The sequence below is a fragment of the Pseudomonas sp. ACM7 genome, assembly GCF_004136015.1.
GTDB classification, from domain to species: Bacteria; Pseudomonadota; Gammaproteobacteria; order Pseudomonadales; family Pseudomonadaceae; genus Aquipseudomonas; species Aquipseudomonas frigoris.
Genome location: NZ_CP024866.1, coordinates 1602721 through 1657030 on the forward strand (window position 1 = coordinate 1602721; position 54310 = coordinate 1657030).

A 54310-nucleotide genomic window follows, 5' to 3' on the forward strand; every position below is an offset into this window, starting at 1 on the left:
CAACGCCGTGCCCCACTGCCCGGAGTCGCGGGCATCGCGGTCACCGCCACGTGGGACGATCACGCCTTCCCTGCCGACCTCGAAGCCTTGGCCAAACGCTGCAGCGATCGGTTGCAACGGTGCGATCGCCGGGCTGGCAACGGTGTAGTTCTTGTTGCAACCATCCGCCACCACGTCGTTGCCGAAGAAGGTGCCGCAGTTGTCGACGACAGTCTGGTCCCACTCCAGTTGATAGAAACCTTCCACCGAGAGCTGATCGGTCAGACCCTGGGAGGCGAACAGCATGTTCACCGGAATCAGGCCTTCCTTGATTTCGGCGCCAGGACGGCGGAACGCTGAAACATCGATCGGGTTGATGCTGTTGATCGAGTTGCCAATGAACGTACTTTCACCCCAGCTGACCACTTGTTTGCCGGCGCGCACAGTGCCCGGCAGATCGGCGATGGAATAGTTGTGATAGACGAAGGCATCGAGCAGCTGCGCCCCGGAGGACTTGGCGCCTTCTTTACGACCGCTGTCACTGATCTGCTTGAACTCACGGTCCTCGTCCTTGAGTTCGAAGTCGTACCAGTACTTGCCACGCACGAACACACCGGTGTCGCCGTACTTCAATTCAAGGTCATGAATACCTTTGAAGATCTTGGAGAAGGTTTCGCCCTTCTTGAAGTTCAGCCGCCCGTCATCCCCGGTCGAAGACTGGCCGGTCCCGCCATTGACGATGCCCACCAGGGATTTGTCGGCATCGCGCATGCCCCAGCTCGCGCCGACGGACAGCGAAGAGTCAAAGGTCCCCTCGATTTCCCCGATGTTGAATGAAACAGCCTGCGCCTGGGCGCAGCAACCCAAGGCAACCGCAGCGGCGAGCGCTTGCGGCGTGAAGATGGCGCGCATTGTTGTTTTTGTCATGCGTCTTCCCCGGTGAGTGACAGAAGGCCCCACCCTACTGCCGCACGTTGGGAGCGATAAGCGCACCAAGGAGGTATTCGCGGTGTACCTCCAAAGGATGAATGCCCGCATGGGACGGGGATTTGCGCGGGTTATGGATGGGCTGGATGGAGGGTTATCAACGCAGCGCATGGCGTGTAGGCGGGGTCTGTCAGCACTGTTACTCATGCTGCAACAGTTCATGTCATGAATTGCTATTTTTCCTTTTGGCTCAAGGCCTTATTCTTGCCGGGCTTTCACGGCAAACGGCCGGAAAGCACGAAGTAATGGCGAGTGACCCGTCCGCGTCATTGGCGATAGATTTCAGATGAATTGAAGATGTTCGACTCATCGCCCCGTGTTCACTGACGTTGATTTATTGCTCCTTGATCAATCGTCTTACTTTGGCCGCTGCGTTTGCAGCGGCCTTTTTTATGGGCGGTGGTTTTGTTGTGCCAGCCCGTTTTACTAGATGTTTAAAACAAGTCCTACAAGACATTTCCTGTAACTGCATAAGAAACATCTTCTTACGCAGAGGACAATCTCGCCTGTATTCCCGCCTTATCGAAACTCCTCTCAAGTTTATGTGCAAAAGCCCACACGCCTCTCAGACCCATTATTTTTCGTTTAGCTGTAACTTGAAATGGCACGACAAAACTGTTGGCAGTGCATACACACCAACAAAACTTACATCTTAAATAGCGCGCAAATTCAAAAGGATATGAATATGCAAAAACCACCAAAACCACCACAGGAAAATAACTCGAGGCCAGGTTTTCTCGAAATAACTACACCTGTACATACAGTAGGCGTCGCACCCGATCATTTTATACCCCCGCCTAGAAGTGAAACTCGTTTGCAAGCAGGTCCATTTGGGCCCGGTGTTTCGACTTACAATCAAAATCGAGGCACCGTAATAAATACGACGAAGGCACTGGAGCAGGAATATCAGACCAGGTCCAGCGAACTACCGCAAACCATCGAGGCAGAACTGGTAGCGACCCGACATGAAGGTCCAACGGACCCGGTTCCGCCATTGCAATCAATCGTTCGGGAATTAGGCGCACTGAATAAACTTACAGCACGTAAAACCGCAGAGTTCCACAGTAAAACAGCCACTGCCAATATGTTTTATGGCGGTGATCCATTTAACCGGCATATCAATGAATTCATGATCCAAGCCACTAAGATGGAGAAGTGGCCGGGACCGAATGGCATTGCCATGCAGGCCTTGAATCAATCGCTCAGAGCCGCGATCGATGCCAGATTGCTGTCTCAAACCTTGCAGTCGCTCCACCAGCGAACAGTCAATCTTCAACACACCCTCAGTGCCATGCAGGCCGCTGAACAGACGCGATTAGCGGCGGAACAAGAAGCACAACGAGTAGCTGCCGAGCGCGCCCGGATTGCAGCTGAACAGCAAAGGCAGAGGGACATTGCCGATGCGGCACGCCGAGAGCGGGATGCTTTTATTGCTCGTAAGCAGGCACGGCTTGCAGCCCTAAGTGAGGCTAGGCGTCTTGCCAAGGAACAAGCACAAACTGCCGCTGAAGCTGCGCGCCAAGTGGCTGCAGAACAGGCACGCCTGGAAGCGCAAGCAGAACCCTTGCGCCGGGCAGCTGAGGCTGAGGCTGAGAAATCACGCATAGAACGAGCGCACCGAACTCAAAAAGAGCAGCGAGAACGTCAGCGTGAAAACGCACTACGCACAGAGCGGGACGTGTCTCGCCAACAAGCTGAGAAAAACCGCCGAGAAAGGTTATTCCAGGCAGTGCTGGAAGCGCAGGAAAAAAGGCGACAGCAGGCATTGCTGGATGCTCAGGCCGAACCGGAACGACTTGCAGAACAAGCGCGACTGAAATCCCGGTGGCAAGCTCAGACTGAGGCACGCTGGGAAAATCCCGAATTCGCCCACTACGGTTCAATGGCGGCATTCGGCCCAACGTTTACCGGCACACTAGGAACTGTCGGCGTTAGTCCCGCGACCTCCTTGGCGCTCAGGACCGCGTTACGTGCAGCGGTATCCGCGGTTATCGCTGCACTCGCGTCAGTAGCAGCGCCGGTACTGGTCGGGTTCGCCGCCCTATCGGTTCCCTCCAGGCTGGGTAACGGTGATCTTTTCTCTGTAAGTGTTCCGCTGTCAGAACTCGCTCCTGATTCAACTGCCGACCTGTTCGAACTGGCAGCCGTCGGAGGGGAAATCGACCTGCCAGTGAGACTCGGTTCGAGGACGATAGGCAACAGGGTAGAGATCGTCGTTGTTACCACTGACGGAGTGACAGTACCCGCCAGAGTGCCGGTAAGGCTTGCTCACTTTGACGCGCGCAAGAATGTCTACGTATCCAGCAGCACCGTCTCCAACGGTCCCGTCATCACCTGGACGCCGCTGGTAGAACCGCTGGATCCATCAACGGAATCCCCGCTGATCGACACTGACCTGCCGATCTATGAAGGCGCTACCGTCACCCCCGACACGGGGCGAATCGATCCGTTTCCAGAGCTGGATCGCTACGGGTTTGGTGGCTTCATCACCGTCTTTCCGATCGACTCCGGGATCCCTCCGACATTCACGATGTTCAGGGATCGGCGGCAGGATCCAGGTGTTGCCAGTGGCGCCGGACAACTAGTTTCCGGAAACTGGTTGGGTGCAGCCTCGACGGGAGATGGAGCGCCAATTCCGATGCAGATTGCAGATAAATTTCGAGGACGGGAGTTTTCGAGTTTTAAAGCGTTTCGCAGAGTATTTTGGAAGGCCGTGGCAAATGACCTATTTCTGATTGATCAGTTTACCCAACTCAACAAAATTGACGTGAGAGATGGTCTATCACCAAGTGCCCTCCCCTCGGAGCAAGTCGGTGGACGGAAGAAGTTTGAGATCCATCACGTCAAGCCTATCAGTGAAGGCGGTGCAGTTTACGACATAGATAATCTTCGTATACTGACACCAAAGCAGCACATTGAAATTCATTCCAGAAAAGGAGAAATATGAAATGGAACTAAAAAATAAATTCGAAGAATACACAGAATCCGAATATCTGAATGTTATCAATCGCTTGTTCCAAGGAAAATTTTCATCAGAGAAAGAACACGATGCATTTGTTGACAACATCGTAAGCACTTCAGAACATCCAAACGGCACAGGCGTTTTGTATTATCCAGAAGAAGGTGTTGAAGACAGCCCTGAAGGAGTATTAGAAGCCATTAAAACCTGGCGAGCAGCCAACGGCAAACCAGGCTTCAAATCTGAATAACAAACCAATTGGGGCAAGAGCACGCTCTTGCCCCAACTGAGGCAATTTTAACGGCGCTATATCAAGCCAACCAGTGAAAACGGGTCGGTCTACGACATAGACAAACTTCGTGCTCTGAAACCAAAAGCCGCATATCCAAAATCACTCAGAAAAAATAGCAATTCAACATGATTTTAAAAAGCAAGTTTGAAGATCACACAGAGCACGAGCACCTAATCCTTGTAGGCTTATTATTTGAAGGAAACTACTCATCAGAGGATGAGCACGACAACATCTTTTAAAACATAATCAGCACTTCTGAACACCCCAATGCATCAGACGTATTGTGCCACCCAGAAGAGGGTGTGGAAGACAGCCCAAACGGCGTAATAAATATCTTCAAGCAATGGCGGGCCGCCAACGGAAAACCTGGCTTTAAGCCCGAATAATTTAACCACTTGGGGCAAGAGTTTGCTTTTGCCCCTCTGAGACATAAAAACTTGCTGTACATAACCGGTTACGCTAAGCAGCTGGGTCTATGACATAGACAACTTCGGGTGATGACGCCGAAAACGCATATCAGCACTCACTCCAATACAAAAGGAGAATGAAATGAATCTTCGTAGCACACTGGAAGAATACACAGAAGACAAATACTTAGACCTCGTCGAGTGTTTATTCGAGGGCAATTACTCATCCGAAGCCGAGCATGATGCAATTGTCGAAAACATTGTACTCACGTCAGAACACCCTGACGGCACAGGCGTTTTATATGACCCAAGAGAGGGTGTTGAAGACAGCCCGATCGGTGTAATAAACGCAATAAAACAATGGCGTTCGGCCAACGGAAAGCCTAACTTCAAAACTGAAACAAAGTAATCCAAACAAAGAAGCAAGCATTCGACTTCAGTTCCGACTATCAAGAACCAGCAAGGTCAAAAAAACAGTGACCTCGCTGGTTTCCATTAAATCGAATACTTCTGCAAATTCCCCATCATTTCCTTCAGCGCTTCAAGGTTGTCCTGCGGGTGCGCCGCGCCTTCGAAATCACAAATCTGCTGCCAATGCGCCGCCACATCTTCGGGTGAGAAACCGACCCGCGGATCAAACCCCGCGCCGAGGCTTCGTTCCCAGCGCACCTTGCCCATCCAGCCGCCACCGACTTCAAACAGCCCGGAGGTTTCCTGGCAGTTCTCGCTGGCGAGGTACACCACCAGCGGGCTGACCAGTTCCGGTTTGAGTTGTTCAAAGACTTGCGGCGGGATCAGGCCTTCGGTCATGCGGGTGCCGCCGGTGGGGGCGATGGCGTTGACCAGGATGTTGTTCTTGCGGCCTTCGATGGCCAGGGTGCGGGTCAGGCCGTAGAGGCCGAGTTTGGCCATTCCGTAGTTGGACTGGCCGAAGTTGCCGTAAATGCCCGAGGTCGAAGCGGTGAAGATGACGCGGCCGTAGTTTTGCTCGCGCAGGTGCGGCCAGGCGGCACGGGTAACTTTGTAGGCGCCTTCGACGTGGACGCGGTAAACCAGGTCCCAGTCGCCGTCTTCCATTTTGTGGAAGGTTTTGTCCCGCAGGATCCCGGCGTTGTTGACCACTACATCGACACGGCCGAAGGTGTCCAAGGCGTTCTGAACGATTTTGTCGCCGTCGGTGACGGAGTCATGGTTGGCCTCGGCGATACCACCGGCCTCGCGAATTTCGGCCACCACCCGGTCGGCCGCCGAAGCGTTTGCGCCTTCGCCCTGAGCCGAGCCGCCGAGATCGTTGACCAGCACTTTGGCGCCCTGTTTGGCGAACAGCAGCGCGTGGGCCCGGCCCAGGCCGCCGCCAGCACCCGTGATGATCACGACTTTATCTTCGAAGCGCACAGACTCATTCATTGGGGGACTCCAGCAGGCCAGGGGACAATGAGTCCGAGTGTCAGGCACGGCGACGCGGGTCACAATGAACTGGGGTGAGGCTGAATGGTGCGCGATAAGGCAGAGGGATAATCAGGAGCAGGCGGCCTTGCGCGGCGGTGAAACCAGCTGATCGCGAAACGCCAGATAGTGCTTGAGTACCTGCCCCGGCGCCTCGGTTTGCGGGTAGTGGCCGATGCCGGGCAACAAGACTGTGTCCGGGTTCGGGATCAGTTCCCGATAGCGCTCGACCATGTGCGCACCGGAAAACGGATCGACCTCACCATCGATCACCCGCAACTGCACTTCACCACGCTGCATCGCGCTGACCCAACGCTCGCGCTGGGCACGCCGCTCAGGGATGTAGGCGATCAATTTGTGCATGATCCGTGGCCCGTGATTGCTCTCGATCAGGCTCCAGAAATCATCCATTTCGCTCTCGGTGGGACGGCTCTGCGGACCGAAGATCTGCCGGAAACTCTTCACCAGACCGTCACGGGAAAAGGCTCGCCCGATCATCCAGCCCAAGGGGCTGAGCAGGAGTTTTTGCATCAGTATCGGACGATGGGTTTCGGGAAAGAGGCCGCCATTGAGGAACACACAGCTGGCAATATGGATGCGCGCTTCGTAATGCCGGGCCAACAGTTCCTGAGCCACGCTGTCGCCATAATCGTGGGCCAACAGGTGCACCGGCTGCTCAACCTTCACATGCTCCAGCAAGGCCTGTTGCAGATCAGCCTGCTCCAGCAGGCTGTATTCGTGGTCCACCGGTTTTGCGGAGTCGCCAAAGCCGAGCATGTCGCAGGCAATCACCCGATAGCGCTGGGTCAGCGGCTGCCAGAGGAAATGCCAGTCCCAACTGGCGGTCGGGAAGCCATGAATGAGCAACAGTGGCTCACCCTGCCCCGCCGTCCAGTAACGGATGGTCTGGCCACGGAATACAAACGTCTGGCCGCGTTTGCGCCAGACACACAGGGGGATCTCGGCGAGGGCCATTAGAGTTTATAACCCGCGTCTTGTTTATCGAGTTTGCGCAGCAGCGCTGGCCATGCGAGTGCGCCACCCATCCCTTGAGCACTTTTGGTGACGCCGGCGATCATTGCCTTGGCGCCTGCCAGAATCTGCGGTTCGATGGCGATCAACTCGGCGCCACCGTTCTGCGCCAGCACCTGGATATCGCAGGCGCGCTGGAAGGTAAACATCATCAGGAACGTATCGGCGATGGTAGCGCCGCAGGTCAGCAGACCGTGGTTGTGCAGCATCAGGAAATTGTTTTCGCCGAGGTCGGCTTGCAGTCGCGCCTTCTCTTCATGGTTAAGCGCAACACCTTCGTAGGCGTGATAAGCCAGGCTGGACAGGACAAACAATGATTGTTGGCTGATCGGCAAAATGCCTTGTCTCTGCGCCGACACCGCGACACCCGCCGCCGTATGGGTGTGCAGCACGCAGACGACATCGTGACGAACCTCGTGCACCGCGCTGTGGATGGTGTAACCGGCCGGGTTGATCTCGTAAGGGCTGTCCATCAGCTTGTTGCCGGCCTGATCGACCTTGACCAGGCTCGACGCGGTAATCTCGTGGAACATCAGCCCGAACGGGTTGATCAGAAAGTCTTCGGTACCGGGGACCTTGGCCGAGATGTGGGTAAAAATCAGGTCATCCCAGCCATGCAAGGCAACCAGACGATAGCAGGCGGCCAGATCGACGCGGGTCTGCCACTCGGCGGCGCTGACCTGGTCTTTGACACTGTGTGGTGATTGGACGGGGGCTACGTTCACGGCAAGGAACCTCTAATTTTTATTCTTGGGGTTTCTATTGTTACCGGCGTTACAGCAGTCTAGTCACGCCCCGGGAATCGTGTAGTTGCATTGGCAGCCAGCTTGATGGCCTAGCGAGTCAGTACGCCGATGATCCTGGATCCATGTCAAAGTACTGCCGCCAACAAGGGTGCGGCGAACAGATTCAGCAGCCCCGTCAGAACCATGACTAACCCCGCCACCGAGCCCTCTTCACCCCCCACTTCATGTGCTCGACTAACCCCGGCACCGTGCGCGCCGACGCCAAACAATGCCCCTCGAGCCAAGGCACTGCGCAGGGGCAACCACTTGAGCAGAATGCCGCCGAGCATCGCCCCGAACACCCCGGTGAACATCACAAACACCGCCGTCAGGTCCGGTACGCCGCCCAGCTCCTGGGCCAGCGGCATGGCAAAAGGCGTGGTGATCGAACGCGGCACCAGCGACATCGTCACCGAACTGTCCAGTGCCAGCGCCTTGGCCAACCCGAACGAACTGCCGATGGACGCCGCGCTGCCCGCCATCATCCCAAGCAACAACGCCGACCAATGCCGCATCAGCATCTGCCGTTGCTGCCAGATCGGTACCGCAAAAGCGACGGTGACCGGTCCCAATACCAGCATCAGCCAATGGGTGTTGCTCGAATATTCGGCATACGCGGTGTGCAGCGGCACGGCGAGTGCCAACAAAAGGGCCGGGACCAGAATCAGTGGCGACAGTACATAGCGACCAGTGCGACGGTAGATCCAGCGGCTGAATAAATAAGCCAGCAGCGTGAAGGCCAGCCAGAACATCGGCATCAGCTCAAGCTTCACGAGATCTCCTCAACCGCACCACCAGTTCCACGGTAAAGGCGGTCACCAGCATCACCATCAGCGTGCTGACGCCGATCACCAGCAAAATCCGCCAACCGTCGCTGCGCAGCAGACCGCCGTAATCGAGCAGGCTCATGAGCGCCGGAATGAAGAACAACAGCATCTCGGCCATCAACAGGCCGGCGCCCATTTGCAGCGCTGCCGGTTTGACCACACCCAAAGCGAACGCCAGCAGCAACAGCACCATGCCGATGACACCACCGGGAATCGGCCAGGAAAACCAAACGGCCATCTGGCAGCCGAGCAGATAGATGGCCAGCAGCACGGCCAATTCGGTCGCCAGTCGAGCCAAGCTTTTTAAGGTTGATGCGTTCATGTCTTCGGTCCTCACAGGTGCTCATTTTACGGAGCGGGCTGCTATACCCGAAGCGAATTGTTAGACTCGAAAACATTCCAAAATGGAATCAGGCAGATGGAATTCAAACAGCTACGCAGCTTCGTCGAAGTCATGCATCAGGGTGGCTTTACTCAAGCCGCCAAGACCCTGCACATCAGTCAATCGGCGGTGAGCAAACAGGTCGCTCAGCTGGAACAGAGCCTCGGCACTGCGCTGCTCGAACGCCAGGGTTCGCAGCTGCGCCTGACCGCCGCTGGCAGCGTGGTCCTGCAACGGGCCGAAGGCATGTTGCGGCTGCGCAACGAACTGCTCAGTGAGCTGGATGACTTGAGCCAACTGGCCCGCGGGGAATTGCGTCTGGGTTTGCCGCTACTGGGCAGCGACGCGCTGTTCGCCGGACTGTTCGCTGAATACCGGCGACGCTACCCGAACATCAGCATTCAATTGCTGGAGGGTGGCAGCCTGAACATCGAACAGGCCGTTTTGAGTGGAGAGTTGGAACTGGGTGGCAGCCTGTTGACGAAGGACCCGCAGTTCGCCTTCCAGCCATTCTGCGATGAGCCGCTGGACGCCCTGCTGCCGGCCGATCATCCGCTGGCGTCGAAGACGGTGATTGGCCTGGAGGAATTGGCCGACACGCCCTTCCTGCTGTATCAGCGCAGCTTCGTGCTCAACGACCGTTTGCTGCAAGCCTGCCAGCAGCTGGGGTTTACGCCGAAGGAAGGCGGTCGTAGCGGCCAGGCTGACTTTCTTGCAGCGCTGGTGGCGGCCGGTCAAGGCGTGGTGTTGTTGCCGCGCGTGGTGGCTCGCGGGCTGGTGCGGCCAGGCGTGGTGCGCCTGACCTTGAACGCGCCGAGTTATTTGCGTTGGGATATCGCCTTCATCTGGCGTCAGGGCGCGTACTTGTCAAAAGCTGCGCAAGCCTGGCTCGCCTTGCTGCGCGAGCGGCCGGTCAGCCCCGCAGAGCGCTGACCAGCTCCGCCAGCCAAGGCTCGGCGTCGGTTTCCGGCGTCACGCTTTCGCTGGCGTCCAGGCGCAGCATGGGCAGGACTTCGCGTAGGCCCAGTTCGCCGAACAATTCACGCATTTGCTCGCCGCCACCGCAGAACGTATCGCCGTAGCTCGCATCGCCCAGGCCAATCACGGCGCCCGGCAATCCACGCCAGGCAGCAGGCAACTGGTCGCGAATGGCGAAATACAACGGTTGCAGGTTGTCCGGCAACTCGCCCATGCCGGTGGTCGAGGTCACCGCTAGGAAGGCTTCGGGGCCAAAGGCCTGAACATCGGCGAGGCTCGCACGCGGGTTGTGCCAGGTTTCGAAACCCGCGGTTTTCAAAATGTTTGCGGCGTGGCGGGCGACTTCTTCAGCCGTGCCGTACACCGAGCCGGAAAGGATGGCGACTTTCATCAATCTGATCCTGAAGCTGAGTAAAAAGACGGGGGATATTAACAGCCGTGGCAAAAAAGCTGCGCTTGACTCTCAATTAACGCTGATGGCCAGTAGACAGTGATCAGTGTTCTTTTAGAATGCATCCCACAATCAAATTGGAAAGGACTCTCCGATGATTAACGCCCAACTGCTGCAAATGGTGATCAACGCTTCCAACGACGGCATCGTGATTGCCGAAAAGGAAGGCGAGCAGGACAACATCCTGATTTACGTCAACCCGGCATTCGAACGCCTGACGGGTTACACCAGCGAAGAAATCCTTTACCAGGATTGCCGTTTTCTTCAGTCCGGTGACGGAGATCAGGAAGCTCTCCCGTTGATTCGCGAGGCATTGAGCAGTGGCGGTTCCTGCCGGGAAATCCTCAGAAATTACCGCAAGGACGGCACGCCGTTCTGGAACGAGCTGTCCCTTTCGACGGTGAAGAACCCTGATGACGGACAGACTTATTTCGTCGGTGTGCAGAAAGACGTCACCCTTCAGGTCAAGGCGCAGCAGCGAGTCGCGCAATTGGAGGCGCAGTTGGCCGAGGTCCAGGCCGAACTTGCCGCACTAAAAGCGACGAACGGCGAAAACAAAACGAAGAATTGATTGTCATTAACTACAATCACCAGTGACTTTGTAACTATTTCTGTCGAGCAGATCATGCAACGCGACGCACTCCTGACCCAGGATGAGCTGGATTTTATCCAGACAATGCAACACAACCCGCAACTCAATGTGCGGGATGCGACGTCGAGCCTGCTCGTCAACGGTGGTTCGCAGATCCGTGACCTGCTCACGCGCCTTGCCGCTCATGAACAAGTCACCATCCAGGCCAACTTCGAAAATCAGCAAATGACCTTCCCGCTGCACCTGGTGGAAGACGAGTTTCATGCGCTGCATTTACGCCTCGGCGTCCCCAGCATCTATGAAGACGGACCGATGGTCCGGCCATGGCGCCTGGTACTCGAAGAACCGGTAGCGCTGGAGAATGCCAATGGCCAGCCCGGTACGATGTGGGTGCACGAAGTGTCGTTCAAAGGGGTCTTGCTGGAAGTTCGCAACAAGACCAAGCCGCCAAAGCATTTCGCCTTGTGGTTCAGCCCGTCTGGCTACGAGCGCATCGCGTTGCGCGGCACCTTCGAGAAAGAAACCGAGAGCGGCTTCTTTGCCTATCAGTTGAATCAGGGTGACAAGGACGAAACCGAGCGTCTGCGCCAGTACATCCTTCAACAGCATCGGCTGACGCATCCGGCCATGCATCTCTGATTCAAGTGTCCAGGTTGCCTGTCAGGAACTGTTTCAAACGCTGACGCATGACCAATCCTTCGTTACCCAGACATCCAATCGACGATCCAGCCAGGCTTTCCTGCACCAGATCGGACGCATCCCCCGCCAGCATCAACTGACAATCCAGGCTCAAGGCCAGGCGCTTCAATCGCCGTGGCAACTCGGGCGCAGGCGCGTGATTGGAAAACAGCACCAGCGCCTGGGCCTTGATTCGCTCGCAGACCAGGGTCAATTCGTCGAATGGCTGACCGATAGCCAACACTTGAATAGCCGAATCGACACTGCTCAGAAACAGCGCCGCTACCAGCACTTCGAGTTCACGACACTGATCGTTCAAGGCGCAGACAATCACCCGTCGCGGCTGCATGACACGCACCAGCAGCAGGCGTTGCAACACTCGAGAACGCAGAAAACCATCCAGGAAAAACCACTCGCTGGCCTGACCGAACGCTTCATGGCGCTGCTGCAATTGCTTCCAGAGTGGAAGCAGAATGTCCTGAAACACGACAGTCAGGGGATAACTGGAAAAGATCTGTCCATAGACCTGCTCCAGTTGAACCTCGTCAAAGGCATTCACCGCCACCTGAACCTGTTGCTTCCATTGCATGTAGTCAGCGTGTACGAGTTCATTCGGGATGATGTGCGACAGGGCCTGAAGCGGGGCAGTCCTGGCCAGTATCTTGCCGACTTTACTGACAGCAACGCCGCGTTCGATCCAGCCGATGATGCTGCGGACCCGATCGATATCGGTCATCGAATACAGTCGGTGTCCACTTTCGGTGCGCGTGGGCTGTATCAGTCCATAACGTCGTTCCCATGCGCGTAGCGTGACCGGGTTGACCCCGGTCAGGCGCGCCACTTCGCGAATCGGAAACAGCTCTTCCTGTTCGAGAGGAGTTTCGGGCTGCATTACACGGACAACGTCAGTTGGCACAGGCATTTTATAATTCTACGTCCATGTATAAATTGGATCCCATTCTACCTCCGCTGCCCCCATACCATTCAAGACGTTGATGGCGACGAATGTCACTGACGTTCCAGGCAGAATCAGGAATAATCCTTGCTTGTTCCAAGACGCAGCCCACCACCCCGGCGCTGCGCCTGGCGAAACTCCTATCCGGAGCGACGCGATTGTCATACGGAGATACAAAATGTCTACTTCACCCGTCACGCTGATGGTTGCGCGCCGCGTCGCCGATGGGCGTTATCAAGACCTGATCGCCTGGTTGCGCGAAGGCGAACAACTGGCCACCGATTTTCCCGGCTACCTCGGTTCTGGCGTGCTCGCTCCGCCGCCCGACGATGACGAATTCCAGATTATTTTCCGCTTTGCCGACGAGCAGACGCTGCACGCCTGGGAGCATTCTGTATCGCGCACCGCATGGCTGGCACGCGGCAGCGACTTGTTTGCCCATCCAACGGAACATCGTGTCAGCGGCATCGAAGGCTGGTTCGGCGCGGCCGGCCAGCGACCACCACGCTGGAAACAGGCCGTGGCGATCTGGTTGGCATTCTTTCCGGTTTCCCTGCTGTTCAACTTTATCCTCGGGCCGTTGCTGAGCGACATGGGTCTGCTGAGCCGGGTGTTCATCAGCACCTTGTGCCTGACCCCGCTGATGGTCTACTTCTTCATTCCGCTGTCGACCCGCCTGCTGGCCAACTGGCTGAACACCGCTGCGACCCGACGTTTGCCCGCCGAGCCCTCCACCCAAAACCACTGATCCCCATGTGGGAGCGAGCTTGCTCCGGGCGGCGATCCGACGATGAGGCCATAACATTCAACATCTTTGTTGGCTGTGATACCGCCATCGCGAGCAAGCTCGCTCCCACAGAGGAAGCCCCACGGTAGGTGAATGCCGCCGCGCGCTGGTATAGTTTTGCTCTTACCGCGACGCGAGCCGTTCATGACCTCTTTCGTAGCCCCAATTCTCATCACCGGTGCCGGCCAACGTGTCGGCCTGCACTGCGCGCAGCGTTTGCTCGAGGATGGCCAGCCGGTGATCTTCAGCTACCGCAGTGAACGCCCCGGCGTGCAAGTTCTGCGCGACCTGGGGGCGACCGCGGTGTGTGCCGACTTCTCCACTGAAGCCGGAATCTTCGCGTTCATCAGCGAACTGAAAAACCACACCGACAGCCTGCGGGCGATTGTCCATAACGCCTCCGAATGGCTGGCCGAAACCCCGGACACCGACGCCACCGCCTTCACCCGCATGTTCAACGTCCACATGCTGGCGCCCTACCTGATCAATCTGCATTGTGCCGACTTGCTGCAACGCTCAAGCCCGGCGGACATCGTGCACATCAGCGATGACGTAACCCGCAAGGGCAGCAGCAAGCACATTGGCTACTGCGCCAGCAAAGCCGGGCTCGACAGCCTCACCCTGTCCTTCGCCGCGAAATACGCGCCGACAATCAAGGTCAACGGTATCGCCCCAGCCCTGCTAATGTTCAACCCCGACGACGACGCGGCGTACCGCGCCAAGGCACTGGCCAAGTCTGCGCTGGGTATCGAACCCGGCTGCGAAGTGATCTACCAGAGCCTGCGTTATTTGCTCGACAACCCTTATGTCACCGGCACGACCCTGACCGTCAACGGCGGACGGCACATCAAATAAGCGGCCCCCGCGAGGATGTTCCATGACGTTATCCCTGTCCCAGAGCTACCGCGAGATCCTCATCGGCCTCGGTGAAAACCCCGACCGCGAGGGCCTGCAAGACACCCCGGTTCGCGCGGCAAAAGCCATGCAGTACCTCTGCCATGGTTATGAGCAAAGTGTCGAAGAGATCGTCAACGGCGCGCTGTTCGCTTCCGATGCCGATGAAATGATCATCGTCGACAACATCGAGCTGTACTCGCTCTGCGAACATCACATGCTGCCCTTCATCGGCAAGGCGCATGTGGCTTATATTCCAACGGGCAAAGTGCTGGGCCTGTCGAAAATTGCACGACTGGTGGACATGTTCGCCCGTCGCCTGCAAATCCAGGAAAACCTCACTCGGCAAATCGCCGACGCGGTGCAGCAAGTGACCGGTGCTGCGGGCGTCGCGGTGGTCATCGAAGCCAAGCACATGTGCATGATGATGCGCGGCGTCGAGAAACAGAATTCGACCATGAACACCTCGGTGATGCTCGGCGCCTTCCGCGAGTCGAGCAACACCCGACAGGAGTTCCTGCAATTGATTGGACGGAGCAAGTAGCAATGCCACAACTTCAACCAGGAACGGCACGCATCCGGGTCAAGGACCTGTGCCTGCGGACCTTCATCGGGATCAACGAGGATGAAATCCTCAACAAGCAGGATGTACTGATCAACCTGACCATCCTGTATGCCGCTCAAGAAGCGGTGCGTGACAACGACATCGATCACGCGCTGAATTACCGCACCATCACCAAGGCGATCATCGCCCACGTGGAAGGCAATCGTTTCGCCCTGCTCGAACGCCTGACTCAGGAAATTCTCGATCTGGTCATGGCCAACGAATCGGTGTTGTACGCCGAGGTCGAAGTCGACAAGCCCCACGCCCTGCGATTCGCCGAGTCGGTGTCGATTACCCTGGCTGCGAGCCGCTGACCGTCTGGCACATTGCTCGTCAGACTTTTATCATCCGCGCACGATTTGATTGCACAGAGCCCGCCATGACCGATCAACAACGCCTGGAACTTGAAGCCGCCGCCTTTCGCCGGCTGGTCGCCCACCTGGACAGCCGCAAGGATGTGCAGAACATCGATCTGATGAACCTCTCCGGTTTCTGCCGCAACTGCCTGTCCAAGTGGTACAAGGCCGCTGCCGACGAACGCCAGATCGAGGTCAGCCTCGATGACGCCCGCGAAGTGGTTTACGGCATGCCGTACGCCGAGTGGAAAGCCCAATACCAGCAAGAAGCCAATGCCGAACAACAAGCGGCGTTCGCCAAAGGAAAACCCAATGAGTGATTTGAACACCCTGCGCGCCAGCCTCAAGAGCGGCGAACACGTTTTTGCCGACACCCTGGCGTTCATCGCCGCCGGCTACGACTATCAGCCTCAGGCTTTCAACAACGGCGGCGTGGAAAACGCAGCCGGGCAGAACGAAGGCTCGTGCAAGACCCTGGGTCTGGCGCTGCTGGAAGGCTTGAGCGATGAAGAAGCGCTGCTAGCGTTCGGCGAGCATTACCGTTCGGTGGTGGCGACGCCTGAGGGCAGCGATCACGGTAATATCCGCGCGTTGATTGCACATGGTCTGGCGGGTGTGACGTTCGCGAAACAGCCGCTGACTCGCCGCTGACTCAAAATCAAAAGATCGCAGTCTCGTTTCACTCGACAGCTCCTACAGCGAAATACAATCCCTGTAGGAGCTGTCGAGTGAAACGAGGCTGCGATCTTTTGACCTTCACCGCACATCCCGACTTTTAAGATTGACCCGGCAACTTTATTTCGTTTGCCGGGCACCGCTGCTCACGGCTTAGATAAAAAGAAGCATCCCTTCTTCAGAGTCGGTCATCCATGAGCAGCGTAACCATCAGCCAGTCGATCAACATCGTTCATCCCGTCACGCTCAGCCACGGCAAAAATGCCGAGGTCTGGGACACCGATGGCAAACGCTACATCGACTTCGTCGGCGGCATCGGTGTATTGAACCTCGGCCATTGCCATCCGCGCATCGTCGAGGCCATTCGCGAACAAGCCACCCGGCTGACTCACTACGCGTTCAACGCCGCCCCGCATGCGCCCTACATCGAACTGATGGATCGTCTCACCGCGTTTATTCCGGTGGACTACCCGGTCAGCGGCATGCTCACCAACAGCGGTGCGGAAGCGGCGGAAAATGCCCTGAAGATCGTGCGTGGCGCCACCGGTCGCACGGCCGTCATCGCCTTCGACGGCGCCTTCCATGGCCGCACCCTCGCCACGCTCAACCTCAACGGAAAAGTCGCGCCCTACAAACAGAAAGTCGGCGTGCTGCCGGGTCCGGTTTTTCACCTGCCCTTCCCGAGCCAGGACAACGGCGTGACCTGCGCGGAGGCCCTGAAGGCCATGGACCGCCTGTTCAGCGTCGAGATCGACGTCGATGACGTCGCCTGTTTTATCGTCGAACCGGTGCAGGGCGAAGCGGGTTTCCTGGCGCTGGACGTGGAGTTCGCCCAAGCGCTACGTCGCTTCTGTGATGAAAAAAACATCCTGTTGATCGCTGATGAAATCCAGTCCGGCTTCGGTCGCACCGGCCAGCGCTTTGCATTTTCGCGACTGGGCATTGAGCCGGACCTGATTCTGCTGGGCAAAAGCATCGCCGGCGGTGTGCCGCTGGGTGCGGTGGTCGGGCGCAAGTCGCTGCTCGACACCTTGCCCAAGGGCGGACTGGGCGGCACCTATTCAGGCAACCCGATTGCCTGCGCCGCAGCACTGGCAACCCTGGACGAGATGACCGATGCGAACCTGCACGCCTGGGGCTCGCAACAGGAAGAAGCCATCGTCAGCCGCTATGAGGCCTGGCGCGCCAACAAGCTTTCCCCGTTTCTGGGCCGCTTGACCGGCGTTGGCGCGATGCGCGGTATCGAACTGATCAATCCCGACGGCACACCCGCCTCAGCGCAGTTGACCCAATTGCTGGCCCTGGCCCGCGACGCCGGTTTACTGCTGATGCCCAGCGGCAAGTCGCGCCACATCATTCGGCTGCTGGCACCACTGACTACTGAGGCAGCGGTGCTGGAGGAAGGGCTGGATATCCTCGAGGCTTGCCTGGCGAAGCTTTCCTGAAAAGCAAACTACGATCAGGGACTGACATAGCGAATTATGTTCGCTTGTAGTCCCCGATTTTGCGTCGCAATACTGGCCAAATACCCCTTTTACCAAGCGAGATCACTACCACCTACAAGCCTGAGGCATTCATGTATCACGACAATATAATTTATAAAAAAAAGTCCAATGATCCTCAATTCCTGCTTGGCGTAGCCGTGGTGCTGTTTCTCGGCTCCTACCTGATGAACTTGGGTAACAGCGCCCTCAGTCATTTCCTGCATCCGCTGCTGGGCAATGCCCCGGACAGCCTGACTGCTCGCAATATCGCCATCGGCCTGGCGATTGCCGCACTGGGCACGCTGAACTTTCACGTCCTCGGACGCTTGAAATTCAAAGTGCAGACCACCGTGGTATGGATCGAACTGCTGATCCTGTTTCTGGCGTTCTTCGACACATTCGACCTTTCCTACAGCTTCATCCTCGACAAGATCGGTTTCCTGATCATCCAGGGCGCCGCGACCACGCTGTACATCTCCGCCGTGGCGATCGTGATTGCCTTCGTGCTGGCGTTGATCGGTGCCGTGGCCAAGCTGTCGAACAACGGCCTGGCCAATGCCATCGCCTCGTTCTACACCTCGTTTTTTCGCGGTGTTCCGCTGCTGATCCAGATCTACCTGATTTACCTCGGACTGCCGCAACTGGGTTATGTGGTGGACGCAGTGCCGGCCGGCATCCTCGCGTTGTCGCTGTGCTACGGCGCCTACATGACCGAGATTTTTCGTGCGGGCATCCAGAGCATTCCGGTGGGTCAGTGGGAGGCCTCACGAGCCCTGGGCATCAGCCCGCTCAAGACCCTGAGCCGGGTGATCATGCCGCAAGCCTTGCGGGTGATCATCCCGCCCACCGGCAACCAGTTCATCGCCATGCTCAAGGACAGTTCGCTGGTGTCGGTGATCGGCGTCTGGGAATTGATGTACCTGGCCAAGACCCAGGGTCGTGCGGACTTCCGCCACCTGGAAATGCTGATCACCGCCGCGATGATTTACTGGGCCCTGTCGTTCATCCTCGAACGGGTGCAGGCGCGGATCGAAAAACGGGTCAACCGATCCATCGCAAGGGGCTGATGCGTGATGACTACGGCAGAACGAATCGACCTGGCACCTGTTGCGCAGACCAGCCCTTCGATGATTTCCATCATCGGTTTGAACAAGTGGTACGGCGACTTTCACGCGTTGCGCGATGTCGACCTGAACGTCGCCGCCGGCGAAATCCTGGTGGTGTGCGGACCGTCGGGCTCAGGAAAATCGACGATGATTCGTTGCATCAACCATCTGGAGAATTTCCAGAAAGGCCACATTCAGGTCAACGGCATCACCCTCACCAGCGAGGCAGAAAGTGTCAGCGCGGTGCGCCGGGAAATCGGCATGGTGTTTCAGAGCTTCAACCTGTTCCCACACTTAAGCGTGATGGACAACCTGACCCTGGCCCCGCAACTGGTGCAAGGCGTGTCGAGCGCCGAGGCGAAAAAACGCGCTCAAGTCTACCTGGAGCGAGTGCGAATTGCCGAACACGCCGACAAGTACCCTTCGCAACTGTCCGGTGGCCAGCAGCAACGCGTGGCGATTGCCCGGGCGCTGTGCATGAACCCCAAAGTGATGCTGTTCGACGAACCAACCTCGGCCCTCGATCCGGAAATGGTCCACGAAGTGCTGGACGTGATGGGTGAGTTGGCCACCGACGGCATGACCATGATTTGCGTAACCCACGAAATGGGTTTTGCCAGCAAGGTCGCTGACCGCGTGCTGTTCATGGACCAGGGCCAGGTCATCGAACAAGCCACCCCTTCCGAGTTTTTCAACAACCCGCAAACCGAACGCGCACAGAAATTCCTGTCGCAGATCATTGGTCACTGAGCACTGCTTTGCCCCTTCAGAACAATAACGATAAGTGGAGATGGACATGGTCAGCAAAAAACACGTAATCGCAGCCGCAATGTCGCTGGTGTTCGTCGGCGCCGCCAACGCCGGAGCCGTACTGGACAAAATCCAGAGCAGTAAAACAATGACCGTCGCCACGTCGGCGACCTGGCCACCCCAAGGGTTTATCAACGACAAGAATGAAATCGACGGGTTTGATATCGATGTTTCCAAGGAGATCGCCAAGCGTCTCGGTGTCGAGGTCAAGTTCATTACCCCCGATTGGGACGTGATCACCGCCGGCAAGTGGAACGGGCGCTGGGACATGTCCGTGGGCTCGATGACCGCCACTAAAAGTCGCGCGCGAATTCTCGACTTCCCCGCGACCTACTACTACGTGCCCTACGTGTTTGCGGTTCACAACAAATCCACACTCACCGACCACAAAGCGCTCAATGGCAAAACTATCGGTGTCGAAGGCGGCACCACGTCCGAGGATTACCTGAACCAGGCGCTGGCCATCGAAGCGACGGACCTGCCCCCCGTCACCTACGACGTACAGACCAAAAAGATGAAAACCTATGCCGGCTCCCTTGGACCGTTGGATGACTTGCGACTGGGCGACGGTGTTCGTCTAGACGGCATCCTCACTCAGCGCAGCACGCTGGAAGCGGCCATCAAGAAAAATTACCCTCTGCGTGCGGTCGACAACGGCGTGGTGTTCTACGAACCCCTGGCCATTGCCACCGACAAGGGTGACGCAGAGTTGAAGGCCAAGCTCGGTCAAATCATCGGCGAGATGCACAAGGACGGCACGCTGACCAAGCTGTCGACCAAGTGGTACGGCGTGGACTATTCGACCGTCAAATAACCCCGCCCACAGTGGGAGCNAGCTNGCTCCGGGCGGCGATCCGACGATGAGGCCATCACATTCAGCATTGATGTGGAATGTTCGACCGCCATCGTCGGATCGCCGCCCGGAGCNAGCTNGCTCCCACAAAGGCCAGGTGTTCGCTTAAATGACCGGCAACCTATCAAGGATTGACCATGTCCTTCCCCACCACTTGGTATTCCCAAACCTCGCTGCCCCGCGCAGCCAGGCCCGAACTTCGCACTGACGAAACTTGCGACGTCTGCATCATCGGCGCCGGGATCGCGGGCCTTACCGCGGCCCTGGAGCTGACCCGGCGCGGCAAACGCGTGATCATCCTCGAAGCCCGGCAAGTCGCCTGGGGCGCGTCCGGTCGAAATGGCGGCGTGGTCTCGCCGGGCTGGGCTGAAGGGTCGGGAGCGATCCGCAAGAAACTTGGACTGGAACAGGCCAAGGCGCTCTTTCAAATGTCGGTCGAGGGTGTGGAGATTGTCCGCCGCAACATCGCCGAACTGGCATTGTCCGGTTGCGATCCATCCGCCGGTACGATTCGGGTCAAGCGTTACGACGACAGTGCTGGTGTGAAAAACCACATCGAGAGCATGCGCCGGGACTTCGGCTATGAACTCAACTTCCTCGACACCCCTCAGGTCCGCGAGCGGGCCCACACCCTGCGTTATTTCCAGGGCATCGAGGATCCGAAGGCGCTGCACTTTCACCCGCTGAATTATTGCCTGGGACTGGCCCTCGCCATCGAAGCAGCAGGAGGCCGGATCTTCGAACAATCAAAAATGCTGGCCTGGCATCGCGAAGGCGCCGACAAAATTGTCCAGACCGCTCACGGCACCGTGTGCTGCCAGGACCTGGTGTTCTGCGCCGGCGGTTACGGCGGCCCGGAGTTGCAAAAACTCAGCCGCGCCTACCTGCCCATCGCGACCTATGTGGTGCTGACCGAACACCTGGGCGACTCGATCAAAAACGTCCTCGACTCCGGCGCCGCGTTCTCCGACGACCGCCGCGCCTCGGACTATTACCGCGTGGTCGAAGGCGACCGCCTGCTCTGGGGCGGACGCATCACCACCCGCAACGAACAGAACGAAAAGGCCCTCGCCGCCATGCTCAAGGCCGACATGGTGTCGGTCTATCCACAACTGGCCCCGGTCAAAATCGAATTGGCCTGGTCCGGCCTGATGGGTTACTCCACCAACAAGATGCCCAACCTGGGATTGCTCGAACCGGGCGTCTGGGCCTGCACCTCGTTTGGTGGCCATGGCTTGAATACCGGCTCGATTGGCGGCAGGGTCATCGCCGAAGCGGTGTGCGGGGAAAGTGCGCGTTATCAGTTGTTCAAACCGTACTTGCTGGACTGGAACGGCGGGCCGTTCGGGCGGATTGCCGCCAATGCCATCTATCAATCGTTGAAGGTCATGGACTTCGTCCAGGAGCGATTTCGCGGCTGATCGCAATCGACTTCGGCCAATGCAAAAACCTGTGGGAGCGAGCTTGCTCGCGATAGCGGTATGTCACTCGATATCACTGTTGAATGATAAATGGCTATCGCGAGCAAGCTCGCTCCCACAAGGGCCGGGGTCGGCAATGCATCTTTTTATATATGCACAAAAAAACCGGCCGAAGCCGGTTTTTTCATTTCAACACAATCAGAACGAAGCGTTCTGCAGGTCGTCAAGGTAACGCTCGGCGTCCAGTGCCGCCATGCAGCCAGCGCCGGCCGAGGTGATGGCCTGACGGTAAACGTGGTCAGCCACGTCACCGGCAGCAAAGATGCCTTCGAGGCTGGTGGCAGTAGCGTTGCCGTCACGGCCGCCCTGCACAACCAGGTAGCCGTCTTTCAAGGTCAGCTGACCTTCGAACAACGACGTGTTCGGGGTGTGGCCGATGGCGATGAACACGCCGTCAACTGTCAGCTCGTCGAAGCTGCCGTCATTGTTCTTCAGGCGGGCACCGGTTACGCCCATGTTGTCGCCCAACACTTCGTCCAGGGTCGAGTTCAGCTTCAGCTCGATTTTGCCTTCGGCAACCCGGGCATTCAGCTTGTCGATCAGGATCTTCTCGGCGCGGAAGGTTTCGCGACGGTGAATCAAGGTCACTTTGCTGGCGATGTTGGCCAGGTACAGCGCTTCTTCCACAGCAGTGTTACCGCCACCCACCACAGCCACTGGCTTGTTGCGATAGAAGAAACCATCGCAGGTCGCGCAGGCCGAAACGCCTTTGCCCATGAACGCTTCTTCCGACGGCAGCCCCAGGTAACGAGCGCTGGCGCCGGTGGCAATGATCAGGGCGTCGCAGGTGTAGGTCGCGCTGTCGCCGGTCAGGGTGTACGGCTTGGCAGCGAAGTCCACGGCATTGATGTGATCGAAGACGATTTCGGTTTCAAAGCGCTCGGCGTGCTCTTTCATGCGGTCCATCAGCGCCGGGCCGGTCAGGCCGTGGACGTCGCCAGGCCAGTTATCGACTTCGGTGGTGGTGGTCAGTTGACCGCCGGCTTGCATGCCGGTGATCAGCAGTGGCTTGAGGTTGGCACGGGCGGCATAGACCGCGGCGCTGTAACCGGCAGGGCCGGAACCGAGAATAATCACTCGCGAATGACGGACTTCAGACATGACCTGCTCCTGTTGACCGGCCCGAAACTTCTGGCGCGGAACGCCGGGTTGCCGGCGGGAATAAAAAAGGACCGTTGAAAGCACTTGGGGAAGGCTTGAGCTCGACAGTCCTGTAAAAAGTATGGGGTGCAGCGTATCGAGGGGGCGAAGATTAAGGAAATACGGTTTAACAATCCAGCTCATAGGCGGTCTCTATCCCATCACGATGGATACATAGGCGCCTTTGTTACAGTTAATGTCGATGCTGCTACCGCGCTTTCGCCTGTCAGGCAAAGCCGGTAAGGTCGGCGCGTTTCCCCTTTGCTCGGAGCACGTTATGCCCGCCCCCGTTCTGTCCGGCCCGCAATACCTGCGCGAAGGCCTCAAGCTGGTCCTGAGCCCAAGCCTGCGCTTGTTCGTGTTGTTGCCGTTGGCGATCAACCTGGTGCTGTTCGTCGGATTGATCTACCTGGCCAGCCATCAATTCAGCCTGTGGGTCGATACGTTGATGCCGTCCCTGCCCGAATGGCTGAGTTTTCTCAGTTATGTCCTCTGGCCGTTGTTCGTGGTGCTGGTGGTGTTAATGGTGTTCTTCACCTTCACCATGCTGGCCAACGTCATCGCCGCGCCATTCAACGGTTTCCTCGCGGAAAAAGTCGAAGTCGTGGTGCGCGGCACTGATGACTTCCCGACCTTCAGCTGGGGCGAACTGATCGCCATGATCCCCCGCACCCTGGCCCGGGAAATGCGCAAGCTCGGCTACTTCCTGCCGCGCGCCATCGGGTTGTTCATCCTCTCGTTCATCCCGGTGGTTAACATCATCGCCGCACCATTGTGGCTGCTGTTCGGGGTGTGGATGATGGCGATCCAGTACATCGACTACCCGGCGGATAACCACAAACTGGGCTGGAACGAGATGCTCGCCTGGCTGCGCGCGAAGCGCTGGCAGAGCATGAGTTTCGGCGGCAGTGTTTATCTGGTGCTGCTGATTCCGGTGGTCAACATCCTGATGATGCCGGCGGCTGTGGCGGGGGCAACCTTGTTCTGGGTGCGTGAACGCGGCGCGGAAAACCTGGTAGTCCAGCGCTGATTCGGTCACAAATTCATCATCCCACCGTCACACTGACGACATGGCCTCAGCCGACACTGAGGTCATGACGACAGCTCTGCATATCACTCTGATCACCGAAACCTTCCCTCCCGAAATCAACGGAGTGGCCAATACCCTCGGTCGCTTGTGTGACGGCTTGCGCGCGCGCGGGCACCAGGTGGAATTGGTGCGACCGCGTCAGGGTTGCGATCAGCAGTTGGGCAGCGACGATGCGTTGTTGCTGTGTCGGGGCTGGCCGCTGCCGGGTTATCCCGGCTTGCAATGGGGTCAGTCGTCGATGCACAAGTTGCTGCGGCGCTGGAAGCGTCATCGCCCGGACGTGCTGTACATCGCCACTGAAGGACCGCTGGGATTGTCCGCGTTGCGCGCGGCGCGGCGCTTGGGGATTTCGGTGGTCAGCGGCTTTCACACCAATTTCCAGCAGTACTCCAGTCAGTATGGGCTTGGACTGCTGACGCGATTGCTGACCCACTACCTGCGCTGGTTTCATAATCGTTCGACGCTGACCCTGGTGCCGAGCGTGAGCCAAAGAATGGAACTGGAGCGCCGGCATTTCGAGCGCCTGGCGTTGCTGTCGCGTGGGGTCGACAGCCAGTTGTTTCACCCGACCAAGCGGATTAACGCCTTGCGTGAGAGCTGGGGGTTGGGTAGCGACGACATCGCTGTAATCCACGTAGGACGTCTGGCACCGGAGAAAAATCTTGGCCTGCTCAAGCGCTGCTTCGACGCACTGAAAGCCACTTATCCACAGCGCAACATTCAGTTGATTGTGATCGGCGACGGTCCGCAACGAGCGGCACTTGAGAAAGAACTGCCCGAGGCGATTTTCTGTGGCTCACAACGCGGCGAAGCCTTGGCCAGTCACTATGCGTCGGGAGATGTGTTTCTGTTTCCAAGCCTGACCGAAACCTTCGGCAATGTCGTGCTTGAGGCGCTGGCCTCGGGACTGGGTGTGGTGGCCTACGATCAGGCAGCAGCGGCTCAGCACATCCGCCATAGCTACAACGGCGTACTCGCGATGCCGGGGGACGAAGAGGCATTCTGCGATGCGGCGTGTTGGCTGTTGGAAGAGCGCGAAACCTTGCGCTGCGTGCGGCTTAATGCGCGTCAGCATGCGAGTCGCCAGGGCTGGGCAGCGATTATCGAGCAGTTTGAAGGGCAGTTGCGCGGGGCTTGTGTGGGGGAGCAGTTGGTTCCTGGTGCAGCGACCTTACCCTGAATCCTGGGTGACATTGAGTCAGTCTTCGCGAGCAAGCCCGCTCCCACATTCAACCGAGTTTCTACATGCAGAATACGGTTAATTGTGGGAGCGGGCTTGCTCGCGAAGGCGTCTGTGCAGTCGCTGCTTAAACCAGGGTCATCAACGCCTCACGGCTGAACGGCAGGATGTCTTCTTCACGGCCGTCACGCACTTTCTGCGCCCAGTCCGGGTCCACCAGCAACGCGCGACCTACCGCCACCAGGTCGAACTCATCATTGTTCAAACGCTCCAGCAGTTTTTCCAGGCTGGCCGGCTGCGCGATCTTGTCGGTGTTGACCATGAACTGCAGGAACTCGCCATCCAGGCCGACGCTGCCCACGGTGATGGTCGGTTTACCGGTAAGTTTGCGGGTCCAGCCGGCCAGGTTCAGCTCGGAACCGTCGAACTCCGGTTCCCAGAAACGGCGCGTCGAGCAGTGGAAAATATCCACGCCGGCGTCGGACAACGGCTTGAGGAACTCGCCCAGTGCTTCCGGGGTTTGTACCAGACGCGCGGTGTAATCCTGCTGCTTCCATTGAGAGAAACGGAAAATAATCGGGAAGCCTTCGCCGACCGCTGCACGCACCGCCTGGATCAGTTCAATGGCGAAACGCGAACGGTTGGCCAGGCTGCCGCCGTATTCGTCAGTGCGCTGGTTGCTGCCTTCCCAGAAGAACTGGTCCACGAGGTAGCCGTGGGCACCATGAATTTCCACGCCGTCCATGCCGATGCTCTGGGCATCTTGGGCGGCCTGGGCAAATGCGGCGATCACGTTCTGGATATCTTGCTGGGTCATGCCGTGAACCACGACCTGACCGTCCTTCAATTTCTCCGACGGACCGTAACCCGGCACGCTGGCGTCCGGCTCGGTGCCGATGCGGCGCACGCTGCCGACATGCCACAGCTGAGGAACGATCTTGCCGCCTTCAGCATGAACCGCGTCGACCACTTTTTTCCATCCGGCCAGCGCCGCTTCGCCGTAGAAATGCGGCACATTCGGGTAACCGTTGGAAGCCTTGTGGCCGACGGTGGTGCCTTCGGTGATGATCAAGCCAACGCCTGCAGCGGCGCGACGACGGTAGTACTCAATCACTTTGGAGTTGGGAACGCCACCCGGCGAAAACGAACGGGTCATCGGCGCCATGACGACGCGGGTCGGCAGTTCGAGAGTGCCGAGGTGGAACGGTTTGAACAGGGCTTTGACGGGCATGGGACGCTCCACGGGACATAGACTTTATGACGGCGATAATATGGAGAGTGCCAAGCATTGAACAGCACTATTGATTTAAGTGATTAAGGATTAGAAACGAAAAGATCGCAGCCTTCGGCAGCTCCTACGGGTGTACACATTCCCCTGTAGGAGCTGCCGAAGGCTGCGATCTTTTGATCTTTCTCTTTAGCTCAGGGCTTTTTCGATCGCATGAACGACAGACGGATCATCCGGCGCCGTGCGCGGCGAGAACCGCGCCAGCACGCGACCATCCTTGCCCAGCAGGAATTTCTCGAAGTTCCAGGTAATGTCACCGGGAAACTCAGCACCCTCGCCCGCCAGCAGACGGTACAGCTGATGACGATCGTGACCGTTGACTTCCAGCTTGCTGGACAACGGAAAACTCACGCCGTAGTTGAGGCTGCAAAACTCCTGGATCTCTTGCTCGGTACCCGGTTCCTGCCCGGCAAACTGGTTGCACGGCAGGCCCAGCACGCTGAAGCCTTTGTCCTTGTATTGCTGGTAGAGGTTTTCCAGCGCCGCGTACTGAGGGGTCAAGCCGCATTTGGAGGCGACGTTGACCACCAGCACGACACGCCCCTTGAAAGGCGCCAGCGGTAGCTCCTGTCCATCCAGGCCTGTCAATTTAAGGTCGTGAAAAGCACTCATGACGAACTCCAGATTCCCGTGTTCTTCTCGAAACAGCCACTTGGCGGTGTCACCCGGGACAGCCGCGGACTAAAAAGGCGCCCCTCGGGCGCCTCTCCAGTTCTCGAAAGCTTAGCGCAGAAAATCAGTGGTGATGGCCACCTTCGCCATGGACGTGACCATGAGCGATTTCTTCCTGGCTGGCATCACGGATGTCGATGATCTTGACCTGGAAATTCAGGCGCTGACCCGCCAACGGGTGATTGCCGTCGACGGTGACATCGTCGCCGTCCAGATCGCGAATGGTGACGATCTGCATCTGGCCGTCCGGAGCGGATGCGTGGAACTGCATACCCACTTCCAGCTCGTCGACGCCTTCGAACATGCTGCGGCTCAGGGTGCTGACCAGTTCGGCAGCGTATTCGCCGTAGGCATCTTCAGGTTCTACGGCGACAGTCAGTTCGTCACCGACTGCTTTGCCTTCCAAAGCCTTTTCCAGGCCCGGAATGATGTTACCTGCGCCTTGCAGGTAGACCAGCGGCGCGCCGCCGGCGGAGCTGTCGATGACCTCACCAGCGTCGTTGGTCAGGGTATAGTCGATGGAGACAGCCTTATTGGCGGCGATCAGCATGGGGCGAGACCTTTTGCATAAGAATGAAGAATGGCCAAGTTTAGCGAAGCAATCGCCCGAAAGCGAACACAACCCGGACAGACGGGTGGCGGCGAAAGGCTCAACGGTCACAGGCTTCCATCAGGATGAGGACGGGCACTGGGTGGCCGAGCTTTCCTGCGGTCACACCCAACACCTTCGCCACCAGCCACCGTGGCAATCGCGCGCCTGGGTCCTGGACCCCGCGCAGCGTATTGAAAAAATAGGCCAGCCCTTTGATTGCGGTTGGTGCGCACAAGGCTCGGATAGCGATAACCTTGGCGACTGAATTTCGGTAAACGGCCAGACATAGGTCGTCACCATTGCCATGCACCTCCAGAGAATTCGCATGCAAACTTTTTTTATCGCGCCCACCGATTTTGGTGTGGGTCTGACCTCCATCAGCCTCGGGCTGGTGCGTACTCTTGAGCGGGCCGGCCTCAAGGTCGGCTTTTTCAAACCGATTGCCCAGCCGCATCCGGGTGACACCGGGCCTGAACGGTCCACTGAACTGGTGGCGCGCACTCACGGTTTGAAACCGCCTCAGCCGCTCGGTCTGGCGCACGTCGAGCGCATGCTCGGCGACGGTCAGCTGGATGAGTTGCTCGAAGAAATCATCACCCTCTATCAGCAGGCTGCTGTCGGAAAAGATGTGCTGATTGTCGAAGGCATGGTCCCGACCCGCAGCGCCAGCTACGCCGCACGGGTCAATTTGCATTTGGCGAAAAGCCTCGACGCCGAAGTGATCCTGGTCTCGGCGCCGGAAAACGAAGTGCTGACTGAACTGTCCGGCCGCGTGGAGTTGCAGGCGCAATTGTTTGGCGGTCCGAAAGACCCGAAAGTCCTCGGCGTGATCCTCAACAAGGTCAAAACCGACGAGAGCATGGAAGCCTTTGCCTCGCGCTTGAAAGAGCATTCGCCATTGCTGCGCAGTGGCGATTTCCGTCTGTTGGGTTGCATCCCGTTCCAGCCGGAATTGAACGCCCCACGCACTCGCGACGTCGCCGATCTGATGGGCGCGCAAATTCTCAATGCCGGTGATTACGAGACCCGGCGCATGACCAAAATCATCATCTGCGCCCGTACCATGCGCAACACCGTGGAGCTGCTCAAGCCCGGCGTGTTGGTGGTGACACCCGGTGATCGCGACGACATCATCCTCGCCGTCAGCCTCGCGGCCATGAATGGCGTGCCGTTGGCCGGCCTGTTGCTGACCAGCGACACCTTGCCCGACCCGCGCATCATGGACCTGTGCCGTGGCGCGTTGCAGGCGGGCCTGCCGGTGTTGTCGGTCAGCACCGGTTCCTACGACACCGCCAACCAGTTGAACGGTTTGAACAAGGAAATCCCGATCGACGACCGCGAGCGCGCGGAGATCATCACCGATTTCGTTGCCAGCCACCTCGACGCCAAGTGGCTGCACCAACGCTGCGGCACGCCACGGGAAATGCGCCTGTCGCCCGCCGTGTTCCGTTATCAATTGATCCAGCGCGCCCAGGCTGCCAACAAACGCATCGTCCTGCCCGAAGGCAGCGAGCCGCTGACCGTGCAAGCCGCAGCGATCTGTCAGGCGCGCGGCATTGCCCGTTGCGTGCTGCTGGCGAAACCGGCAGACGTCGAAGCCGTCGCTCGCGCCCAAGGCATCGAGCTGCCGCCGGGGCTGGAAATCCTCGACCCGGACCTGATTCGCGAGCGCTACGTCGAGCCGATGGTCGCCCTGCGCAAAACCAAAAGCCTCAACGCGCCGATGGCCGAGCAGCAACTGGAAGACACCGTGGTGATCGGCACCATGATGCTGGCGCTGGATGAAGTCGACGGCCTCGTGTCCGGCGTCATTCACTCCACCGCCAACACCATCCGCCCGGCCCTGCAACTGATCAAGACCGCGCCGGGCTGCACGCTGGTGTCGTCAGTGTTCTTCATGCTCTTCCCCGAGGAAGTGCTGGTTTACGGCGACTGTGTGATGAACCCGCACCCGAGCGCCAGCGAACTGGCCGAGATCGCGCTGCAAAGCGCCGACTCGGCAGCCGCCTTCGGCATCACCCCGCGCGTGGCGATGATCAGCTACTCCAGCGGTGAATCGGCCAGCGGCGAAGAAGTCGAAAAGGTTCGCGAAGCGACATTGCTCGCCCACGAGCAACAAAACTCGCTACTGATCGACGGCCCATTGCAATACGACGCCGCCGCCAACGAAACCGTGGCCAAGCAGCTGGCACCGAACAGCCAGGTCGCCGGTCGCGCCACAGTGTTCGTGTTCCCCGACCTGAACACCGGCAACACCACCCACAAAGCCGTGCAGCGCAGCGCCGACTGCGTCAGCCTCGGGCCGATGCTGCAAGGCCTGCGCAAACCGGTGAACGACCTGCCGCGCGGCGCGCAAGTCGACGACATCGTCTACACCATCGCGTTGACCGCGATTCAAGCTGCCAACCGACCTTTGGATCTTTAAATGCTGGATTCCCTACCTGCACCGCTGCGAGGCGTCATTGCCTCGCTGCTGTTGGCACTGAACACGATTGCCTGCTGCACACCGCTGTTCATCGTCGCAATTTTCAAACTGCTGCTGCCCTTCCCCGCCGCCCAGCGTTTTACCGATTGGCTGATGAGCCACATCCACGAAGCCTGGATCAGCAACAACAAAGCGTGGATGGACTTGCTCGGGCACACACGCTGGACGCTCAGCGGCCTGGAAGGTCTGGACTATCAGCACTCGTACTTGATCACCAGCAACCACCAGAGCTGGGTCGACATCATGGTGTTGCAGTACGTGCTGAACCGGAAGATTCGCCCGCTGAAGTTCTTCCTCAAACAGGAACTGATCTGGGTGCCGGTGATTGGTCTGGCGTGGTGGGCGCTCGGCTTTCCGTTCATGAAGCGCTACTCCAAGGCCTACCTGGAGAAGCACCCGGAGAAGAAAGGCAAAGACCTGGAAACCACCCGCAAGACCTGCGACAAGTTCCGCCATAACCCGGTGGGAATTTTCAACTTCGTCGAAGGCACGCGTTTCACCGAAGGCAAACATGCCCAGCAGAAATCGCCGTTCCGCCACTTGCTCAAACCGAAGGCGGGCGGCATCGCGTTTGTGCTGGATGCCATGGGTGAGCAATTGGAAGCCATCGTCAACGTGACCATTCACTATCCGGCCGGCCGTCCCGGTTATTGGGATTTGCTCTGTGGGAACGTGAAGGACGTGGTGGTGCACTTTCAGGAGCTGAAGATTCCGCCGCAGTTCATCGGCAAGAACTATGACCAGGACGGCGAGTATCGATTGCAGTTTCAGGGCTGGATCAACCAGTTGTGGGATGACAAGGATGCGTTGCTGGACCAGATGCACCGCGAGTATCCAGCGAAGTAGTCCGGCGTCTATACCGGCCTCTTCGCGAGCAAGCCCGCTCCCACAGTGGATTTTTGTCGTACAAAAAATTTGTGTCTCATGAAGATCCACTGTGGGAGCGGGCTTGCTCGCGAAGACGATTTCAGGGACACAAAAAAACCCGCCGATGTTCACTCATCGGCGGGTTTTTTATTAATGGCTAACGCTTAGATCGCGCCACGCTTGCGCAGCAGATCCAGCACTTGCTTGACGCTTTCTTCCAGCGACAGCGACTGGGTATCGACCACGAGGTCGGCGTCCAGCGGCACGTCGTACGGGAAGGAATCACCCGGGATGTTGTCCCCGGCCGCCGCGTACAGGCCTTGTGGGTCACGCTCGGCACAGACCGTCGGAGAGGCCTGGACGTAGACCGTCAGCAGACGTTCCTTGCCGATCAGTTCCCTGGCCTGCTCACGACCTTCGGCACTCGGCGCAACAAACGCTGCCAGCGTCAGCAACCCGGCTTCGTTGAACTGACGCGCAACGTGCGCCGCACGACGCCAGTTCTCGGTACGCCCGGCGCGATCCTGTGGCAGACCTTTGTTCAGGTCGTGACGCAGGTTCTGACCATCGAGTACAAACACCGCACGGCCCATGTCGAACAGCTTGCGTTCAACCGCGTAGGCCAGGGTGCTTTTGCCGGCGCCCGACAAGCCGCTGAACAACACGGTGGCCGGTTGCTGGCCGAAGCGCTGCACGCGTTCTTCGGTGGCTACATGGGCAAGCTTGCCGTGGTGAGTGCTGCTGCCATGGCTCAACGGCTGAGCGATGATCATGCCGGCCGCGACGGTGCCATTGGTCAAACGATCGATGACGATGAACGAACCGGTGGTGCGGTTGCTCGCGTAACCGTCCAGTGCGATGGCGGCGTCGAGGCTGACCTTGACCCGACCGATCTCGTTCAGCTGCAACGAGCTGGCCGGCCCTTCTTCCAGAGTGTTCACATCAACGCGGTTGACGATGCTGGTAATCGAACCCGGCACATAAGACGTGGCGCGCTTGATGTCGTATTTCTTGCCCGGCAGCATCGGTTCTTCGGCCATCCACACCAGCATGGCGTCGAAGGCGTCAGTCACTTGCGGCAGGTTGTCGGCGTGCACCAGCAAGTCGCCGCGGGAGATGTCGATCTCGTCTTCCATGGTCAGCGTCACCGCCTGACCCGGTCCTGCGTGCTCCAGCTCACCTTCGAAGGTGACGATGGATTTCACGCGGCTGCTCTTGCCCGACGGCAGCACAACGACTTCGTCGCCCTTGTGCACGACGCCGCTGGCCAGGGTGCCGGCGAAACCACGGAAGTTCAGGTTCGGACGGTTGACGTACTGCACCGGGAAACGCAGGTCGGTGTAGTTGCGGTCGTTGGCAATCTCGACGGTCTCGAGAATTTCCATCAGCGACTGGCCGGTGTACCACGGCGAGCGCTCGGACTTGTTCACCACATTGTCGCCTTTCAGCGCCGACATCGGCACGAAGGCCATGGTGGTCGGCTTGAAGGCGATGCCTTCGGCGAACTTCAGGTAATCGGCCTTGATCGACTCGAAGACTGTTTCGTCGAAGCCATTGAGGTCCATCTTGTTGATGGCGACAACGATGTGTTTGATGCCGAGCAACGAGGCAATGAAGCTGTGGCGACGGGTCTGGGTCTGCACGCCGTAACGGGCGTCGACCAGGATGATCGCCAGGTCACAGGTGGACGCACCGGTGGCCATGTTGCGGGTGTACTGCTCATGGCCCGGGGTATCGGCAATGATGAATTTGCGTTTGGCGGTGGAGAAATAACGGTAAGCGACATCGATGGTGATGCCCTGCTCACGCTCGGCCTGCAGGCCGTCGACCAGCAATGCCAGGTCGATGTCATCGCCAGTGGTGCCGACTTTTTTCGAGTCGCGGGTAATGGCTTCCAGGTGATCTTCGTAGATCATTTTGGAGTCGTGCAGCAGGCGCCCGATCAGGGTGCTCTTGCCGTCGTCGACGTTGCCACAGGTCAGAAAGCGCAGCATTTCCTTGCGTTCGTGCTGGCCCAGGTAGGCGAGGATGTCCTCGCTGATCAAATCAGATGCGTGCGACATGACAACCCCTTAGAAATAACCCTGACGTTTCTTTTCTTCCATCGAGCCTGCGCCATCGTGATCGATGACCCGGCCCTGGCGTTCGGAAGTTCGCGTCAGGAGCATTTCCTGAATGATGTCGGTCAGGCTGGTGGCCTCGGACTCGACCGCACCGGTCAGCGGGTAGTCGCCCAGTGTGCGGAAACGGACCTTCTTCTTGACGATGCGCGCCTTGTCTTCATCGCTCAGGTGATTGAGCAGGCGTTCGTCGTCGATCATGATCCAGGTGCCATTCATCTCGATAACGTCGCGCTCGGCGGCGAAATACAGCGGCACAATCGGGATGCCTTCGAGGTAGATGTACTGCCAGATGTCCAATTCGGTCCAGTTCGACAACGGGAAAACACGGATCGATTCGCCCTTGTTGACCTTGCCATTGTAGACGTTCCACAACTCGGGACGCTGGTTTTTCGGGTCCCAGCGGTGCTTCGTATCGCGGAAGGAATACACGCGCTCTTTGGCACGGGACTTCTCTTCGTCACGACGGGCACCACCGAAAGCGGCATCGAAACCGTACTTGTCGAGGGCCTGCTTGAGGCCTTCGGTTTTCATGATGTCAGTGTGCTTGGCGCTACCGTGGGTCAGCGGGTTGATGCCCTGCGCGACGCCATCGGGGTTCACGTGCACGATCAGGTCCAGGCCGAGTTCTTCGACCATGCGATCGCGGAACGTGTACATTTCCTTGAACTTCCACCGGGTGTCGACGTGCATCACCGGGAACGGCAGTTTGCCGGGGAAGAATGCCTTGCGCGCAAGGTGCAGCATCACGGCGGAGTCTTTACCGACGGAGTACAGCATCACCGGGTTATCGAACTCGGCGGCGACCTCGCGGATGATGTGGATGCTTTCGGCCTCCAGCTGTTTCAGATGCGTCAGTTTGTCGACCATGGCTACTCACGAAAATGATCTTATGGACGGCCAGCGGGCCGTGTTCGAGCGGGGAATCCTAGCACAGCGACCTCTTCTAATCAGGACGTGAGCTAGATCGAAAGGGTATATGAATATACCCCCTCGTTTGGGCTACGGTCTCTGTAGGAGCTGCCGAAGGCTGCGATCTTTTGACTTTGATTTTCAAGATCAAAAGATCGCAGCCTTCGGCAGCTCCTACACAGGGGAATGCATTGGTTCAGGAAATCAGATGGGGTTCGGGCAATCGATGAAGATGTGCTCAAGGGCAAAACGCCGCGCCAGATAATCGCCCAGGGCCTGCACGCCATAACGCTCGGTGGCGTGATGGCCGGCGGCGATGAAGCTGATGTCGTTTTCCCGGGCGCTGTGAAAGGTCTGCTCGGACGCCTCACCGCTGAGGTACAAGTCGACGCCCGCCAGCACGGCCTGATCGATGTAACCCTGACCGCCACCGGTGCACCAGCCAACGCGGCGAATCATCTCGCTGCCTTCGATCAGCAACGGCTCGCGGCCCATGACTTCTTGTACGCGACGGGCAAAATCGCGGGCCGTCACCGGCTCGCTCAATGAACCGACCAGGCCGACAACTTTGAGATTGTCCGGGTCCAATGGGCCTTCCACGGTGATATCGAGCTGACGTGCCAGTTGAACGTTATTGCCGACTTCCGGGTGCAGATCCAGCGGCAGATGGTAGGACAATAGACTGATATCGTGCTTGAGCAGGGTTTTCAACCGACGCTGCTTCATGCCGGTGATGCACGGATTCTCGCCTTTCCAGAAATAGCCGTGATGCACCAGCAACAGGTCGGCGCTGGCTTCCACGGCGGCGTCGAGCAACGCCTGGCTGGCGGTGACGCCACTGACGATGCGCATGACCTGCGGCCGGCCTTCGACCTGCAACCCGTTGGGGCAGTAATCGGCAATCTTTGCACTGTTAAGGTAACGGTCGGCTTCTTCGACCAGGGTGCTCAGGGCGACGGCCATAAAAGACTCCTAAATATCCCGTTCAGAGGCACGCTTCGCCTCGTATAATGCGCGACATTATGGGCGGTCTCATACCGCCTGCAACCTCTCAGGACGTGCTTAATGCTCAAGGCGCTGCGTTTTTCCGGCTGGCCGCTGTTGGCCGGCGTGCTTATTGCTCTGTTAATCATCCAGCGTTACCCGCAGTGGGTCGGGCTCCCAAGCCTTGACGTCAACATGCAGCAAGCCCCGCAAACCACCACTATGCAACAGGGTCCGGTGTCCTATGCCGACGCAGTGACCACGGCCGCGCCGTCGGTGGTCAACCTGTACACCACCAAAGTCATCAACAAACCGAACCATCCGCTGTTCGAGGATCCGCAGTTCCGCCGCTTCTTCGGCGACAACTCGCCCAAACAGAAACGCATGGAGTCGAGCCTCGGCTCCGGCGTGATCATGAGCCCGGAAGGTTACCTGTTGACCAACAACCACGTGACCACTGGCGCCGACCAGATCGTGGTGGCGCTCAAGGACGGTCGTGAAACCCTGGCCCGAGTGATCGGCAGCGACCCGGAAACCGACCTCGCGGTCCTGAAGATCGACTTGAAGAATCTTCCATCGATCACCGTCGGGCGTTCCGACAACATCCGCATCGGCGACGTAGCCCTCGCTATCGGCAACCCGTTCGGCGTCGGCCAGACCGTGACCATGGGCATCATCAGCGCCACCGGGCGCAATCAGCTGGGCTTGAACAACTACGAAGACTTCATTCAGACCGATGCTGCGATCAACCCCGGCAACTCCGGCGGTGCGCTGGTGGATGCCAACGGCAACCTGACCGGCATCAACACGGCGATCTTCTCCAAGTCCGGCGGTTCGCAGGGCATCGGTTTCGCAATCCCGGTGAAACTGGCCATGGAAGTGATGAAGTCGATTATCGAACACGGCCAGGTAATTCGCGGCTGGCTCGGTATCGAAGTGCAGCCGTTGAGCCAGGAACTGGCGGAATCGTTTGGCCTGTCGGGGCGCCCGGGCATTGTGGTCGCGGGTATTTTCCGTGACGGTCCGGCGCAGAAGGCCGGCCTGCAACTGGGTGACGTGATTCTCAGCATCGACGGCGAACCGGCCGGCGATGGTCGTCGTTCGATGAACCAGGTCGCGCGGATCAAACCGACCGACAAGGTCACGATCCAGGTGATGCGCAACGGCAAAGAGCTCAAGCTGACCGCCGAGATCGGTTTGCGCCCGCCGCCGGCGCCAGTCAAAGAGAAAGAAGAAGAGTAAATGTTGCAGGGCACACCACGAGCAAGACTTAAGGTCGGTGTTGCCCCATTCGCGAGCAAGCCCGCTCCCACACTGGATCTTCGGTGAACACATTATTTGTGAGCACCGAAGATCCAGTGTGGGAGCGGGCTTGCTCGCGAAGGCGACTCAGAGGTCGCCGAGGCCGTCGATCAACGCCTGATTCTGCTCCGGCGTGCCAATCGAGATCCGCAGGAACTGGGCAATCCGTTCCTGCTTGAAGTGCCGAACGATCACACCCTGCTCGCGCAACTTTGCAGCCAACCCAGCCGCATCGTGTTTCGGATGACGGGCGAAGATGAAGTTCGCCGCCGACGGCAACACTTCAAAGCCCTTCGCTTCCAGCTGCCCGATCACCTTATCGCGACTCTCAATCACCAACCGGCACGTCTTGTCGAAGTGCTCACGATCCTCGAACGCCGCCGCAGCTCCCACAATCGCCAGACGATCCAGCGGATAGGAGTTGAAGCTGTTCTTGATCCGCTCCAGCGCCTCGATCAGGTCCGGATGCCCTACCGCCAGACCCACCCGCAGACCGGCCAGCGAGCGGGACTTGGACAGGGTCTGGGTCACCAGCAGGTTCGGATAACGATCCACCAGGCTGATCGCCGTCTCACCGCCGAAATCGATGTAAGCCTCATCCACCACAACCACTGAATCCGGGCTGGCCTTGAGGATTTGCTCCACGGCATCCAGCGCCAACAGGCAGCCAGTCGGTGCGTTCGGGTTAGGGAAGATGATCCCGCCGTTCGGCTTGGCATAGTCCGCCGGGTTGATCTGGAACTGCTCGTCCAGCGGCACCGCGTCGAAGGCGATGCCGTACAACCCGCAGTAAACCGGATAGAAGCTGTAGCTGATGTCCGGGAACAGCAGCGGCTGATCGTGCTGCAGCAAACCGTGAAAGATGTGCGCCAGGACTTCATCGGAACCATTGCCGAGAAACACCTGATTGCTCTGCACGCCGTAGTACTGGGCGACCGCTTGCTTGAGCAGGTCGCTGTTCGGGTCCGGGTACAGACGCAGGTTGTCATTCAGTTCGGCCTGCATCGCCGCCAAGGCTTTTGGCGATGGACCGTACGGGTTTTCGTTGGTGTTGAGCTTCACCAGCTTCGCCAGTTTCGGCTGCTCGCCCGGCACATAAGGCACCAGATTCTTGACGAACGGGCTCCAGAATTTACTCATGTTCAGTTCCCCTGCCCTTGTGAAGAGTCTTCGTCAAGGATGCGGTATTCGGCGCTCCGCGCGTGGGCGGTCAGCGACTCGCCACGGGCCAGCACGGAAGCGGTTTTGCCCAGTTCCGACGCACCCTGCTCGGAGCAGAAGATGATCGACGAACGCTTCTGGAAGTCGTACACACCCAGCGGCGAGGAGAAACGCGCGGTGCCGGAGGTTGGCAACACGTGGTTGGGACCTGCGCAGTAGTCGCCCAAGGCTTCGGAGGTGTGACGGCCCATGAAGATCGCGCCAGCGTGGCGAATCTTCGTCAGCCAGGCCTGCGGATCAGCAACGGACAACTCAAGGTGTTCCGGTGCAATGCGGTTGGCCACTTCGATGGCTTGGTCCATGTCGCGGACCTTGATCAGCGCGCCACGGCCATTGATCGACGTTTCGATGATCTCGGCGCGCTCCATGGTCGGCAGCAGTTTGGCGATGCTGGCGGCGACCTTGTCGAGGAACTCGGCGTCCGGGCTGACCAGAATCGCCTGGGCGTCTTCGTCGTGCTCGGCTTGGGAGAACAGGTCCATGGCGATCCAGTCCGGATCAGTCTGGCCGTCGCATACCACGAGGATTTCGGATGGGCCGGCGATCATGTCGATGCCGACCTGGCCGAACACGTGGCGCTTGGCGGTGGCGACGTAGATGTTGCCCGGACCGACCACTTTGTCGACCTTCGGCACGCTTTCGGTGCCGTAAGCCAGCGCGGCGACCGCTTGAGCGCCGCCGATGGTGAACACGCGGTCGACGCCGGCGATGCAGGCTGCGGCCAGCACCAGTTCGTTGATTTCGCCACGAGGCGTCGGCACCACCATGACCACTTCGGTCACACCGGCCACCTTGGCCGGAATCGCGTTCATCAGTACCGAGGACGGATAAGACGCCTTGCCGCCCGGTACGTACAGACCGGCGCGATCCAGCGGCGTGACCTTCTGACCCAGCACGGTGCCGTCGGCTTCGGTGTAGCTCCAGGAATCCTGTTTCTGTTTCTCGTGGTAGCTGCGTACTCGGGACGCGGCTTTTTCCAGCGCTTCACGCTGCGGCACGGTGATTCGGGTCAGGGCCAGTTCCAGGCGTTCGCGAGGCAGGATCAGGTCCGCCATGGACGCGACCTGCAGGCCGTCGAACTTCTGGGTGAATTCCACCAGCGCCGCATCGCCACGCTCGCGCACGGCCTTGATGATATCCAGCACCCGCTGATTGACCGAGTCGTCAGACACACTTTCCCAGCTCAGCAGATGATCCAGATGATGTGCGAAATCCGGGTCAGCAGCGTTGAGTCGGCGAATTGCAGTCGGTGCGGTCATAGCGAGAGCCTCATAGGAATGGCAAAAACTCAGGCGCCCTAACTTAGCAGTCGTTTCCGCTTGGGCACCTGAGAATTCTGGCTATGAGGCGGATAGACGGGCGCGACTTAACGTCGCGCAGGTGAATCAGCCGCGGTGTCGAGACTCCACTGCCTTGCGCAGGGTGTCGATCAACGCCTGGATACGGGCGTGCTGCATTTTCATCGAAGCCTTGTTCACGATCAGCCGGGAGCTGATGTCGGCAATGAAATCCTGGGGTTCCAGACCATTGGCGCGCAGGGTGTTGCCGGTATCGACCACGTCGATGATCTTGTCTGCCAGACCGATCAGCGGCGCCAGTTCCATCGAGCCATAGAGCTTGATGATGTCGACCTGACGGCCCTGTTCGGCGTAGTAGCGCTTGGCAACGTTGACGAATTTGGTCGCCACACGCAGGCGGCCCTTGGGCTCGACATCGCCGACACGGCCGGCGGTCATCAGCTTGCAGAGGGCAATTCTCAGGTCCAATGGCTCGTACAAACCCTGGCCGCCGTATTCCATCAGCACATCTTTACCGGCGACGCCCAGGTCAGCGGCACCATGTTCGACGTAAGTCGGCACATCGGTGGCGCGCACGATCAGCAGACGTACATCGGCCTGAGTCGTGGGGATGATCAGCTTGCGGCTCTTGTCCGGATTCTCGGTCGGCACGATGCCCGCTTCAGCCAGAAGCGGCAGGGTGTCGTCAAGGATGCGGCCCTTGGACAGTGCGATGGTCAACATGGGAAACGTCAGTCCTTATCAAGGTACTCATGCCCGGTCGCAAATGGCGCCGGACACACATCGAGCCTGAAGCAGGCTCGACTTGAAACGAAATCAACGGGCGCGTCCCTGCGCCCATGCAGCAGAAACTAGCCCGGTACGCGGCGGATCTTGGCGCCGAGCATCTGCAGTTTCTCTTCGATGCACTCGTAACCACGGTCGATGTGGTAGATGCGGTCGATCAGGGTGTCACCTTCAGCGATCAACGCCGAGATCACCAGGCTGGCCGAAGCACGCAGGTCGGTGGCCATGACTGGCGCGCCCTTGAGCTTTTCGGTACCCGTGACGATGGCAGTGTTGCCTTCGACCTGGATCTTGGCGCCCATGCGGTGCAGTTCGTAAACGTGCATGAAGCGGTTTTCGAAGATCGTCTCGATCACGGCACCGGTGCCTTCGGCAATGGCGTTGAGGGAGATGAACTGCGCTTGCATGTCGGTCGGGAATGCCGGGTACGGAGCGGTGCGCACGTTAACGGCTTTTGGCCGCTTGCCGTGCATGTTCAGCTCGATCCAGTCTTCGCCGCAGGTGATTTCGGCACCCGATTCCTTGAGTTTCTCAAGAACGGCTTCGAGGATGGTCGGATCGGTGTCCTTGACCTTCACACGACCGCCGGTCACAGCAGCTGCGACCAGGTAAGTGCCGGTCTCGATACGGTCAGGCATCACTTTGTAAGTGGTCGGGTGCAGACGCTCAACACCATCAATGGTGATGGTGTCAGTGCCTGCGCCAGTGATCTTGGCGCCCATGGCGATCAGGAAGTTCGCCAGGTCGATGACTTCAGGCTCGCGAGCGGCGTTTGCCAGAACGCTGCGGCCCTTGGCCAGAGCGGCCGCCATCATGATGTTTTCGGTACCGGTCACACTGACGGTGTCGAAGAAGAAGTGCGCACCGCGCAGGCCACCTTCAGGCGCCTTGGCCTTGATGTAACCGCCTTCGACGTCGATGACCGCGCCCATGGCTTCGAGGCCACGAATGTGCAGGTCAACCGGACGCGAACCGATGGCGCAACCGCCAGGCAGTGCGACTTCGGCTTCACCGAAACGGGCAACCATCGGGCCCAGCACCAGGATCGACGCACGCATGGTTTTAACCAGTTCGTACGGAGCGATCAGGGTCTTGATGGTGCGCGGGTCGATTTCGACGCTGAGTTTCTCGTCGATCACCGGCTCGATGCCCATACGACCGAACAGCTCGATCATGGTGGTGATGTCGTGCAGGTGCGGCAGGTTGGCAACAGTCACCGGGCCATCGCACAGCAAGGTTGCAGCCAGGATCGGCAGGGCAGAGTTCTTTGCCCCGGAGATGCGGATTTCGCCATCAAGACGAACGCCACCGGTAATTATCAATTTATCCATAAGAATCTCGACGCCCTTGGGCTCAGGTGCGCTCGGCCCAGGCCGCGCTGCTGAAAAATTTCATAGTGACCGCATGGATGCTGCCATCGGTGATCCATGGGTTCAAATGGGCATAGATCTGCTGCTGACGCTTCACCGGGCTCAACGCCGCCAGTTCATCGCTAATCACGTTCAGCTGAAAGTTGCAGCCTTCGCCCTCGACTTCTACTAGGGTTCCTGGCAGCTTTCCTTCAAGGAAGCTCTTCACTTCTACGGCCTGCATGCTCAACCTCAATCGGCGCCCTGTGCGCGCGGGTCGGACATCATACAAAAAAGCCCCGCGCCTGCGAACCCCGCGAAGCAGGACTCTGACGGGGGGCTTCTTTATAGATGCGGTTAGGGATGCGCCAACAACTCGGTCAATTCGCTGACCTGAGCGATTTCGCGCATGTCTTCTGGCATCTTGCGGATGCTCAGCGCCTTCCCGGCCGCCTCGGCATCACGCATGAAACACAGCAGCAACGACAAGCCGACACTGCTGGACTTCAACACAGCCGAGCAATCGATCACCAGTGCAGCGGCCTTGCTGGATTTAATCAGCGCCTGCCCCTGCTTGCGCAAGCCGGGGCCGGTGCGGTAATCCAGCATGCCGCTAAGCGTCAGCTCGCCGGATTCGCTCATGCGAATGGCCGACACACTCATTGAGCTTGCGTCTCGGTTGTTTGCTTCTGACTGGCTTCCTTGGCTTTGGCGACTTCCCCGGCCCAACCATTGATGGTCTTGTCCAGGTCATTGCCATTGCGCTGCATCGCATCAGCGAACTGATCACGGAACAGCTTGCCAATGTTAATGCCGTTGATGATCACGTTGCGCAGTTTCCACTCGCCATTGATCTTTTCGAGTGTGTAAGACACAGGATAGATCGCGCCGTTGCTGCCTTTGACCGTCATGGCAACGCTTGTACGATCTCCCGACTCATCCTTGGCAGGGTCGACGACGATCCCCTGATTGTTGTATTCGAGCAAAGCGTTGCCATAGAACTGGAACAGACCCTTTTTGAAGTTTTCTTCAAAGGTCTTCATTTGCGCAGGCGTGGCTTTGCGCGAGTATTTGACCGTCATGATGCTCTTGGAAATGCCCTCGGCATCCACAACAGGTCCGACGATGGTGTCCAGCGCGGCATAAAAGTCTTTCGGATCCTGCTTGTACTTCTCTTTATTGGCCGCCAGATCGGCAAGTAACCGATTGGTGGTGTCCTGTACCAGTTCGTGCGCGGAAGGCGCCGCCACGGCGTTAGCCATCAACGGCAGGGCCGCGAGTAATACCAACAGGCCACGTCGCAAGGTAGAGATCATTCAAAAGCTCCTCATTTGGCGTCTTTACTAACGGTATTGAGCAGAAACTTACCGATCAGGTCTTCGAGTACCAGCGACGACTGGGTGTCGTGAATGGTTCCACCATCCTTGAGCAAGCCTTCTTCGCCGCCCACGCTGAGACCGATGTACTTCTCGCCCAACAGTCCAGCGGTCAGGATAGATGCAGTGGAGTCAGTCGGCAGGTTATCTACGCGTTTTTCCAGCTGCATGGTCACTCGACCGGTGAAACTGTCGCGGTCCAGATCGATCGCTGTGACCTTGCCGATGGTCACACCGGCCATGGTCACTTTAGCTCTGACCGTCAAACCGGCGATATTGTCGAAATACGCATAAAGTTTATAAGTGTCGGTGGTTGCGCTCGGGGACAGGCCACTCACCCGCAACGCCAGCAACAGCAAAGCCAGGATGCCAGCCAGCAAGAAAAGGCCGACACCGATTTCCAGGGTGCGGTTTTGCATCAGAAATCTCCAAACATCAAGGCGGTCAGAATAAAGTCCAGGCCGAGTACAGCCAAAGAGGCATACACCACGGTCTTGGTAGTGGCACGACTGATCCCCTCGGAAGTGGGCTCGCAGTCATAGCCTTGGAATACGGCGATCCAGGTCACGACAAAGGCGAAAACGATGCTTTTGATGATGCCGTTGAGCACATCGTCTGCAAAGGTCACGCTGTTCTGCATGTTGGACCAGTAGGAACCTTCATAGACACCCAGCCAGTCGACGGCCACCCACGAACCACCCCAGATTCCCACCACGCTGAAGATCATCGCCAGCACCGGCAGGGAAATGAAGCCGGCCCACAGGCGCGGCGCAATGATGTACTTGAGCGGGTCGACACCAATCATTTCCAGACTGGACAACTGCTCGGTGGACTTCATGTTGCCGATTTCGGCAGTCAATGCCGAACCGGCGCGCCCGGCGAACAACAATGCCGTGACCACGGGCCCCAGTTCGCGCAACAGCGTCAGCGCAACCATCTGGCCGACCGCCTGCTCCGAACCATAGCTGGATAGAATATTGAAGCCTTGCAGCGCCAGCACCATGCCGATGAATACCCCGGAGACCACAATGATCACCAGGGACATCACGCCCACCGAATGCAGTTGCTTGATCAGCAAGCCAAAACCGCCGCCAATGCCGCCACGGCCAAGCAAGGCATGGAACAGGAATATCGCGGAACGGCCGAACACCCCCAGCACGTCAATGCCAGAGTGGCCGAACCGGCGAACCCGTTCTATTAGTGAAATCTTGCGCATCAACGCTTCCCCAGAAGATCTGCGCGGTAATCCGTCGCTGGAAAGTGATAGGCGACCGGACCGTCGGGCTCGCCTGTCATGAATTGACGGATGCGTGGCTCCTGCGAGTTCATCAGCTCCTCGGGAGTGCCCTGCCCCAACACCTGGCCTTCGCCGACGACATAGATGTAGTCGGCGATGCTCGCGGTCTCGGCCAGGTCGTGGGAGACCACGATACTGGTGATGCCCAGCGCATCGTTGAGCAGGCGGATCAGGCGCACCAGTACGCCCATGGCGATGGGGTCCTGGCCGACAAAGGGCTCGTCATACATGAGGATCTGCGGATCGAGGGCAATCGCCCGGGCCAGCGCGACGCGACGCTTCATGCCGCCGGACAACTCGTCAGGCATCAGGTCGATGGCGCCACGCAAGCCCACGGCCTGCAATTTGAGCAGGACAATGTCCCGGATCATTTCTTCCGGCAGTTCGGTATGGACGCGTAGCGGAAAGGCGACGTTCTCGAACACATCGAGATCGGTGAACAGTGCACCACTCTGAAACAGCACGCCCATGTGCTTTCGCGCATCGAACAGATCACTGCGCGACAGTTTCGGCAGGTTCTGTCCATTGACCCAGACTTCGCCTTTGGTGGGCCGCAACTGTGCGCCCATCAGCCGCAACAGCGTAGTCTTGCCGCACCCGGAAGGCCCCATGATGCCGGTGACCTTGCCGCGCGGGATACGTATATCGACGTTATTGAAAATGCTGCGCGTTCCGCGCTTGAAGGACAGTCCCTTCAGCTCGACCGCGTAGGCTTTATCGGCACTCATCTAAACTCCTTGCGATGCAGCCTCTCACTCGGACGCCTGACTTTCTGGCGAAAGCACATACCTCCCGGGCAGGCCGAACTGGCGGCGAACTATATCACTGCAATGGCCAAGCGCCCAAGGCCCAAGCCGGGCCATGTTCAGCAACATGACGGGGTAAAAGCTTACATTTAAGGGTATTGGGTAACCGGGAATGACAAAGCGCGACGAACTTGCGTGAGGGTTTCGATCATTACCGTTATAATCGCCGCCTTTTCATCAGGCTATACGATTTCTGACATGAGCCAATCCAGCGACCTGATTCAATCTGCCCAACGCACCATCCGCCTCGAACTGGAAGCCGTACAAGGCTTGTTGCCCCGTATCGACGCAGATTTCGTACGCGCTTGCGAGATGATTCTGGCCAGCAAAGGGCGCGTGGTCGTGGTCGGCATGGGCAAATCGGGGCACATCGGCAACAAGATCGCCGCCACCCTGGCCAGTACCGGCACCACGGCCTTTTTCGTGCACCCGGCCGAAGCCAGCCACGGTGATATGGGCATGATCACCCGCGACGACATCATCCTGGCGCTGTCAAACTCCGGCTCCACCAATGAAATCGTCACCCTGCTGCCGCTGATCAAACGCCTGGGCATTCAATTGATCAGCATGACCGGCAACCCTGACTCACCGCTGGCGAAGGCTGCCGAGGTCAACCTCAACGTGCACGTCGAGCACGAAGCCTGTCCGCTCAACCTGGCACCGACCTCGTCGACCACTGCCGCGCTGGTCATGGGCGACGCCCTGGCCGTTGCGCTGCTGGAAGCCCGCGGTTTTACCGCTGAAGATTTCGCCTTTTCCCACCCCGGCGGCGCGCTTGGCCGACGCCTGCTGCTGAAAGTGGAAACCGTCATGCACGCCGGAGCAGAACTGCCCCAGGTGCAACGTGGCACGCTACTCAAGGACGCCTTGATGGAAATGACCCGCAAGGGCCTGGGCATGACCGCGATTGTGGAGGCCGACGGCAAACTGGCCGGGATCTTCACCGACGGCGACTTGCGCCGAACCCTTGACCGGACCATCGACATCCACCATACGACCATTGATGAGGTCATGACCGTTCACGGCAAGACCGCCCGTCCCGATATGCTGGCAGCCGAGGCCCTGAAAATCATGGAAGACCATCGAATCAATGCGCTGGTAGTGGTGGACAAGGAGGACCGTCCGATCGGCGCCTTCAACCTGTCCGATCTGCTGCGTGCAGGAGTAATGTGATGAGCACCGACCTGCTGCAACGCGGCAAGAACATCAAGCTGGCGGTTTTTGACGTCGATGGCGTACTGACCGATGGACGCCTGTACTTCCTCGAAGACGGCAGCGAATTCAAGACGTTCAACACCCTCGACGGCCAAGGCATCAAGATGTTGATGGCAGCCGGTGTGCAGACCGCTATCATCAGTGGCCGCAAGACCCCGGTGGTCGAGCGACGAGCGAAGAACCTCGGTATTCCACACGTGTACCAGGGGCGCGAAGACAAACTGGTGGTGCTCGACGAGCTTCTCGCCCAACTCAACCTAAGCTACGAGCAAGTTGCCTATCTCGGCGATGACCTGCCAGACCTGCCGGTGATTCGCCGCGTCGGCCTGGGCATGGCGGTGGCAAACGCTGCCAGTTTCGTCCGTGAACACGCCCACGGCATAACCCAGGCCCGCGGTGGCGAGGGTGCCGCTCGCGAATTCTGCGAATTGATCCTGCGCGCGCAGGGCCGCCTTGATGCGGCAAACGCCGCGTACCTGTGAGCCAACTATGCTGAGCAAAAAGTTTCGCAAATTCCTGGTGTTCGGTTGCATCGCAGCGATATTCGCGGCGGTCGGCTACTGGAACATCAGCCCGGAACGCTTCCTCGATCAGCCGGTGGCAAAGATCGATGAAACTGCGATCGACTATTACGCGATCAACGCCCACAGCGTGCAATACCTGCCGGACGGCAAACTGCAATACGAAATGACGTCCGACAAGGTTGAACACCTGAAAGCCACCGAAGTGACGCTGTTGACCAATCCCGACCTGAACATGTTCCGCGGCACCGAGTTTCCGTGGCATATCCAGAGCGAGCACGGCGAAGTGAATCCCGACGGCACTCAGGTCGAACTGATTGACTCGGTGCGCATCACGCGCTTCGACGAGAAAAACCGCAAGACCCTGATTACCAGCACCCGCATGACAGTGTTCCCGCAGCAGCAATATGCGCAGACCGAGCAACCCGTTAGAATCGACGGCGCTGGTGGTGTGTCGACTGGCAAGGGAATGAAAGCGTATTTGAAAGAAAGCAGGATACACCTGCTATCGAACGTAAGAGGACAGTATGAGGCTCGTTAAAACCCTCCCTATTTTGCTCGGTCTGAGCGCAGCACTGGGAAGCGTGAGCGCCTGGGCTCTGCCGACCGATCAAGCGCAGCCTATCCGCATCCAGGCCGACGACGCCCAGCTGGACGACAAGAATGGCATTGCCACCTATAAAGGTGACGTGATCATCACTCAGGGCTCGATGATCGTTAAAGGCAATACTGTGACCATCACCCGCACCCCGACCGGCGACATCGACGTGGTGACTTCGGTGGGCAACCTCGCCTATTTCGAGCAACTGCAAACCCAGGGCGACACCAAGCCTGTTCAGGGCTGGGGAGTGACTATTCAGTACCACGCCTCGCAAAACCGGGTCGTACTGATCGATCGCGCCAAAGTCATCGACAAGGACAACAACGTCACCCAAGGCGAGAAAATCGTCTACGACACGGTCAAAAAGCTTGCGAGCGCCGGTCGCGCGACGGGCAACAAGGTCACCGAGTCGCGTCCGCGCATTGACATGGTGATCCAGCCGAAGAAGAAAACCGACGAGCAAAAGGCCCAGTAATGGCAACTCTGAAAGCTCAGCATCTGGCCAAGAGCTACAAGAGCCGCCAGGTCGTGCGCGATGTCAGCCTGTCGATCGACAGCGGTCAGATCGTCGGCCTGCTGGGTCCCAACGGCGCCGGCAAGACCACCTGCTTTTACATGATTGTCGGTCTGGTACAGGCCGATCAGGGTCGCGTACTGATTGACGACATGGATGTCAGCCACCAGCCTATGCACGGTCGTGCGAAGGCCGGTATCGGCTATCTTCCGCAAGAAGCATCGATCTTCCGCAAACTCTCGGTAGCCGACAACATCATGGCGATTCTCGAGACCCGCAAGGAACTCGACAAGGCCGGTCGTCGCAAAGAGCTGGAAAGCCTGCTGCAGGAATTCCACATCAGCCACATTCGCGACAACCTCGGCATGAGCCTGTCCGGTGGTGAACGCCGCCGTGTGGAAATCGCCCGGGCACTAGCCACCAACCCGAAATTCATCCTGCTCGACGAACCATTCGCCGGCGTGGACCCGATTTCGGTGGGCGACATCAAACAGATCATCTATCACCTCAAGGCCAAGGGCATTGGCGTGCTGATCACTGACCACAACGTCCGTGAAACCCTGGATATCTGCGAAACCGCCTACATCGTCAACGATGGCCAGCTGATCGCCGAAGGTGACTCTGCCACCATCCTGGCCAACGACCTGGTCAAGGAAGTGTATCTGGGCCATGAGTTCCGCCTGTAAGCACTGAGGTGTCTGGCTGGTTGCTCGGGCGCTTGTCTCGATAAAAAATCAACATTTTTTTATTGTTACAGCGCTCTAGGCAAACGCTGCAGTTTCGGGCATATAATTTGCTTATGTTTGGCGCTCCGGCGCCCTGTAGTGGATGGCGCATGTGCGCCGGCGAATAAGGTGTTAAGCCCCTGCCATGAAACCATCGCTAGTCTTGAGAATGGGCCAGCATCTGACGATGACACCGCAGCTGCAACAGGCCATCCGCCTGCTCCAATTGTCGACCCTGGACCTGCAACAGGAAATCCAGGAGGCCCTGGAGTCCAATCCGATGCTCGAACGCCAGGAAGAAGGCGACGACTTCGATAACGCCGACCCCTTGGCCGATAAAGCCGAACAGCAACCCAACGTCGACATTCAGGAACCCTCCTACCAGGAAACCGCCCCGACGGTGGATAACCTCGAGGAAGGCGACTGGAACGAGCGCATCCCCAATGAACTGCCCGTCGATACCGCGTGGGAAGACGTCTATCAGACCAGCGCCAGCAGCCTGCCGAGCAACGATGACGACGAGTGGGACTTCACCACCCGGACATCGGCCGGCGAAAGCCTGCAAAGCCACCTGCTGTGGCAACTGAACCTGGCCCCGATGTCCGACACCGATCGCCTGATCGCCGTGACCCTGATCGACTGCATCAACAATCAGGGCTACCTGGACGAAACCCTCGAGGAGATTCTCGAAGCCTTCGACCCGGAACTGGACATCGAACTGGACGAAATCGAAGCCGTCCTGCACCGCATCCAGCAATTCGAACCTGCTGGCATCGGTGCCCGCAATCTGGGCGAATGCCTGCTGCTGCAATTGCGTCAGTTGCCCGCCAAGACGCCTTGGCTGGTCGAGGCCAAACGCCTGGTCACCGACTATATCGACCTGCTCGGCAGCCGCGATTACAGCCAGCTGATGCGTCGCATGAAGCTCAAGGAAGACGAACTGCGCCAAGTGATTGAACTGGTGCAGAGCCTCAACCCGCGCCCAGGCTCGCAAATCGAGTCCAGCGAAGCCGAATACGTCGTTCCTGACGTGATCGTACGCAAGGACAACGAACGCTGGCTGGTGGAGCTGAACCAGGAATCCGTGCCACGACTGCGGGTGAATGCTCAATACGCCGGTTTCGTGCGCCGCGCCGACACTAGCGCCGACAACACCTTCATGCGCAATCAGTTGCAAGAGGCCCGCTGGTTCATCAAGAGCCTGCAAAGCCGCAACGAAACCCTGATGAAAGTAGCCACTCAGATCGTCGAGCATCAGCGCGGCTTTCTTGAATACGGCGACGAAGCCATGAAACCGCTGGTCCTGCATGACATCGCCGAAGCGGTGGGCATGCACGAGTCGACGATTTCACGGGTGACCACGCAGAAATTCATGCATACCCCACGGGGCATATATGAACTGAAATACTTTTTCTCCAGCCACGTCAGCACCTCCGAGGGCGGTGAATGCTCGTCCACGGCGATCCGCGCGATCATCAAAAAACTGGTTGCCGCGGAAAATCAGAAAAAGCCGTTGAGTGACAGCAAGATCGCTGGTTTACTGGAGGCACAAGGCATTCAGGTGGCTCGCCGCACCGTCGCCAAGTACCGCGAATCCCTCGGGATCGCGCCTTCGAGCGAACGCAAGCGGTTGATGTAGAGCCACGCCACAGCGTTCCAGTGGCAGGCATTTCTGCCTGCCGCTTTATGCACTGGCAACGAAGGAGAAGCTGTATGCAAGTCAACATCAGTGGACACCAACTGGAAGTGACCGAACCTCTTCGCACCTACATCGGCGAAAAACTCGAACGATTAGAGAGGCATTTCGACAAGATCACCAACGTGCAGGTCACGATGACGGTCGAAAAGCTCAAGCAGAAAATCGAAGCCACGCTGCATATTCCCGGCAATGAAGTGGTCGCAAACGCGGAGCATACCGATATGTACGCGGCGATCGACGCACTGACCGACAAGCTGGATAAACAACTCAAAAAGCATAAGGAAAAGACCCAAAGCCTCCTCCAGGGCGCGACCGGTCGTTAACACTCCCAACCCATGATCCGACTTGAAAGCATCCTGACCCCCGGCCGTTCCCTCGTGAACGTGCCGGGCGGCAGTAAAAAGAAAGCCCTCGAGCAAATTGCCAACCTTATCCACAAAGAAGTGCCGGATCTGGAGATGCAAGATGTCTTCGAGGCTCTGATTGCCCGTGAAAAACTCGGCTCAACCGGTTTTGGCAATGGCATCGCCATTCCCCACTGCCGCCTGAAGGGTTGCACCTCGCCCATCAGCGCCCTGATGCACCTTGATGCACCCATTGATTTCGACGCCATCGATGGCGCCCCGGTTGACCTGCTGTTCGTTCTGCTGGTCCCGCAAGCCGCTACCGATGCGCACCTGGAGTTACTGCGCCAGATCGCCAGCATGCTCGACCGCAAGGAAGTGCGCGAAAAACTGCGCAGCGCCCCGAGCAATGAAGCCTTGTATCAGGTTGTCCTGGACGAGCAAAACGGTCACTAATCATGCGCTTGATCATCGTCAGTGGCCGCTCCGGCTCAGGTAAAAGTACCGCACTCGATGTTCTCGAGGACAACGGCTACTACTGCATCGACAACCTGCCCGCCGGTCTGTTGCCGGAACTGGCCGAACGCGCGTTGATTCACACCGAGCTGGCACAACCGCTGGTTGCCGTATCCATCGATGCGCGTAACTTGCCGAGTCACTTGTCGCGGTTTCCCGAATTGCTGGAAGAAGTGCGCAGTCGGCATATCCAGTGTGATGTGCTTTATCTGGACGCCGACGAAGAAACCTTGCTCAAACGTTTCTCGGAAACCCGCCGTCGTCACCCGCTAAGCAATGCCAATCGCTCGCTGGCCGAGGCCATCAACGATGAGACCGCCCTGCTCGGGCCGATTGCCGACCTCGCCGATCTCAAAGTAAACACCACCAACCTGAACCTGTATCAGCTGCGGGATACCATCAAGCTGCGCCTGCTGAACCAGCCGGAACCCGGTACGGCGTTCCTGGTGGAGTCTTTCGGCTTCAAGCGTGGCATGCCGGTGGACGCTGATCTGGTGTTCGACGTGCGCTGCCTGCCGAACCCTTACTGGAAGCCAGAGTTGCGCGATCAATCCGGGCTCGACCAACCAGTTGCCGAGTACCTGGCGGCACAGCCGGACGTCGAAGAGATGTTCCAGGACATCTCCACCTACTTGCTCAAGTGGCTACCACGCTTCGCCGCCAGCAACCGCGCTTATGTCACCATTGCCATTGGTTGCACCGGCGGCCATCACCGCTCCGTCTACCTGACCGAACGTCTGGGCCAGGCCCTGCAAAAATCCCTGAAGAACGTCCAGGTTCGCCACCGCGACCTCAGCTAAAGGATTCACACCGCGATGCCTGCTCTGGAAATTGAAATCATCAACAAGCTGGGCCTGCATGCCCGCGCTTCTGCAAAATTCGTTGGCGTCGCCGGTGAGTTCAAGGATTGCACGATCAGAGTAGGACGCACGCCGGAATCCACGGTCGACGGAAAAAGCATCATGGCAATGATGATGCTCGCTGCAGGCAAGGGCACCAAAATCCACCTGAGCACCGAAGGTGAACAGGCTGATGAGGCGCTGCAGGCATTGGTTAATTTGATCAATGACTACTTCGGCGAAGGCGAATAACGCTCGCCCTGTAGCAACTGCCGAAGGCTGCGTTCGGTTCGGGCCGCGTTCGGACGCAGCAGTCGTAAATACACGCGCGGTTGAACTGACGCACCACAAATTTCGAACTGGCGACTGCTTCGTCCGAACGCGGCCCGAACCGAACCGAACGCAGGCTTCGCCAGCTGCTACAAAGTTCGTGCTCTGCAGCTAAGCCAACGCCGTATCCATCACCATCATCAAGCAAAACCCGATCAGCAACCCAAGACTTGCAAGCTTGTCGTGACCATTGCGGCGCGACTCAGGGATGACTTCATGGGTGACCACCAGCAACATTGCCCCGGCCGCCAGTGCCAACCCCAAGGGCAACAACAATTCGGCCAGGCTCACCAGCCAGGCACACAGCAACGCGAAGACCGGCTCGACCACCCCTGACGCAGCACCAATCAGGAACGCCTTGACCCGCGACATCCCTGCCCCGGCCAATACCAGCGCGATCACCAGACCTTCCGGCACATCCTGCAAGGCGACGCCCATGGCCAGGCTATCGGCGTCGGGCATGCCACCCCCCGCCGACACACCGACCGCCATGCCCTCGGGGATGTTGTGGGCAATGATCGCAAACACAAATAGCCAGATTCGCGGTGGAATGACCGGCCGTTCAAGAGTGCCAACCAACATTTCCGGGCTGGCTCCGGAGACCTTTCGATCCACCAGAAACAGCCCGAACGCCCCCAACATGATGCCGAAACTGATCAGTCCGCTGGCCGCCCAAGGCGTCAGCCCCAGGTTTTCAGCGGCAGAAATCCCAGGAACGATCAACGAAAACGCTGTCGCCGCGAGCATTACCCCGGCCCCGAAGCCAAGCAGCGTATCGCTGACCGCCTGGGGCATCCGTCGAATCACCAGCACGGGCACCGCGCCCAAGGCAGTGCCCAAAGCGCAGATCGCCCCGCCTTGCAGCGCGCGCAGCAGTTTCGGCTCGAGGTCCAGCCACGCCAAGCCTTGGGCAACCAATAACGTCATGCCTGCCAGCAGTAACAGCGATCCGAATGCGTAACGAAACATTCGTCCACTTCCGATCGCCAGTGTTTCAGTGCCCATAGCCAGCCTTGGATTGTTTTTGCAGAAGTCTTAAACCAGTGCAGCCTGATAGCGCGCAGCGACTTCAGGCCAATTGATCACGTTGTAGAACGCGTTGATGTATTCCGGGCGACGGTTCTGGTACTGCAGGTAATAAGCGTGCTCCCAGACATCCAGGCCGAGGATTGGCGTATTGCCGTTCATCAATGGACTGTCCTGATTGCCGCTGCTTTCAACGACCAGTGTCTTTTGCGGCGTCACACTGAGCCACGCCCAGCCACTGCCGAAACGAGTCAGCGCGGCTTTGGTGAAGGCTTCCTTGAAACTGCTCAGGCCGCCCAGTTGCTCATTGATCGCCTCAGCCAACGAGCCTTCAGGATTGCCGCCGCCGTTGGGCGCCATCACTTCCCAAAACAGCGAATGGTTGGCATGCCCGCCGCCCTGATTAATCACCGCCGCGCGCAGCTTCTCCGGTAGTTGCTGGACAGCAGACACCAGTTTCTCCACCGGCCACTCGGCAAACTCGGTGCCTTCCACCGCAGCGTTGAGGTTGTTGATGTAGGTCTGGTGATGCTTGGTGTAGTGGATTTCCATGGTCTGCGCATCGATGTGCGGTTCCAGGGCATCGTAGGCGTAGGGCAAGGCAGGCAAGGTAAAAGCCATTTCAATGAACTCCATGATGTAGGGGCGCAGGCGAGGCGGCATCGATGTGCAGCAATCGATGCGTACGCGGGTATTCGCCGTGTTCGCTGATGAAATTCAGCAGCTCGACGTAGGTTTTACTGCTCTGGCGCAATGCTGCTTCACGCAGGGCTGGCGCCAGTCGCGGATCCTGCATGGTCTGCAACAACCGTTGATGGATGGCGCACAGGTACTCGGCGCTCTCCTCCGGCTGGTTCAGACGCAAATGCAGATCCGCCAAGTTGTGGTGGGAAATCACGCAGGCCGCGACCGCCTCGTCGGCATCTGCCCAGCGCTCGAACAACACCTGGGCCAGGGCCAATGCCTGCAAGTAAGCCTCGCGGGCATCGACGTATTCGCCCAGCATGAAACAACGATTTGCCCGTTCGATCGTGCGTTTCCAGTGTTCCATGGTGAACCTCCAAAGCGGTTGCGGTGGTTACACGCCGCCTGCGGTGAGTTTTTCCGGGTCCAGCAAGACCTCAAGCTGGCTGCGTGTCAGGTCAGTGTGTTCCAGAGCGACATCGATCACCGGCCGGCCCTGTTGATAGGCCTTCTTGGCGATCTCCGCGGCTTTTTGGTAACCAATGATCGGGTTGAGTGCGGTGACCAGGATCGGGTTACGCGACAGCGCTTCCTTGAGCCTGACTTCGTTGACCTTGAAGCTGGCGATGGCCTTTTCACCCAGCAGATGGCTGGAGTTGGTCAGCAACTCGATGCTGCTCAGCAGGTTCTGGGCGATGATCGGCAGCATCACGTTCAGCTCGAAATTGCCC

The 54310-nt window shown here is 58.4% G+C and carries 63 protein-coding genes (2 of these 63 running past the window's edge); 34 read left to right on the plus strand and 29 right to left on the minus strand.

The window, feature by feature from the left end:
- Window positions 1-906: the 5' portion of a DUF1302 domain-containing protein gene (locus CUN63_RS07605; RefSeq protein ID WP_129438389.1), read on the minus strand. The gene continues 888 nt to the left of window position 1, outside the view; only the first 906 of its 1794 coding nucleotides appear in the window; its start codon is at window positions 904-906; the stop codon falls past the left edge of the window.
- A 661-nt stretch (window positions 907-1567) separates the two neighbouring features.
- Between CUN63_RS07605 and CUN63_RS07610 the strand changes: the two genes are divergently transcribed.
- The 4 genes from CUN63_RS07610 (at window position 1568) to CUN63_RS07625 (ending at window position 5033) form a co-directional block, all read left to right on the plus strand.
- Window positions 1568-3913 (plus strand): S-type pyocin domain-containing protein, encoded by a 2346-nt coding sequence (locus CUN63_RS07610; protein ID WP_256657675.1) that lies wholly within the window; start codon window positions 1568-1570, stop codon window positions 3911-3913.
- A gap of 1 nt (window position 3914) precedes the next feature.
- Complete coding sequence (locus tag CUN63_RS07615; protein ID WP_129438392.1) at window positions 3915-4175, plus strand: bacteriocin immunity protein; 261 nt, start codon at window positions 3915-3917, stop codon at window positions 4173-4175.
- A 287-nt stretch (window positions 4176-4462) separates the two neighbouring features.
- Window positions 4463-4603 carry a bacteriocin immunity protein gene (locus tag CUN63_RS32085; protein ID WP_256657747.1) on the plus strand — a complete coding sequence of 47 codons (141 nt, stop codon included), beginning with the start codon at window positions 4463-4465 and terminating at the stop codon, window positions 4601-4603.
- A gap of 163 nt (window positions 4604-4766) precedes the next feature.
- Window positions 4767-5033, plus strand: coding sequence for a bacteriocin immunity protein (locus CUN63_RS07625; RefSeq protein ID WP_129438395.1), 267 nt, complete (start codon window positions 4767-4769; stop codon window positions 5031-5033).
- Window positions 5034-5119: 86 nt separating this feature from the next.
- Here CUN63_RS07625 and CUN63_RS07630 read toward each other — a convergent pair whose 3' ends face one another.
- The 5 genes from CUN63_RS07630 to CUN63_RS07650 all read right to left on the minus strand — a co-directional run bounded on the left by CUN63_RS07630 (window position 5120) and on the right by CUN63_RS07650 (window position 9036).
- Complete coding sequence (locus CUN63_RS07630; protein WP_129438397.1) at window positions 5120-6031, minus strand: SDR family oxidoreductase; 912 nt, start codon at window positions 6029-6031, stop codon at window positions 5120-5122.
- A 111-nt stretch (window positions 6032-6142) separates the two neighbouring features.
- Window positions 6143-7045: an alpha/beta fold hydrolase gene (locus CUN63_RS07635; protein WP_129438399.1), complete on the minus strand. Its 903-nt coding sequence runs from the start codon at window positions 7043-7045 to the stop codon at window positions 6143-6145.
- Window positions 7045-7827, minus strand: a complete 783-nt coding sequence (locus tag CUN63_RS07640; protein WP_129438401.1) for a class II aldolase/adducin family protein — start codon at window positions 7825-7827, stop codon at window positions 7045-7047. The genes CUN63_RS07635 and CUN63_RS07640 overlap by 1 nt, the downstream gene beginning before the upstream one ends.
- Window positions 7828-7973: 146 nt before the next feature.
- A complete protein-coding gene (locus CUN63_RS07645; protein WP_129438403.1) occupies window positions 7974-8660 on the minus strand; it encodes an LrgB family protein in 687 nt (228 codons plus the stop codon).
- Window positions 8650-9036: a CidA/LrgA family protein gene (locus CUN63_RS07650; RefSeq protein WP_095129416.1), complete on the minus strand. Its 387-nt coding sequence runs from the start codon at window positions 9034-9036 to the stop codon at window positions 8650-8652. The genes CUN63_RS07645 and CUN63_RS07650 overlap by 11 nt, the downstream gene beginning before the upstream one ends.
- 96 nt (window positions 9037-9132) lie before the next feature.
- On the opposite strand from CUN63_RS07650, the gene CUN63_RS07655 reads away from it, so the two are divergent.
- A complete protein-coding gene (locus tag CUN63_RS07655) occupies window positions 9133-10029 on the plus strand; it encodes a LysR family transcriptional regulator (protein WP_129438405.1) in 897 nt (298 codons plus the stop codon).
- Here CUN63_RS07655 and CUN63_RS07660 read toward each other — a convergent pair.
- Complete coding sequence (locus CUN63_RS07660) at window positions 10010-10465, minus strand: flavodoxin (protein ID WP_129438407.1); 456 nt, start codon at window positions 10463-10465, stop codon at window positions 10010-10012. The two genes, CUN63_RS07655 and CUN63_RS07660, sit on opposite strands and share 20 nt — an antisense overlap.
- Window positions 10466-10619: 154 nt before the next feature.
- On the opposite strand from CUN63_RS07660, the gene CUN63_RS07665 reads away from it, so the two are divergent.
- A complete protein-coding gene (locus CUN63_RS07665; RefSeq protein ID WP_129438409.1) occupies window positions 10620-11096 on the plus strand; it encodes a PAS domain-containing protein in 477 nt (158 codons plus the stop codon).
- Between the two features lie 54 nt (window positions 11097-11150).
- On the plus strand, window positions 11151-11756 hold the full coding sequence (locus CUN63_RS07670; RefSeq protein WP_129438411.1) for a hypothetical protein: 606 nt from the start codon (window positions 11151-11153) through the stop codon (window positions 11754-11756).
- 1 nt (window position 11757) lies between these two features.
- Here the strand turns inward: CUN63_RS07670 and CUN63_RS07675 are convergent, their stop codons facing one another.
- Complete coding sequence (locus tag CUN63_RS07675) at window positions 11758-12717, minus strand: MerR family transcriptional regulator (RefSeq protein ID WP_129438413.1); 960 nt, start codon at window positions 12715-12717, stop codon at window positions 11758-11760.
- A 211-nt stretch (window positions 12718-12928) separates the two neighbouring features.
- Between CUN63_RS07675 and CUN63_RS07680 the strand changes: the two genes are divergently transcribed.
- From CUN63_RS07680 to CUN63_RS07730, 11 genes are all read left to right on the plus strand, one after another.
- Window positions 12929-13498: an antibiotic biosynthesis monooxygenase gene (locus CUN63_RS07680; RefSeq protein ID WP_129438415.1), complete on the plus strand. Its 570-nt coding sequence runs from the start codon at window positions 12929-12931 to the stop codon at window positions 13496-13498.
- A 183-nt stretch (window positions 13499-13681) separates the two neighbouring features.
- On the plus strand, window positions 13682-14392 hold the full coding sequence (folM, locus tag CUN63_RS07685; protein WP_129438417.1) for a dihydromonapterin reductase: 711 nt from the start codon (window positions 13682-13684) through the stop codon (window positions 14390-14392).
- Between the two features lie 22 nt (window positions 14393-14414).
- A complete protein-coding gene (gene folE, locus CUN63_RS07690) occupies window positions 14415-14975 on the plus strand; it encodes a GTP cyclohydrolase I FolE (protein WP_129438419.1) in 561 nt (186 codons plus the stop codon).
- Between the two features lie 2 nt (window positions 14976-14977).
- A complete protein-coding gene (gene folX / locus CUN63_RS07695) occupies window positions 14978-15349 on the plus strand; it encodes a dihydroneopterin triphosphate 2'-epimerase (RefSeq protein ID WP_129438421.1) in 372 nt (123 codons plus the stop codon).
- A 65-nt stretch (window positions 15350-15414) separates the two neighbouring features.
- Window positions 15415-15711, plus strand: a complete 297-nt coding sequence (locus CUN63_RS07700; RefSeq protein WP_008150700.1) for a DUF1244 domain-containing protein — start codon at window positions 15415-15417, stop codon at window positions 15709-15711.
- Window positions 15704-16042, plus strand: coding sequence for a HopJ type III effector protein (locus CUN63_RS07705; RefSeq protein ID WP_129438423.1), 339 nt, complete (start codon window positions 15704-15706; stop codon window positions 16040-16042). Before CUN63_RS07700 ends, CUN63_RS07705 begins: the two co-directional genes overlap by 8 nt.
- A 218-nt stretch (window positions 16043-16260) precedes the next feature.
- The gene (locus tag CUN63_RS07710) at window positions 16261-17511 is read left to right on the plus strand and encodes an aspartate aminotransferase family protein (RefSeq protein ID WP_129438425.1); all 1251 of its coding nucleotides are present in this window, start codon (window positions 16261-16263) and stop codon (window positions 17509-17511) included.
- 131 nt (window positions 17512-17642) lie between these two features.
- Complete coding sequence (locus CUN63_RS07715; RefSeq protein ID WP_129438427.1) at window positions 17643-18617, plus strand: amino acid ABC transporter permease; 975 nt, start codon at window positions 17643-17645, stop codon at window positions 18615-18617.
- Between the two features lie 60 nt (window positions 18618-18677).
- Window positions 18678-19406, plus strand: coding sequence for an amino acid ABC transporter ATP-binding protein (locus CUN63_RS07720; protein WP_165353310.1), 729 nt, complete (start codon window positions 18678-18680; stop codon window positions 19404-19406).
- A gap of 46 nt (window positions 19407-19452) precedes the next feature.
- A complete protein-coding gene (locus CUN63_RS07725; protein WP_129438431.1) occupies window positions 19453-20280 on the plus strand; it encodes a transporter substrate-binding domain-containing protein in 828 nt (275 codons plus the stop codon).
- A gap of 176 nt (window positions 20281-20456) precedes the next feature.
- A complete protein-coding gene (locus CUN63_RS07730) occupies window positions 20457-21740 on the plus strand; it encodes an FAD-binding oxidoreductase (RefSeq protein WP_129438433.1) in 1284 nt (427 codons plus the stop codon).
- 198 nt (window positions 21741-21938) lie between these two features.
- Here the strand turns inward: CUN63_RS07730 and trxB are convergent, their stop codons facing one another.
- Window positions 21939-22901: a thioredoxin-disulfide reductase gene (gene trxB / locus CUN63_RS07740; RefSeq protein ID WP_129438437.1), complete on the minus strand. Its 963-nt coding sequence runs from the start codon at window positions 22899-22901 to the stop codon at window positions 21939-21941.
- Window positions 22902-23217: 316 nt separating this feature from the next.
- Between trxB and cysZ the strand changes: the two genes are divergently transcribed.
- Together cysZ and CUN63_RS07755 are read left to right on the plus strand one after the other, a co-directional pair.
- A complete protein-coding gene (cysZ, locus tag CUN63_RS07750; protein ID WP_129438439.1) occupies window positions 23218-23970 on the plus strand; it encodes a sulfate transporter CysZ in 753 nt (250 codons plus the stop codon).
- Between the two features lie 40 nt (window positions 23971-24010).
- Window positions 24011-25210, plus strand: a complete 1200-nt coding sequence (locus CUN63_RS07755; RefSeq protein WP_129438441.1) for a glycosyltransferase family 1 protein — start codon at window positions 24011-24013, stop codon at window positions 25208-25210.
- A gap of 127 nt (window positions 25211-25337) precedes the next feature.
- Here CUN63_RS07755 and CUN63_RS07760 read toward each other — a convergent pair whose 3' ends face one another.
- The 3 genes from CUN63_RS07760 to CUN63_RS07770 form a co-directional block, all read right to left on the minus strand.
- On the minus strand, window positions 25338-26441 hold the full coding sequence (locus CUN63_RS07760) for an NADH:flavin oxidoreductase (RefSeq protein WP_129438443.1): 1104 nt from the start codon (window positions 26439-26441) through the stop codon (window positions 25338-25340).
- A 186-nt stretch (window positions 26442-26627) separates the two neighbouring features.
- Window positions 26628-27110: a glutathione peroxidase gene (locus CUN63_RS07765; protein WP_129438445.1), complete on the minus strand. Its 483-nt coding sequence runs from the start codon at window positions 27108-27110 to the stop codon at window positions 26628-26630.
- 124 nt (window positions 27111-27234) lie between these two features.
- Window positions 27235-27720 carry a peptidylprolyl isomerase gene (locus CUN63_RS07770; RefSeq protein ID WP_007901600.1) on the minus strand — a complete coding sequence of 162 codons (486 nt, stop codon included), beginning with the start codon at window positions 27718-27720 and terminating at the stop codon, window positions 27235-27237.
- Between CUN63_RS07770 and CUN63_RS07775 the strand changes: the two genes are divergently transcribed.
- Genes CUN63_RS07775 through CUN63_RS07785 form a run of 3 tightly spaced genes read left to right on the plus strand, consistent with a single transcriptional unit; the run spans window position 27689 to window position 31093 of the window.
- The gene (locus CUN63_RS07775) at window positions 27689-28027 is read left to right on the plus strand and encodes a DUF3565 domain-containing protein (RefSeq protein ID WP_129438447.1); all 339 of its coding nucleotides are present in this window, start codon (window positions 27689-27691) and stop codon (window positions 28025-28027) included. The genes CUN63_RS07770 and CUN63_RS07775 overlap by 32 nt on opposite strands.
- A gap of 60 nt (window positions 28028-28087) precedes the next feature.
- Window positions 28088-30187, plus strand: coding sequence for a phosphate acetyltransferase (gene pta / locus CUN63_RS07780; protein ID WP_129438449.1), 2100 nt, complete (start codon window positions 28088-28090; stop codon window positions 30185-30187).
- A complete protein-coding gene (locus tag CUN63_RS07785) occupies window positions 30188-31093 on the plus strand; it encodes an acyltransferase (RefSeq protein WP_129438451.1) in 906 nt (301 codons plus the stop codon). It abuts the gene before it with no gap.
- A 185-nt stretch (window positions 31094-31278) separates the two neighbouring features.
- Here CUN63_RS07785 and cysN read toward each other — a convergent pair whose 3' ends face one another.
- The 3 genes from cysN to CUN63_RS07805 form a co-directional block, all read right to left on the minus strand.
- The gene (cysN, locus tag CUN63_RS07790) at window positions 31279-33177 is read right to left on the minus strand and encodes a sulfate adenylyltransferase subunit CysN (RefSeq protein WP_129438454.1); all 1899 of its coding nucleotides are present in this window, start codon (window positions 33175-33177) and stop codon (window positions 31279-31281) included.
- Window positions 33178-33186: 9 nt separating this feature from the next.
- On the minus strand, window positions 33187-34104 hold the full coding sequence (gene cysD / locus CUN63_RS07795) for a sulfate adenylyltransferase subunit CysD (RefSeq protein ID WP_129438456.1): 918 nt from the start codon (window positions 34102-34104) through the stop codon (window positions 33187-33189).
- Between the two features lie 246 nt (window positions 34105-34350).
- Window positions 34351-35109: a Nif3-like dinuclear metal center hexameric protein gene (locus CUN63_RS07805; RefSeq protein ID WP_129438461.1), complete on the minus strand. Its 759-nt coding sequence runs from the start codon at window positions 35107-35109 to the stop codon at window positions 34351-34353.
- A gap of 102 nt (window positions 35110-35211) precedes the next feature.
- Here CUN63_RS07805 and algW point away from each other — a divergent pair, with 102 nt between their 5' ends.
- The gene (algW, locus tag CUN63_RS07810) at window positions 35212-36372 is read left to right on the plus strand and encodes a Do family serine endopeptidase AlgW (RefSeq protein ID WP_129438464.1); all 1161 of its coding nucleotides are present in this window, start codon (window positions 35212-35214) and stop codon (window positions 36370-36372) included.
- A 147-nt stretch (window positions 36373-36519) separates the two neighbouring features.
- On the opposite strand, the gene hisC is transcribed toward algW, so the two are convergent.
- From hisC to CUN63_RS07860, 10 genes are all read right to left on the minus strand, one after another.
- A complete protein-coding gene (gene hisC, locus CUN63_RS07815) occupies window positions 36520-37572 on the minus strand; it encodes a histidinol-phosphate transaminase (RefSeq protein ID WP_129438466.1) in 1053 nt (350 codons plus the stop codon).
- A 2-nt stretch (window positions 37573-37574) separates the two neighbouring features.
- Window positions 37575-38912 (minus strand): histidinol dehydrogenase, encoded by a 1338-nt coding sequence (hisD, locus tag CUN63_RS07820; protein ID WP_129438468.1) that lies wholly within the window; start codon window positions 38910-38912, stop codon window positions 37575-37577.
- 126 nt (window positions 38913-39038) lie between these two features.
- Entirely contained in the window at window positions 39039-39674 is a 636-nt protein-coding gene (gene hisG, locus CUN63_RS07825; RefSeq protein ID WP_007901570.1) for an ATP phosphoribosyltransferase, read from the minus strand.
- 128 nt (window positions 39675-39802) lie between these two features.
- Window positions 39803-41068, minus strand: a complete 1266-nt coding sequence (gene murA, locus CUN63_RS07830; RefSeq protein ID WP_046045865.1) for a UDP-N-acetylglucosamine 1-carboxyvinyltransferase — start codon at window positions 41066-41068, stop codon at window positions 39803-39805.
- A gap of 22 nt (window positions 41069-41090) precedes the next feature.
- Entirely contained in the window at window positions 41091-41330 is a 240-nt protein-coding gene (locus CUN63_RS07835) for a BolA family protein (RefSeq protein ID WP_007912386.1), read from the minus strand.
- A 113-nt stretch (window positions 41331-41443) separates the two neighbouring features.
- The gene (locus CUN63_RS07840) at window positions 41444-41749 is read right to left on the minus strand and encodes a lipid asymmetry maintenance protein MlaB (protein ID WP_129438470.1); all 306 of its coding nucleotides are present in this window, start codon (window positions 41747-41749) and stop codon (window positions 41444-41446) included.
- The gene (locus tag CUN63_RS07845; RefSeq protein ID WP_129438472.1) at window positions 41746-42402 is read right to left on the minus strand and encodes a phospholipid-binding protein MlaC; all 657 of its coding nucleotides are present in this window, start codon (window positions 42400-42402) and stop codon (window positions 41746-41748) included. The genes CUN63_RS07840 and CUN63_RS07845 overlap by 4 nt, the downstream gene beginning before the upstream one ends.
- An 11-nt stretch (window positions 42403-42413) precedes the next feature.
- The gene (mlaD, locus tag CUN63_RS07850; protein ID WP_046045861.1) at window positions 42414-42881 is read right to left on the minus strand and encodes an outer membrane lipid asymmetry maintenance protein MlaD; all 468 of its coding nucleotides are present in this window, start codon (window positions 42879-42881) and stop codon (window positions 42414-42416) included.
- On the minus strand, window positions 42881-43678 hold the full coding sequence (gene mlaE / locus CUN63_RS07855; RefSeq protein WP_008150745.1) for a lipid asymmetry maintenance ABC transporter permease subunit MlaE: 798 nt from the start codon (window positions 43676-43678) through the stop codon (window positions 42881-42883). The genes mlaD and mlaE overlap by 1 nt, the downstream gene beginning before the upstream one ends.
- Window positions 43678-44487, minus strand: coding sequence for an ATP-binding cassette domain-containing protein (locus CUN63_RS07860; RefSeq protein ID WP_129438474.1), 810 nt, complete (start codon window positions 44485-44487; stop codon window positions 43678-43680). Before CUN63_RS07860 ends, mlaE begins: the two co-directional genes overlap by 1 nt.
- A 276-nt stretch (window positions 44488-44763) precedes the next feature.
- Here CUN63_RS07860 and CUN63_RS07865 point away from each other — a divergent pair, with 276 nt between their 5' ends.
- The 10 genes from CUN63_RS07865 (at window position 44764) to CUN63_RS07910 (ending at window position 51791) form a co-directional block, all read left to right on the plus strand.
- A complete protein-coding gene (locus CUN63_RS07865; RefSeq protein ID WP_129438476.1) occupies window positions 44764-45738 on the plus strand; it encodes a KpsF/GutQ family sugar-phosphate isomerase in 975 nt (324 codons plus the stop codon).
- A complete protein-coding gene (locus tag CUN63_RS07870) occupies window positions 45738-46262 on the plus strand; it encodes an HAD family hydrolase (RefSeq protein ID WP_033057989.1) in 525 nt (174 codons plus the stop codon). Before CUN63_RS07865 ends, CUN63_RS07870 begins: the two co-directional genes overlap by 1 nt.
- 7 nt (window positions 46263-46269) lie before the next feature.
- A complete protein-coding gene (gene lptC / locus CUN63_RS07875; RefSeq protein ID WP_129438478.1) occupies window positions 46270-46842 on the plus strand; it encodes an LPS export ABC transporter periplasmic protein LptC in 573 nt (190 codons plus the stop codon).
- Complete coding sequence (gene lptA / locus CUN63_RS07880; RefSeq protein ID WP_129438480.1) at window positions 46829-47377, plus strand: lipopolysaccharide transport periplasmic protein LptA; 549 nt, start codon at window positions 46829-46831, stop codon at window positions 47375-47377. Before lptC ends, lptA begins: the two co-directional genes overlap by 14 nt.
- The gene (gene lptB / locus CUN63_RS07885) at window positions 47377-48102 is read left to right on the plus strand and encodes an LPS export ABC transporter ATP-binding protein (protein WP_033057997.1); all 726 of its coding nucleotides are present in this window, start codon (window positions 47377-47379) and stop codon (window positions 48100-48102) included. Before lptA ends, lptB begins: the two co-directional genes overlap by 1 nt.
- 184 nt (window positions 48103-48286) lie before the next feature.
- Window positions 48287-49780: an RNA polymerase factor sigma-54 gene (locus CUN63_RS07890; RefSeq protein ID WP_129438482.1), complete on the plus strand. Its 1494-nt coding sequence runs from the start codon at window positions 48287-48289 to the stop codon at window positions 49778-49780.
- Window positions 49781-49854: 74 nt separating this feature from the next.
- Window positions 49855-50163 carry a ribosome hibernation-promoting factor, HPF/YfiA family gene (hpf, locus tag CUN63_RS07895; RefSeq protein WP_007941242.1) on the plus strand — a complete coding sequence of 103 codons (309 nt, stop codon included), beginning with the start codon at window positions 49855-49857 and terminating at the stop codon, window positions 50161-50163.
- 12 nt (window positions 50164-50175) lie between these two features.
- Window positions 50176-50640 carry a PTS IIA-like nitrogen regulatory protein PtsN gene (gene ptsN, locus CUN63_RS07900; RefSeq protein WP_008150761.1) on the plus strand — a complete coding sequence of 155 codons (465 nt, stop codon included), beginning with the start codon at window positions 50176-50178 and terminating at the stop codon, window positions 50638-50640.
- A gap of 2 nt (window positions 50641-50642) precedes the next feature.
- Window positions 50643-51500 carry an RNase adapter RapZ gene (rapZ, locus tag CUN63_RS07905; RefSeq protein ID WP_033058000.1) on the plus strand — a complete coding sequence of 286 codons (858 nt, stop codon included), beginning with the start codon at window positions 50643-50645 and terminating at the stop codon, window positions 51498-51500.
- A gap of 15 nt (window positions 51501-51515) precedes the next feature.
- Window positions 51516-51791: an HPr family phosphocarrier protein gene (locus CUN63_RS07910; RefSeq protein ID WP_033058002.1), complete on the plus strand. Its 276-nt coding sequence runs from the start codon at window positions 51516-51518 to the stop codon at window positions 51789-51791.
- Window positions 51792-51980: 189 nt separating this feature from the next.
- On the opposite strand, the gene CUN63_RS07915 is transcribed toward CUN63_RS07910, so the two are convergent.
- The 4 genes in view from CUN63_RS07915 to CUN63_RS07930 are tightly spaced (at most 30 nt apart) and all read right to left on the minus strand, a layout consistent with a single transcriptional unit that may run on beyond the window.
- Window positions 51981-52874 (minus strand): ZIP family metal transporter, encoded by an 894-nt coding sequence (locus CUN63_RS07915; protein ID WP_129438484.1) that lies wholly within the window; start codon window positions 52872-52874, stop codon window positions 51981-51983.
- A 30-nt stretch (window positions 52875-52904) separates the two neighbouring features.
- On the minus strand, window positions 52905-53516 hold the full coding sequence (locus CUN63_RS07920; RefSeq protein ID WP_129438486.1) for a superoxide dismutase: 612 nt from the start codon (window positions 53514-53516) through the stop codon (window positions 52905-52907).
- Between the two features lies 1 nt (window position 53517).
- Entirely contained in the window at window positions 53518-53946 is a 429-nt protein-coding gene (locus CUN63_RS07925) for a hypothetical protein (protein WP_056742946.1), read from the minus strand.
- Window positions 53947-53973: 27 nt separating this feature from the next.
- Window positions 53974-54310, minus strand: the end of a protein-coding gene (locus CUN63_RS07930; protein WP_129438488.1) for an aspartate ammonia-lyase. 1046 nt of this gene lie beyond the right edge of the window; only the last 337 of its 1383 coding nucleotides appear in the window; its start codon lies beyond the right edge, outside the window; the stop codon is at window positions 53974-53976.

Excerpts from the sequence above, each read along its gene's own strand:
- CUN63_RS07610 (WP_256657675.1), top strand. The coding sequence starts at position 1,568 with ATGGCACGACAAAACTGTTGGCAGTGCATACACACCAACAAAACTTAC.
- CUN63_RS07615 (WP_129438392.1), top strand. The coding sequence starts at position 3,915 with ATGGAACTAAAAAATAAATTCGAAGAATACACAGAATCCGAATATCTG.
- CUN63_RS07625 (WP_129438395.1), top strand. The coding sequence starts at position 4,767 with ATGAATCTTCGTAGCACACTGGAAGAATACACAGAAGACAAATACTTA.
- CUN63_RS07630 (WP_129438397.1), bottom strand. The coding sequence starts at position 6,031 with ATGAATGAGTCTGTGCGCTTCGAAGATAAAGTCGTGATCATCACGGGT.
- CUN63_RS07635 (WP_129438399.1), bottom strand. The coding sequence starts at position 7,045 with ATGGCCCTCGCCGAGATCCCCCTGTGTGTCTGGCGCAAACGCGGCCAG.
- CUN63_RS07650 (WP_095129416.1), bottom strand. The coding sequence starts at position 9,036 with ATGAACGCATCAACCTTAAAAAGCTTGGCTCGACTGGCGACCGAATTG.
- CUN63_RS07655 (WP_129438405.1), top strand. The coding sequence starts at position 9,133 with ATGGAATTCAAACAGCTACGCAGCTTCGTCGAAGTCATGCATCAGGGT.
- CUN63_RS07660 (WP_129438407.1), bottom strand. The coding sequence starts at position 10,465 with ATGAAAGTCGCCATCCTTTCCGGCTCGGTGTACGGCACGGCTGAAGAA.
- CUN63_RS07665 (WP_129438409.1), top strand. The coding sequence starts at position 10,620 with ATGATTAACGCCCAACTGCTGCAAATGGTGATCAACGCTTCCAACGAC.
- CUN63_RS07670 (WP_129438411.1), top strand. The coding sequence starts at position 11,151 with ATGCAACGCGACGCACTCCTGACCCAGGATGAGCTGGATTTTATCCAG.
- CUN63_RS07675 (WP_129438413.1), bottom strand. The coding sequence starts at position 12,717 with ATGCCTGTGCCAACTGACGTTGTCCGTGTAATGCAGCCCGAAACTCCT.
- CUN63_RS07680 (WP_129438415.1), top strand. The coding sequence starts at position 12,929 with ATGTCTACTTCACCCGTCACGCTGATGGTTGCGCGCCGCGTCGCCGAT.
- folM (WP_129438417.1), top strand. The coding sequence starts at position 13,682 with ATGACCTCTTTCGTAGCCCCAATTCTCATCACCGGTGCCGGCCAACGT.
- folE (WP_129438419.1), top strand. The coding sequence starts at position 14,415 with ATGACGTTATCCCTGTCCCAGAGCTACCGCGAGATCCTCATCGGCCTC.
- folX (WP_129438421.1), top strand. The coding sequence starts at position 14,978 with ATGCCACAACTTCAACCAGGAACGGCACGCATCCGGGTCAAGGACCTG.
- CUN63_RS07700 (WP_008150700.1), top strand. The coding sequence starts at position 15,415 with ATGACCGATCAACAACGCCTGGAACTTGAAGCCGCCGCCTTTCGCCGG.
- CUN63_RS07705 (WP_129438423.1), top strand. The coding sequence starts at position 15,704 with ATGAGTGATTTGAACACCCTGCGCGCCAGCCTCAAGAGCGGCGAACAC.
- CUN63_RS07710 (WP_129438425.1), top strand. The coding sequence starts at position 16,261 with ATGAGCAGCGTAACCATCAGCCAGTCGATCAACATCGTTCATCCCGTC.
- CUN63_RS07715 (WP_129438427.1), top strand. The coding sequence starts at position 17,643 with ATGTATCACGACAATATAATTTATAAAAAAAAGTCCAATGATCCTCAA.
- CUN63_RS07720 (WP_165353310.1), top strand. The coding sequence starts at position 18,678 with ATGATTTCCATCATCGGTTTGAACAAGTGGTACGGCGACTTTCACGCG.
- CUN63_RS07725 (WP_129438431.1), top strand. The coding sequence starts at position 19,453 with ATGGTCAGCAAAAAACACGTAATCGCAGCCGCAATGTCGCTGGTGTTC.
- CUN63_RS07730 (WP_129438433.1), top strand. The coding sequence starts at position 20,457 with ATGTCCTTCCCCACCACTTGGTATTCCCAAACCTCGCTGCCCCGCGCA.
- trxB (WP_129438437.1), bottom strand. The coding sequence starts at position 22,901 with ATGTCTGAAGTCCGTCATTCGCGAGTGATTATTCTCGGTTCCGGCCCT.
- cysZ (WP_129438439.1), top strand. The coding sequence starts at position 23,218 with ATGCCCGCCCCCGTTCTGTCCGGCCCGCAATACCTGCGCGAAGGCCTC.
- CUN63_RS07755 (WP_129438441.1), top strand. The coding sequence starts at position 24,011 with ATGGCCTCAGCCGACACTGAGGTCATGACGACAGCTCTGCATATCACT.
- CUN63_RS07760 (WP_129438443.1), bottom strand. The coding sequence starts at position 26,441 with ATGCCCGTCAAAGCCCTGTTCAAACCGTTCCACCTCGGCACTCTCGAA.
- CUN63_RS07765 (WP_129438445.1), bottom strand. The coding sequence starts at position 27,110 with ATGAGTGCTTTTCACGACCTTAAATTGACAGGCCTGGATGGACAGGAG.
- CUN63_RS07775 (WP_129438447.1), top strand. The coding sequence starts at position 27,689 with ATGGAGACAGCCTTATTGGCGGCGATCAGCATGGGGCGAGACCTTTTG.
- CUN63_RS07770 (WP_007901600.1), bottom strand. The coding sequence starts at position 27,720 with ATGCTGATCGCCGCCAATAAGGCTGTCTCCATCGACTATACCCTGACC.
- pta (WP_129438449.1), top strand. The coding sequence starts at position 28,088 with ATGCAAACTTTTTTTATCGCGCCCACCGATTTTGGTGTGGGTCTGACC.
- CUN63_RS07785 (WP_129438451.1), top strand. The coding sequence starts at position 30,188 with ATGCTGGATTCCCTACCTGCACCGCTGCGAGGCGTCATTGCCTCGCTG.
- cysN (WP_129438454.1), bottom strand. The coding sequence starts at position 33,177 with ATGTCGCACGCATCTGATTTGATCAGCGAGGACATCCTCGCCTACCTG.
- cysD (WP_129438456.1), bottom strand. The coding sequence starts at position 34,104 with ATGGTCGACAAACTGACGCATCTGAAACAGCTGGAGGCCGAAAGCATC.
- CUN63_RS07805 (WP_129438461.1), bottom strand. The coding sequence starts at position 35,109 with ATGGCCGTCGCCCTGAGCACCCTGGTCGAAGAAGCCGACCGTTACCTT.
- algW (WP_129438464.1), top strand. The coding sequence starts at position 35,212 with ATGCTCAAGGCGCTGCGTTTTTCCGGCTGGCCGCTGTTGGCCGGCGTG.
- hisC (WP_129438466.1), bottom strand. The coding sequence starts at position 37,572 with ATGAGTAAATTCTGGAGCCCGTTCGTCAAGAATCTGGTGCCTTATGTG.
- hisD (WP_129438468.1), bottom strand. The coding sequence starts at position 38,912 with ATGACCGCACCGACTGCAATTCGCCGACTCAACGCTGCTGACCCGGAT.
- hisG (WP_007901570.1), bottom strand. The coding sequence starts at position 39,674 with ATGTTGACCATCGCACTGTCCAAGGGCCGCATCCTTGACGACACCCTG.
- murA (WP_046045865.1), bottom strand. The coding sequence starts at position 41,068 with ATGGATAAATTGATAATTACCGGTGGCGTTCGTCTTGATGGCGAAATC.
- CUN63_RS07835 (WP_007912386.1), bottom strand. The coding sequence starts at position 41,330 with ATGCAGGCCGTAGAAGTGAAGAGCTTCCTTGAAGGAAAGCTGCCAGGA.
- CUN63_RS07840 (WP_129438470.1), bottom strand. The coding sequence starts at position 41,749 with ATGAGTGTGTCGGCCATTCGCATGAGCGAATCCGGCGAGCTGACGCTT.
- CUN63_RS07845 (WP_129438472.1), bottom strand. The coding sequence starts at position 42,402 with ATGATCTCTACCTTGCGACGTGGCCTGTTGGTATTACTCGCGGCCCTG.
- mlaD (WP_046045861.1), bottom strand. The coding sequence starts at position 42,881 with ATGCAAAACCGCACCCTGGAAATCGGTGTCGGCCTTTTCTTGCTGGCT.
- mlaE (WP_008150745.1), bottom strand. The coding sequence starts at position 43,678 with ATGCGCAAGATTTCACTAATAGAACGGGTTCGCCGGTTCGGCCACTCT.
- CUN63_RS07860 (WP_129438474.1), bottom strand. The coding sequence starts at position 44,487 with ATGAGTGCCGATAAAGCCTACGCGGTCGAGCTGAAGGGACTGTCCTTC.
- CUN63_RS07865 (WP_129438476.1), top strand. The coding sequence starts at position 44,764 with ATGAGCCAATCCAGCGACCTGATTCAATCTGCCCAACGCACCATCCGC.
- CUN63_RS07870 (WP_033057989.1), top strand. The coding sequence starts at position 45,738 with ATGAGCACCGACCTGCTGCAACGCGGCAAGAACATCAAGCTGGCGGTT.
- lptC (WP_129438478.1), top strand. The coding sequence starts at position 46,270 with ATGCTGAGCAAAAAGTTTCGCAAATTCCTGGTGTTCGGTTGCATCGCA.
- lptA (WP_129438480.1), top strand. The coding sequence starts at position 46,829 with ATGAGGCTCGTTAAAACCCTCCCTATTTTGCTCGGTCTGAGCGCAGCA.
- lptB (WP_033057997.1), top strand. The coding sequence starts at position 47,377 with ATGGCAACTCTGAAAGCTCAGCATCTGGCCAAGAGCTACAAGAGCCGC.
- CUN63_RS07890 (WP_129438482.1), top strand. The coding sequence starts at position 48,287 with ATGAAACCATCGCTAGTCTTGAGAATGGGCCAGCATCTGACGATGACA.
- hpf (WP_007941242.1), top strand. The coding sequence starts at position 49,855 with ATGCAAGTCAACATCAGTGGACACCAACTGGAAGTGACCGAACCTCTT.
- ptsN (WP_008150761.1), top strand. The coding sequence starts at position 50,176 with ATGATCCGACTTGAAAGCATCCTGACCCCCGGCCGTTCCCTCGTGAAC.
- rapZ (WP_033058000.1), top strand. The coding sequence starts at position 50,643 with ATGCGCTTGATCATCGTCAGTGGCCGCTCCGGCTCAGGTAAAAGTACC.
- CUN63_RS07910 (WP_033058002.1), top strand. The coding sequence starts at position 51,516 with ATGCCTGCTCTGGAAATTGAAATCATCAACAAGCTGGGCCTGCATGCC.
- CUN63_RS07915 (WP_129438484.1), bottom strand. The coding sequence starts at position 52,874 with ATGGGCACTGAAACACTGGCGATCGGAAGTGGACGAATGTTTCGTTAC.
- CUN63_RS07920 (WP_129438486.1), bottom strand. The coding sequence starts at position 53,516 with ATGGCTTTTACCTTGCCTGCCTTGCCCTACGCCTACGATGCCCTGGAA.
- CUN63_RS07925 (WP_056742946.1), bottom strand. The coding sequence starts at position 53,946 with ATGGAACACTGGAAACGCACGATCGAACGGGCAAATCGTTGTTTCATG.